Origin of the sequence: Alpinimonas psychrophila (assembly GCF_014137865.1) — a bacterium.
Lineage (GTDB): Bacteria > Actinomycetota > Actinomycetes > Actinomycetales > Microbacteriaceae > Alpinimonas > Alpinimonas psychrophila.
Map to the genome: position 1 here is coordinate 1 of NZ_JACGWU010000004.1, position 56891 is coordinate 56891.

Here is a 56891-nt window from a genome sequence, read left to right on the forward strand (position 1 = left end):
GTCACATCGGCGCGGGTCAAAATGTGAAGGCGTTCCAACTGATCACCGGCATCCCGAACGTAACGACGCACGGCCGAATCCGTCCATGCACCCTCGGTGTAGCCAAAGAAGCGAAGGTGCAACTCCACCAACCGCGCCGCATTGACGGTGGTTTCTTTATCGAAACGCAGTGCCTTCATGCGCTTCGCCACGAGCTTGGAGCCCACCAGGTCGTGGTGGTAAAAACTGACCACTCCTCCCGGTTCCAATTTGCGGGTTGCAGGCTTGCCAATGTCGTGCATCAGCGCGGCGATGCGCAAGGTGAGGTCTGGTTCCGCATCCGGATGCCGTGATTTTTCCAGCTCAATGGCCTGATCCAACACGGTCAACGTGTGCTCGAAGACATCTTTGTGGTGGTGGTGTTCATCGACTTCGAGTCTCAGTGCGGGAATTTCGGGAATGACCAGGTCGGCAACCCCCGTGCGACATAACAGTTGGATGCCCGCCCGCGGCGAGTCCGTCTTCAGCAACTTGCACAGCTCATCATTCACGCGCTCGGCAGAAATTTTGGCAATGGAGGCCGCCCGCTCGGCCATCGCCCACTCTGTTTCCTCGGTCAGCTCAAAGCCCAGCTGCGAGACGAAGCGCGCGGCTCTCATCATGCGCAGGGGATCTTCATCGAAGGAAATGGCGGGGGTCGACGGCGCTCGCAACCGGCGGGCAATGAGATCGTCAATTCCCCCGAAAGGATCCACGAGCACGAGTTGAGGAAGACGCACTGCCATGGCGTTGACCGTGAAGTCGCGGCGCGCCAAATCATCTTCGAGGCTCAAGCCAAAGGCCACCTCGGGTTTGCGAGTTTCTCCATCGTATTGGTCGACCCGATAGGTCGTAATTTCAACAGCTTCTCCCGCGATGCGGGCGCCGATGGTACCGAATTGCCGACCGATGTCCCAGTGGGTATCAGAAAGGGGAATGACGACGCCCAAAATTTCATCAGGCGTCGCGTTCGTCGTGAAGTCCAAATCGTTCACGATCCGGCCGAGAAAAGCATCCCGAACGGGGCCACCAACCAGGGCGAGTTCGAAGCCCGCCTGAGCAAAGGCAACCGAAAGCATTGAGACACTTGGCGTCTCGCTGAGACGGCGAAGCGAGTCGAGGGCAGTGGCGGCGCTGTGCATTCCTGAGATTCTACGCGGAGCCTCAAGCCCGGCAGGGCTCAAACGCCTAGAATTGCACTCATGTTGGCCGCCCCTGTGAGACGTGCCCGGCGCATGTTCGTGAGGCTCACCGTGGTCGCCGTTCTGGGCGCGGGCTTCTCACTTGCTCCCTCCGCGGCCTTAGTCCCCTCCGCTATTGCGGTGGAGAACGCCTCTGGCGAGGTAAGTGTCAGTATTTTTCCCACCTCGGGCGCGCCCGTGAGTGACAGTCAAGAAGTGGCCGTCACGGTGTCATTGGTCAACGATTCCCAGAAAGCGACGGCGGCCGGTCAGGTCGTTGTCACGACGGGTTCGGATCTTCTCGGTGACGCCGTCGCCCTGAACGACTGGCTCGCGAAGTCAGACGGCAAGAAAAAACCAGGGCAGTGGCTCGGCGTTTTGAACGCCCCAGCCCTGGCCGTGGGTGCCCACGCCGTGATCACGGCACGTCTGCCCCTCACCAATGCTTACTATGGAAGTTCTTGGGGTCCACGCGGTCTTGCCGCGGACCTGGAAGTGGGCGGAACAAGCGCCGGTACTGGGCGAGGAGTCCTCATTTGGGCCACCCCGGGAGCACCTCCTGCGGCCCACCTCGTCACGCTTCTTCCCGTCATTTCGCCACCCTCCGCCTCGGGGCTTCTTTCGTCCGAAGAACTCTCCGTGCTCACATCAGCCGAAGGTCTCCTCACAAGCCAGTTGGCCTTGGCTACCGGCCGGAACGTGACCCTTGCTGTCGATCCACGCATCATCGCCTCCATCGATGCTCTCGGCGAGAAGGCCCCCGCTGCTGCCCAGTCGTGGCTGGCTCGTCTCGCGGCCTTGCCGAACGAAAGTTTCGCCTTGGCCTACGCCGATGCCGACATTGCTCTGCAGGCACAGGCCGGCGCCACCGCCCTCGCAACGCCCGGCTTCGCCGACCAGCCCCAGCTTGTCGTCCCCGCTACGCCGAGCCCAACGGCAAGCCCCGTCCCCGACGCATCAGCGAACCCAAACGCAAGTCCCTCCGTACCCACGGCAGTGTGGTCCCCTATGCTCACCGGAATTGCCTGGCCAGCAGAAAATTCCATTGTCGCCACGGACCTGTCCGTTATTGCCCCCGTTCGTACGCAGTTCCTGGTGCTGTCCTCGTCCAACGTTGCGGCAGGCGCAAATTCCCCGGCGTTGACGTCCGTCGGGAGCCAGCGCACGCTCATCACAAATTTCGAATTGAGCCGTGCCCTGCAGGCCACTGGCTCGGCTGTAGACGACGTGCATTGGATGGCGAATGTCAGCCTCGCCTCGGCCTATCTCGCTACGACAGCTCTCAATCCCAACACCCAAGGTGATGCCATTGCAGCACTTTCCCGGGAGTCGTTGGGTGACGTCTCCGATGCAAGAATCGGGGAGGCTCTCGATCGGTTGAACGATCTCAGTTGGGTTGACGGCGGAACGCTGGGGAAGGTAATTTCATCGGCATCGGCTCCGAGCACCACGGTGGTTGACCAGCCCGAGAGCGAAGCTCGCGTCACAATAGCCCAGCGATTGTTGGAGAACCGCGACGCCCTCGCCCGTTTCTCCAGCGTTGTCGAAACCCCCGCTCTTGTCACAGACGCGTCAACGCGCCAGGAACTTGCACTGTTCTCCGTGGCCTGGACGTCTTCCAAAAGTTGGCCCCTCGCTGTCGACGCTCACCTTGCGCAAACCTCGAAAACGTTGAGTTCGATTCGCGTCGTGCCCAGCAGTGAAATTCAGATGGTCGGCGGCCAAGTCAACATTCCGATCACCATCGAAAATACGCTGACTGTTCCGGTGACCATCGTCGTTCACGCGACACCCTCCAATGGTCGAATCAGTGTGGACTCCGACGCGACCATCACGGTTCAGGGAGAAGCCCAGGCGAAAGCCTTAGTCCCCGTCAAAGCCCGCCTCAGCAATGGCAGTGTGGTGTTATCCGTTTCTTTGATTTCCCCGACCGGTGTGCCGATCGGAAGCTCCGTTACGCTCCCGGTCAACGTTCGCGCGGATTGGGAAAGTTGGGGCCTCGGCGGGTTAGGGGTTCTCTTCGCGGCATTACTCATCGCCGGTGTCGTGCGCACGGTCCGCAAGCGCCACGATGCTTCTGCCGCCGACGCTTTAGCCGCCGATGTGCGTGCCGGTACGCATGCGGATGTTCGTGGTTAGGGCGGCGGGTTCGCCCTCGATCGGGCGGTCGAGTTTTCTTTTGGGTTCGGGCACCGTAGTCTCGCGCGCGCTCGGGTTCGTGAAGACCATCATTTTGGCACAAACCCTGGGTGTCGTGGGGAGTGCCGGCGCTGACTCCTTCGCGGTGGCCAATCAACTTCCCAGTAGCATCTACGTGATTATTGCCGGGGGTGTACTGACCGCGACGTTAGTGCCGGCCATCGTGAAGTCTGCCCTTCATCGCGACGGCGGCATTGCATACATCAACAAGTTGATGACCATGGCCCTCGTGGTTCTGCTCGGCGTAACGCTGTTGGCAACCCTCGCGGCACCCTGGCTTGTGGCCCTTTTTGCGGGCTCCTGGTCCACCGAACAACTTGCTCTCGCCTCCGCCTTCGCGTACTGGTGTTTGCCGCAGATCTTCTTCTATGGCCTTTATACCGTTCTGGGCGAAGTTTTGAATGCCCGCGGATCCTTTGGTCCCTTCACGTGGGCGCCGGTTCTGAACAATGTCGTCGCACTTCTAGGCGTCATCGCCTTCATGGTCGTTTTTGGCGTTGACACCGGTGGGGAACGTTCGGTTACCGACTGGACGTCGTCCATGGTCAACCTTCTCGCCGGTACCGCCACCTTGGGCGTTGCGGCCCAGGCCCTCATCCTCATCGTTTTTTGGCGTCGACTCGGCCTCGGATTCCGCCCGGACTTCATCTGGAAGGGTGTCGGACTCCGAGAAACCGGGCGCGTTGCCGGCTGGACATTCGGCATCGTCTTGGTCACCCAATTGGGCGGCATTATCGAAACCAATGTTGTCTCTCAGGCCTCTGGTGTTGGGGCTTCCGTGTTCACGCTGGCAACGGCGTGGTTGATTTTCATGCTCCCGCACTCGATCATTGCGGTGTCCATGGGAACCGTCTATTTCACGCGGATGAGTGAGCACGCCGCGAGCAAAAAGATGGCGGAAGTCGAGGCCGATACCTCCGAAGCACTTCGCAATATTGGACTTCTCGTGGTTTGGGCCGCAGCCGGGTTGGCCTGCGTCGCTTACCCGGTTTCGACACTCTTTGCCGGGCAAGACTTTTTCGCTATCGCAAGTTTGGCAAGCCTCATCCAGATCTTGGTGATTGGTTTGCCGGCCTTCAGCGCTCTCTACGTTATTTTCCGGGTGTTTCTCGCGCTGGGCCGAGCTCGAGTGCTCTTTAACCTGACCCTCCTGCAGGTGGGTCTCTTCTGTGCTCTCGCTTTAGCTTCGTCTCTGTTACCCCTCGAGATGATTGCTCAAGGAGTGGCCGCCAGTCTCATCACCTCCGTCCTCGTGCAAGCTATCGTTTCCTACGCGCTTCTTCGCCGTCGCCTCAGCGGTCTCGATTCCCGTCGCCTGCGTGTGACCGGCCTTCGTTCCTACGTTGCTGGCGGTGTTGCAACCGTTGCCGGGGTGATTGCGGGCGCCGTTCTCGGGGCCTATTCTGAGGACGGCTTTGCTCTTGCCTCGGTCTTCGGAGCACTCATCGCGATGGTGTGCATCGGCCTCGTCGTCACGGTGGTCTACGCCCTGCTCCTCGGACTCTTTCGCACCTCCGAACTCGCTGCCGTCGTTCGCATGGTGCGCGTGAGAATTGGCCGCTAGTTCACTCCCCGCTAGATCCCCAAGGAATACACCGACCGTAGAATGTGTTTATCAACTTTGAGCCGTCACGCACGTCGTTTGTCGGCAACGCTAAGGAGCAGTTATGCGTCAAGTCATCATTATCGGGTCAGGTCCCGCGGGTTACACCGCTGCCATCTATGCTGCTCGCGCCAACTTTAAGCCCCTCCTCATCGCCAGCTCGGTTGAGGCCGGCGGAGAGCTCATGAACACCACCGATGTCGAAAATTTCCCCGGTTTCCCCGAGGGCATCATGGGGCCCGACCTCATGATCAAGATGCAGGAGCAGGCCGAGAAGTTTGGTGCCGAAATCTTACTGGATGACGTGACGAGCCTTGATCTTTCTGGCGAGGTAAAGAAGATTACGATCGGTAACGGTGACACCTTCGAAGCTCTCGCGGTGATTTTTGCCACCGGATCCGCGTACCGCAAGCTGGGCCTGCCCAATGAGGATCGCCTGTCAGGGCACGGTGTTTCGTGGTGTGCCACGTGCGACGGCTTCTTCTTCCGCCAGAAGACGGTGGCCATCGTCGGCGGCGGCGACTCAGCAATGGAGGAAGCCAACTTCCTCACCCGTTTCGCCGACAAGGTCTACGTCGTCCACCGCAAGGACAGTCTTCGGGCCTCAAAGATCATGCAAGATCGTGCCTTTGCGAATCCCAAGATTGAGTTTGTTTGGAATTCAGCCGTGGACGCCCTCCTGGGAGATGACGCCCTCACTGGCATCACCATCGAAGACACCGTCACGGGTGTTAAGCGCGATTTGCCCCTGGACGGGCTCTTTATCGCCATTGGAAATGATCCCCGGACCCACTTGATTCATGGCCAACTTGACCTCACCCCTGAGGGAACGATTGCCGTCAAGGGTCGCTCTTCCAAAACCAACCTCAGCGGTGTCTTTGCAGCCGGAGATGTCATCGATCCCACCTACCGCCAGGCAGTTACGGCTGCCGGTAGCGGAACGGTTGCTGCCCTTGACGCCGAACATTTTCTGTCAGCCCTTCCTGTCGCGGTACTCGCACAGGCCGAAATCCAGTAATTACAAAGAAACGAAGGAGATCCCCATGTCCACTGCACCAGCAGTGACCGATGCGACATTCGCAGCCCAGGTCCTCGCAAGTTCCAAGCCCGTTCTCGTTGACTTCTGGGCCGAATGGTGTGGCCCCTGCCGCGCCGTTGGACCCATTCTTGACCAGATCTTGCTCGAGAACGGCGACAAGATCGACATCGTCAAGCTCAACGTGGATGAAAACCCGCAGACGGCGGCTTTGTATCAGATCACCTCCATCCCCGCGATGAAGGTCTTCCAAAACGGTGAGGTCGTCAAGACCATCATCGGCGCCAAGCCCAAGCCCGCCATCGAGGCAGACTTGGCCGCGTTCATCGGCTAGTTCACGAAATCCGCACCCCACAAAAACCGCTTGGCCCTGTTGCCCGGCGGTTTTTGTGCGTGGATCCCCGTCATTTTGCGCGATAATTCAACACCGGGATTCATCCCCTGAGATGGCGGCAAGTAGCATGGCTCTGTGAGCGAAAATACTGAAGCCGGTCAGGCGATCAAGCTCGATCCTTGGTTTGGTCACTACGCCGACCGGGCGTCCGGCCTCAGCGCATCAGAAGTGCGCGCACTCTTTGCTGTCGCTTCACGGCCCGAAGTCGTTTCTCTCGCCGGGGGGATGCCTTTTGTGCGCGCCCTCCCCGAAGACCTCATTAATGGTGCTTTGTCGCGCGTCATGAGCGAACAGGGACCCACCGCTCTCCAATACGGTTCCGGCCAGGGCGTTCCGGCCCTGCGGGAGCAAATTCTCGAGATCATGGCGCTGGAGGGTATTTCTGCCAGTGTCGACGACATTGTGGTCACCACCGGAAGCCAGCAGGCTCTCGACCTCGTAACAAAGCTATTCATCAACCCCGGTGATGTCGTCTTGGCGGAGGCCCCCAGCTACGTGGGCGCCATTGGGGTCTTCCGTTCCTACCAGGCCCACATTGAACACGTCGACATGGATAACGACGGCCTCATTCCGGATGCGTTGCGGGCCGCCATCACACGCATGGGCGCCGAGGGTCGCACTATCAAATTCCTGTACACAATCCCTAACTTTCACAATCCCGCGGGAGTTACCCTCAGCGCAGAGCGACGTCCCGAAATCCTTCAGATTTGCCAGGACGCGGGAATTCTCGTGCTGGAAGACAATCCGTATGGGCTGCTCTCCTTTGATGAGGATGTGCCGCCGGCCATCCGCTCCCTGGATGAAGATGGTGTCATTTACTTAGGATCGTTCTCCAAGACCCTCGCGCCCGGTTTTCGGGTGGGCTGGGCCCTCGCGCCGCACGCAATCAAAGAGAAACTCGTTCTGGCGGCTGAATCGGCTATCTTGTGCCCCAGCTCCTTTAGCCAGCTTGTCATTAGTGAGTATTTGGCGTCGGCCGACTGGATGGGCCAAATTATCAGTTTTCGCGATGTCTATCGCGAGCGCCGAGACACGATGCTCACCTCCCTGGCCGAGCATCTACCCGAACTGTCGTGGACGGTGCCCAACGGTGGGTTCTACGTGTGGGTGACTCTGCCCGACGCCCTCGATTCGAAGGCCATGTTGCCCCGTGCCGTCACTGAACTCGTGGCCTACACGCCAGGGACGGCCTTCTACGCCGACGGCGGAGGTCGCCAGAACTTGCGGCTCTCGTTCTGTTATCCGACGCCCGAAAACATTCGCATCGGTATTCGCCGCCTTGCGACTGTCATCAACGGAGAACTCGACCTGTTGTCCACCTTTGCGGGCACGGGGTCACTCACGGCCTCCGCCGGTGAAGACAATGTAATTTCCCCTCCGCCCGACATGAGTTAGCCCACGAAAGGCTTTTTTCTATGAGCAATTCAGCGCCACTCACAATTACTGTGCTTGCCGGAGGAATCTCGCACGAGCGCGAAGTATCGCTTCGTTCGGGCCGCCGTGTCTCGGATGCCCTTCAGGGTTGCGGTCACAACGTGTCCCTCGCCGATCCCGATGCCTCCTTATTTTCCAACCTGATGGACTCGGCTCCTGATGTTGTCTGGCCAGCGCTCCACGGGTTCAGCGGTGAAGACGGTGCTCTCTTGGGGCTCCTCGAAGTCTCGGGCTACGCCTATGTCGGGCCCACGGCCGCTGCCGCGCGCTTGGCCTGGTCAAAACCCATTGCGAAGACCCTGGTGGCTCGTGCCGGTGTTGACACCCCCGAATCCATTACGTTGGCCCGTGAGGCCTTTAGGGAACTTGGGGCAGCCACCGTTCTCCAGCTCATCTCCGGAGCGCTAGGCCAGAGCCTCGTGGTCAAGCCGGCTTCCGGGGGGTCGGCGCAGGGTGTGACGATTGTCACCCGCGCCGACCAACTTCCTCGTGCCATGGTCGATGCCTACACGTACTCCGATGTCGCGCTCATCGAGAAGCATGTTGCCGGCGTTGAAGTATCGGTCACCGTCATCGACACCGGTGATGGCCCCCGGGCACTGCCGGCCGTGGAGATTGTTCCGCTCGACGGGGTTTACAGCTTTGAAGCCCGTTACAACGCGGGGGAGACGAACTTCTTCGTTCCCGCGCGCCTCTCCGATGCCGTATCCGCGCGCATCGCGGATGTCGCGGTGTCCGTGCACGAGACCCTGGGGCTGGACTACCTCTCGCGCATCGATCTCATCGTGGACGCGCTCGGCACGCCCTGGTTCCTCGAGGCCAATGCCCTTCCCGGCCTCACCGAGACGTCTTCGGCGCCGATCGCCATGGAGGCGGCCGGGTTTGAGTTGGGTGCGTTATACGAGACCCTTGCTCGGCGTGCCGTAGCCAATCGCGTTCGAAACTAGCCTCCGAAACTAACCTCCAAAGGGCTTTTCGCCGAGCTCCGTGAGAATTCGGTTGAGATCAGCAATAGTGGCAAATTCTATGCTGATCAGGCCTTTTTTAGCGCCGAGTGATACTTTTACGCGGGTGTCGAGGCGGTCACCGAGGTGTTCGGCAATCTCGTTGAGTTGACCTAGGCGGCCCCCCGCGGTGGCCTTGGCTTTAGCCTTCTTGGGTGTCTGCTGAGCCAGAGCCTCGGCTGCCCGAACGGAAAGCTCCTCGTTCACGATCCGGTCGGCGAGGCGCTGCATGGCCTCCGGGTCAACGGTAGCCAAAATCGCTCGAGCATGGCCCGCGCTTAGGACTCCGGCAGCAACGCGCAGCTGCACGGCCGGGGGAAGCTTGAGCAGACGCAATGTGTTGCTGATCTGTGGCCGCGAGCGGCCAATCCTCGTGGCGAGTTGCTCTTGCGTAATTCCAAAGTCTGCCAAAAGTTGCTGGTACGCCGAAGCCTCCTCGAGGGGATTCAGCTGGGAACGGTGGAGGTTCTCCAGCAGGGCATCGCGCAACATGTCTTCATCGGCGGTGTCCCGAATAATGACCGGGATGCTCTCCAGACCCACTTCCTTCGACGCACGCAATCGGCGCTCGCCCATGATGAGCTCATAGGTGTCTTGTCCCGGAATCTCCCGAACCACGATGGGTTGCAGAATTCCAATTTCGCGGATGCTGTGAACCAACTCCGCCAGGTCGTCCGCGTCAAAATCCTTCCGCGGCTGTTGCGGATTGGGGATGATTTTGTGCGGGGACACAAAAGCGAGGCGCGCGCCGGGAACCGGGACGAGCTCAGGTTCGCTCTGCGAAGAAGTTGCCGATGAGCTCGCTTTTATGGGGCCATTCGCATTGCCGGCGCCGGTCGGAACGGAGCCGAGCTGATCTGGGAAGAAGACGTCGACGGGACGCGACTTGCCTTCCTCCCCTACTGGCTGCGATGGAATCAACGCGCCAATACCGCGGCCAAGACCGGTTCTCTTTGGTGACGCCATTATTGGGCTCCTTGCTGCGCGTCGACGGCACCGCGTTGAGCAATCTCAACGGCGGCTTCGATATAGGAAATGGCCCCGACGGACGTGGGGTCGTAGCTCACAACGGTCTGACCGTAGCTTGGTGCCTCGGAAACGCGGACAGCGCGGGGTATCACGGAGGAAAGCACAAGCTCGGGAAAATGCGTGCGAACATCGTCGGCTACTTCATTAGCCAAGCGCGTCCGTGCGTCAAACATCGTCAATAAGATCGTCGAGACGCGGAGGTTGGGGTTGGTATTGGCCGAAACACGTTCGATCGTCTTCAGTAGCTGGCTCAGCCCCTCGAGGGCGTAATACTCGCATTGAATGGGGATCAAAACTTCACGAGCCGCCACAAAGGCGTTGAGGGTCAAGAGCCCGAGCGAGGGAGGGCAATCGATAAAGACGTAGTGGAACGGGGCCGAGGAATCCGTGAGTAACGTATGAATCGCTGCGCGCAGAACGAACTCTCGGCGCTCGGCATCCACCAGTTCGATCTCCGCACCGGCCAGATTGATGTTGCTTGGGGCACAGAAAATATCACCCTGTTCGGGACTGGCTTGAATAACGTCGCTGAGTTTGGCATCGCCGATCAGCACATCATAAATGCCCGGAACTCCCTCGTGATGATCGATGCCCAAGGCCGTGGATGCATTGCCTTGAGGATCAAGGTCAATCACCAGAACACGAGCCCCCAGCCGCGCCAACGCGGCAGCAAGGTTGACGGTCGTTGTCGTCTTGCCAACGCCCCCCTTTTGGTTAGAGACCGTCAGGATGCGTGTAAAGGCAGGTAACGGGGGTGCTACATCCGCTAAAATCTTGCGGCGGCTCGTCAAATTCGCCAACTCCCGCGCCAACGGAGAATCGTTTGCGTTCGAGACTCCCGCAAGGGAATTTTCCGAATGTTTCACGTGAAACCTTTGCTTAAGTCTGGAGGCGGATGGGCAACTGCTGGCTAGTTAACTGTAGCCCTCACGACGCGCGTCACTTCGGCCAATAAGCCCTCGCCCAACGTAAGAACTTCCAGGTTTTGGAGGCGGTAGGTCCTAATTTGCTTTGCTGCCGATTCAATTTCCACCTCGGCGCTCTTTCCCTTCATGACCACGATTTCTCCCCCGGAGCGCACCAAGGGAACAGTCAGCGGAATCAGTTTTTTCAGCGCGCTCACGGCGCGTGCTGTCACCTGGTCGAAGCCTTCGCCGATGCGAACATCTTCGGCGCGTTCCCGCAGGACCGTCGTGTTTCTCAAACCCAACTCAGCGATTTGGTTGTTGAGCCACGCGACGCGACGCTCCATGGGTTCAATCAACACGAGTTCCACGTCGGGCCTGGCAATAGCGAGCACGAGACCCGGTAGGCCGGCCCCGCTTCCAACATCCCCCACGACACCGTCGGTCATGAGCAGGGGCGCCATGACGGCGCAATTCAAGATGTGACGGGTCCACAAACGTGGAAGTTCCAGCGGCCCAATGAGGCCGAGTTCTTCGCCGAACTGAGCCAGGTTCGCCGTAAATTTGCGGGCCACGGCCACGTTTTCGCCGAAGATGAGCTCGGCAACAGCCGGCTCCGTTTCATAAACCGTGGTCAATGTTTCACGTGAAACTATTTGCCGGCAGTGATGACGGTGTGACGATCCTTGCCTTCACCGCTGGAGTTCGAGACGAAACCGCGCTCGGACACAAGATCGTGCACAAGTTTGCGTTCGTAGGAGCTCATGGATGGGAGCGCTGCCGAAGCCGAACCGCCGGTGATCCGAGAAATAGCGGCGTCTACGAGCGCGGAAAGTTCTTTTTCGCGAGCTTGGCGTGAGCCTCCGACATCGAGAATTAGCCGAGAGAATTCTCCAGTTTTGTTCTGCACGGCGAGACGAGTGAGTTCCTGCAGGGCCGCGACGGCATCCGGGGCGGATAGACCGCGAAGGTTTCCCTCATCCGTTGCCGTAACCGAAACGTAGGCCCGGCCGTTGCGAGCATCAATATCGAGATCGCCATCAAGGTCGCAGATGTCAAGGAGTTCCTCGATGTAGTCTGCCGCCACATCACCCTCGTGCTCGAGTTCGTTTACCGCGGGGGTCTCCCCCTCGGCTGCCTGGGCTGTTTCGGCCACATCAACAGCGGGAAGGGCGGGGGTTGCGGTTTCTGTTACATCGGTCACTGTGGGCTCTTCTTTCCGGGCTTCTTCTTAGATCTATTCTTTCCCAGAGGCTGCTGACGCTGCGTGGGCTTGGGTTCGGGTTCGGGTTCGTTAGCGTCCGGTGTGCCGTCCGCAAGTTGCGCGATGCCCTTGCGAGCGAGGCGCTCCTCACGTGCTTTGGCTGCTTGGCTTCCCGGAGTTGGCATATTACGAATAACAATGAACTGCTGCCCCATGGTCCAGAAGTTGGAAACCAACCAGTAGAACATCACGCCCAGGGGGAAGGTGAAACCGGAGAAAGCAAACACAAGGGGGAGAAGGTACAGGAGGATGCGTTGCTGGCGGAACGTGGGGCTGGCCTTGGTCTCCTCAGACATGTTCTTGGAAACGATCTGAAGTTGCGTAATGAACTGCGACCCCGTCATCAGAATGACCATCACGACAGCGATGATCATGACAGAGACCTGCTGAGGTACCGCATTGGCGGCGCTCGAGAAGCTGCTGTGCAGGGGAGCGATCCCAAATAATGAGGCCCCACCGAACTGGGCAGCCAATTCCGAACTGAGGGGTCCAACGCCCGCCTTGCTGTTCTGGGCCTCGTTCAGTACCGAGAACAAGCCGAAGAAAATTGGCATTTGGAGCAAGAGAGGAAGACAGCTGCTTAGCGGGTTACTTCCCGTGCGTTTGTAAAGCTCCATTGTCTCGCGGGACATGGCTTCACGGGAGAACTGATCCCGTTTTCCTTTGTACTTATCTTGGATCTTCTTGAGTTGCGGCGCGATCTCGAGCATCTTGCGCTGGCTCTTGATTTGCTTGACGAAAACAGGAATGAGAGCGGCGCGGACAACAATAACGAGACCAACGATCGCCAAGACCCACGTCGCTCCCGCCGTTGGGTCCATGCCAATAGAGGTCCACACCCAGTGGAAGAAGACAAGAATGAGCTCAATCGCCCATTTAATGGGCCACAGAATTGTGCCGATAATATCCATAGTTTTGAGCCTTACGCCCTTCCGTCACTGTTCATCACGACAAAACCGAACGTCGTGACGCGAAATCTTTGATGTCGTACAGGTGGAACATCGTCCACCCCACCGCGTGCCCACGGGTGACATCTTCCTAGCCTACGCAACGTCAGCGCCGAACCGAGGACGAGACCCCGCTGCTGAATGGCCTGCAAACCAAAGTGTGAGCATGACGGGTAATAGCGGCAGACATCCCCATAGAGCGGTGAGATGAGCATTCGATATGCCCGAAGGAGGAGAACCGCAATATTGCGCGGGAGGAGGTAGAGAAAAACGGCACTCTTAGTGATGGTCGGGCTCACGGTGCCGTCACCCCCAACAATGTTCGAACTTCGGTACGGAGCTGATCCCAACTTGCATCAGCGGAACCGGGAAGAGCGCGGATAACAACGTCGCCCACGGGTTCGGTCATCAATTCGCGGGCGATTTCTCGTAGCCGCCTCCGCACCCGATTTCTTGTTGGCGCATTTCCCACTGCCTTTGACGAGACAATGCCAAAGCGTGTTCCTCGATCGGACGGCACGGAAACAGGGGAGTTGTCCTCTTGGGAAACGAGGAGGCTGTGGCACACCACGAACTTTCCTGCTTTACGTCGCCCGCGACGAGCCACCCGGGTGAAGTCACGCGGGTGAGTGAGGCGGTGTGCCCGATCGAGCACGTGCGGAACTAAGCGGAGAGTTCGATGCGACCCTTGCGACGGCGAGCACCCAAAATGGCGCGGCCGGCACGGGTACGCATGCGCAGACGAAAGCCGTGCACCTTGGCGCGACGACGGTTATTGGGTTGGAACGTTCGCTTGCTCATAAGTCAATCTCCAGGAAAACTGATGTCGCGTGCCCCACTAAAGGTCACAAAACAAAGGGATGCACACATGGCATCAACCGATTAAATCTAAGGGGTCACAGGGCCTGCGTCAAACCGAGTGACGTGAACCACGCGATTATGGTGAGAAATCTGCTGATTTGGAATGAGCGACACGCCCGAATGAAAAAAATTGAGTTGCTGATATTCACAGCTTTCGCTAACGTCTATAAAAGTTATCCCCAGCCCGTGCACGCCTGCAACAAGGAATTTTCACGCGGCCCCCACACCTTTCGGTGGATAACTTTTATTCAGATTTAGGGTAGGCATATTTCATGGAAGACGACGACCTTCGGTTAACCTGGTCCAAAATTTTGACGGCTCTTACTCAGGATCCAGGAGTGACCGCCCCCCTCTACGGTTTCGCAAGTCTCATTGAGCCCAAGGGCATCATGGCCGGAACAATCTATCTTGAGGTTCCCAACGATTTCACGCGGAGCATGATTGAGCAGCGCTTGCGCACGCCGCTCCTGATCGCTATCGGTCTCTTAGGAATCGACGCCAAAATTACGACCTTCGCCATCGTGGTGAACCCTGATCTCGGTGCTCCGTCAGCACCCGATGAACTTGCTCTGGAGGCGGAGCCGGAAAATCGTAATCCGCCCACGGCACCAACGATCATGGCTGCATCCCCAGAAACAGAATCCCGCCTTAATCCCAAATATAACTTCGACAGCTTCGTGATTGGGTCTTCCAATCGCTTTGCTCACGCTGCCGCTGTTGCCGTGGCAGAAGCTCCCGCTAAGGCGTACAACCCGCTCTTCATCTATGGTGATTCAGGATTGGGAAAGACGCACCTCCTGCACGCCATCGGCCACTATGCCCAAAGTCTGTATCCCACCATTCGCGTGCGCTACGTGAGTTCTGAGGAATTCACGAACGATTTCATCAACTCCATTGCCAATAACCGCGGTGCTGCATTTCAATCGCGCTACCGCAATATTGACATTTTGTTAATTGATGACATTCAGTTTTTGCAGGGTAAAGCAGAAACCCAAGAAGCGTTCTTTCACACCTTCAACACGCTTCACGATCACAACAAACAAGTTGTCATTACGAGCGATTTGCCTCCAAAGCACTTGACGGGCTTCGAGGACCGCATGCGGACCCGCTTTGAATGGGGGCTCATTACCGATGTCCATACCCCCGACCTTGAAACCCGTATCGCCATTCTTCGCAAGAAAGCCGAACGAGAAAAACTGACAGCCTCGGACGATATTTTGGAATTCATTGCCTCCAAGGTGACGAGCAATATCCGTGAACTTGAGGGAACCCTGATTCGGGTCACGGCCTTTGCAACTCTCAATCGCGAGCCGATAAATCTTTCCCTGGTCCAAACAGTCTTGAAGGACCTCATCACTCTCGACGAGGACAACATCATCGCTCCGGTCGACATCATCAATAACACCGCGGACTATTTTCGCTTGGGAATTGATGAGCTCACGGGTACCTCGCGGGCACAAGCGATTGCCACGGCTCGGCAAATTGCGATGTATCTCTGTAGAGAAATGACAAATCTTTCGTTGCCAAAAATTGGGCAGCTTTTCGGTGGGCGCGATCACACAACCGTCATGCACGCGTGTAAGAAAATTGCCGAGCTCATGAAGGAACGTCGTTCCATTTACAACCAAGTAACAGAACTTACGACGCGAATAAAGCAAGGAACCGCCTACGCTCACAATGGCATCCACTAGGACTAAAGCCCTTAGTTGTGCACCTGTGGATAATCATGTGGATAAAAAGCAAACACGCCGGTCCGGGTTGTGAAGAACTTCGCAAATGTTGTGCGTAACACGCTGGACAGGCATCGACAGTTCAATGAACATAACGAAGTTTGAACCCCCTCACCCACAACTTACAAATCTGTAGTTCCCTGTAGCCAACAGGAAAGTTACAAAGTTATCCACAGTATCCACAGTGGTTAATAAGAATAAAGAGTTAATTATTAAAGAGATGACATGAGGATGACATTTACTCCGGAGGCTCCCGCGCCCCAGTGGATGCCGACCAACACCGATAGCATGAAGCTCACCCCTCAGCGGGAGAAAAACAGGAGGTTAAGACAGTGAAGTTCCAGGTCAACAGAGATGTTCTCAGTGAAGCTGTCTCTTTCGCAGTAAAGCTCCTTCCCGCCCGAACCACTTTGCCGATCCTGAGTGGTGTCCTTATTGAGGCCACGAGTGAAGGTCTTGTGCTTTCCTCGTTTGACTATGAGGTTTCTACTCAAACAAAAATCAGCGCGACTATTGAAAGTGAAGGTCGAGCACTCGTTTCGGGCCGACTCTTGTCAGAAATCGCCAATAGGCTCCCCAATGCGCCCGTCACATTTGAGACGATTGATTCACGGATTCACGTTCGCTGTGGACAGGCCAATTTCACGCTCCTCTCCATGCCGGTCGATGAATATCCCACAATTCCGCAGGTTGAGGGTGAAACCGGTGTTATACCCGCCGAAGACTTTGCTGCCGCTGTTGCTCAAGTGGCCGTAGCCGCCTCACGCGACGATGTCACCCCCGTCATTACCGGGGTTCAACTTGAAATCTCGGGCACGAATCTTTCCATGATTGCCACCGATCGCTATCGTGTTGCCATTCGTGATATTCCTTGGGAATCACGCAACGGCGACGGCGATATTGCTGCTCTCGTCCCCGCTAGAACAATTCAAGAAATTGGCAAGACATTTGGTCACGGCGGCAATATTTCAATTTCGATCACGAGTAAAGATGACCGCGAGCTAATTGCGTTCACCGCCGACAACAAAACGGTGACGTCACTTCTCATCAAGGGGAATTTCCCCCCGGTCAAGCGGCTCTTTCCAGAAACCGTCGAGAACTACGCGGTCGTTAGTACGAGTGATCTCATTGAAGCTACGAGACGCGTTAAATTGGTGGTCGAGCGTGAGGCTGCTCTCCGTTTCACCTTTGAAAACAACTCGCTCACACTGGAGGCTATCGGCGGCGAACAGGCACAAGCATCCGAGACGATTGATGCTGCCATTACTGGTCCTGCCCAGGTCGTCGTTTCTTTGAAGCCAGATTTTCTACTGGATGGTTTGGGCGCGGTCCATTCTGAATTCACGCGGATCGCTTTTACATCGGTAGATAATCCTGGCAAGCCAGGACCCGTTCTGATTACGAGTCAGACATCGAAAGAAAGCAACTCTGAGAATCCTTATCGTTACCTTCTGCAGCCGAACCTGCTGTTGCGTTAGTGCATTAGTTCCCTCACGCTGAGAGTTTTTACATGCGAGTGAGTTCGATTAGTCTTCGAGATTTTCGCAACTATGCCGAAGCAGATATTACTATCGAACAAGGATGCGTTGTTCTGGTGGGGTCCAACGGTCAAGGAAAAACGAACCTGATCGAAGCCATTAACTTTTTGGCCACTTTGGGGTCTCACCGCTCCAGCACGGAAAGCGCGATGATTCGAACTGGGGAAGACGCCGCGATAATTCGCGTGCACCTGGCGCACGATGACCGGCAAATTCTCTTGGAAGCGCAGTTGAACCGTGAGGGCCCTAATAAAGCGCAGTTCAACCGTTCGACGGCCCGGTTGCGTGATTTTCCCCGCTACATTGCGACCGTTCTATTTGCCCCCGAAGACCTTCTCCTGATTCGGGGAGACCCGGCTAGCCGAAGACGTTTTCTGGATGAACTCATCGTCACGCGGACCCCACGGTTATCCTCAATTCTGAGTGACTACGAGCGCGCTCTCAAACAACGAAACACTCTCCTCAAAACTGCCAGGTTCTCCGAAGCCTCTGTGGGAAAATTGTCAACCCTAGATATTTGGGACGATCGGTTGGCGACACTCGGTTCAGAAATTATGGTCGAGCGGCAACGGCTCGTTCGCGATTTGGCCGGGCCTGTTGCCGCTGCGTACGAGTCCATTGCTGGCGCGGACCATCATCCGGAATTGTTAATGAAAGAAAGCGTTCTACTCCCACTCGGTGACTCAACTATTGACCAGACAACGCAGGCGTTTCTTGCGGTTCTCAATTCGAACCGCGCTACAGAGGTCGAGCGCGGAATGACACTCTATGGCCCCCACCGTGATGATGTTGAGTTCTCCCTCAACTCGTTGCCTACAAAAGGCTATGCCAGCCATGGTGAAACCTGGTCGTTTGCACTGTCCCTTCGCCTCGGTGCGGCTCGGCTCCTCCGCGCCGAATCTGTGCTCGGGGACCCCATTCTGATTTTGGATGACGTCTTCGCAGAGCTCGACGCGTCGCGTCGCGAGCGCCTTGCGAGCGCGGTCAGTGATTTTGAGCAAATATTCATCACAGCGGCTGTTGTGGAGGACGTGCCGGCGGCCCTCCTCCAGCACGTCTTCAGAGTTGAGCGCGGAACGATTGCTCGGGCATTGAAATGACCGACGAAGAAACGCCAGAGATGTTTCACGTGAAACAATCCGCGGAAGCAAACGAATCTTCGTCAATGTATGAGCGCCTCAAATCGAAGGCGACGGGGGTCCCATTTAAATCACGCCGGAAAGGTGGCCCCCGGCAATACCGCAACATGGACGCGCCTGGAGAAGCACCATTTACTCCGGGCCGAGATCCTCGCGGGTTGGGATCTGTACTCGAGAATCTCACCGCAGATCTTGGGTGGAGTTCGACACTGGCCAAGTCTCAACTGATTATTTCGTGGGCGGATGTTGTCGGCCCCGACATTGCGGCGCGCACAAATCCAGTGGCTATTGAGGACAATACGCTCACGGTTGCGTGTGAATCGACAGCGTGGGCAACACAGCTCAGGCTCATGAGTTCGGAGATTCTGACAAAAATCCTGCAAAAATTCCCCGAGGCTGACGTCACAGGGATTCGCTTTCAGGGGCCTAACGCACCCTCCTGGAAAAGGGGTCCCAGATCAATTCCAGGGCGCGGCCCTCGCGATACTTACGGGTAGGAACGCAAAACAGGTCACCGGGCCATAAAAAACGTCTCACGCGGCCGTTTATCCCCCACCTGGGGCCTTCCACTTGGTAGACTGAAGGGTCATCAAGTGACGGATATGGAGCCACCGATACATATGTCAGCTGAGTCTGAGAAGGCCACTTCCGAAAGCGAATATGGCGCAAGCAATATTCAAGTTCTTGAAGGCCTAGAAGCCGTTCGCAAGCGCCCCGGAATGTATATCGGGTCCACCGGCCCCCGCGGTCTCCACCACCTTGTTTCTGAGATTGTTGATAACTCCGTAGACGAGGCTTTGGCCGGTCACTGTGACAACATTCAAATTTTCATGCGTGCCGACGGCGGTATCCGTGTAATCGACAACGGGCGCGGTATTCCTGTAGACGAGCATCCCGTCGAAAAAAAGTCCACGGTAGAAGTCGTCTTAACAATCCTGCACGCCGGTGGAAAATTTGGCGGCGGCGGCTACGCGGTGTCGGGTGGTCTCCACGGTGTCGGTAGTTCTGTCGTAAACGCGTTGTCGCGTGACCTCGATGTCGAGGTTCATCGTCAAGGGTTCGTCTGGACTCAGCACTACCAAAATGGCGTGCCGGATGCCCCCCTGGCGCAGGGTGCTCCCTCCAATCTTTCGGGAACGACGATCACGTTTTGGCCGAGCCCGGACATCTTCGAAACGGTGGAGTTCGACTACGAGACCCTTCGCGCGCGTTTCCAGCAGATGGCCTTCCTTAATAAAGGGTTGCGCCTCACCTTGACCGACGAGCGTGAAACCGATGAAGAAGGCAACCACACAGTTGTCTCGTACATGTATGAACACGGTCTTGTTGACTATGTTCAGTATTTGAACGACATCAAGAAGAACGACGTCGTTCACCCCGAGATTATTTCGTTTGAGTCCGAAGATCCAGATAAGACAATGGCCCTCGAAGTGGCGATGCAGTGGACGACCGCTTATTCCGAGAGCGTGCACACGTATGCGAACACGATCAACACGCATGAGGGCGGAACCCACGAAGAGGGCTTTCGTGCCGCGCTCACCACACTCATCAACAAGTACGCTCGCGAGAAGGGCATCCTGAAGGAAAAGGATGAAAACCTCTCGGGTGACGATGTTCGTGAGGGCTTGACGGCCGTTATCTCCATCAAACTTGCCGAACCTCAGTTCGAGGGCCAGACCAAGACGAAACTGGGTAACACCGAAGCCAAAGCATTTGTTCAGCGTATTGCGACCGATCACCTCAATGATTGGTTCGGGCGCAACCCTGTTCAGGCAAAAGAAGTCATCCGCCGCGCGCTCCTGTCGGCATCCGCTCGCATGGCAGCTCGAAAGGCCCGTGAGACTGCTCGCCGCAAGGGTCTGCTTGAGGGTGGCGGAATGCCTGGCAAGCTCAAGGACTGTCAGAGCAAAGACCCCCGACTCTCCGAGATTTTCATCGTCGAGGGTGACTCCGCCGGTGGTTCTGCTGTGCAGGGTCGCGACCCCGAGACCCAAGCCATCTTGCCCCTCCGTGGCAAAATTCTCAACGTCGAAAAGGCACGTCTTGACCGCGCCCTCGGCAACAACGAGGTTCAGGCCATGATCACCGCTTTCGGTGGTGGTATTGGTGAAGAGTTCAACGGCGACAAGGTTCGGTACCACAAAATTGTTTTGATGGCGGATGCCGATGTCGATGGCCAGCACATCACGACCTTGTTGCTGACCCTGCTTTTCCGTTTTATGCGACCCCTCGTGGATCTGGGTTACGTCTACTTGGCGCAGCCACCGTTGTACCGCTTGAAATGGTCGAACGCCGCTCATCAATATGTCTACAGCGACGAAGAACGCGACGTCATGTTGGTTGAAGGCCAGGCCAACGGCAAGAAGATTCCTCGTGACAATGGAATCCAGCGTTACAAGGGCCTCGGTGAGATGGACTACCGCGAACTGTGGGACACCACGATGAACCCCGAAACTCGGACCCTGTTGCAAGTGACCCTGGCAGATGCCGCTGCCGCCGATGAAACTTTTTCTACCCTGATGGGGGAAGACGTCGAATCACGACGTAACTTCATCCAACAGAACGCGAAGGACGTGCGTTTCCTTGACATCTAGCATCGATAAGACGACAACAACCGACGAGAACGGAGGCAACCGCGTTCAGCAGGTTGACCTCAAGCTGGAGATGCAGCGCTCCTATCTCGACTATGCGATGAGCGTTATCGTCGGGCGTGCGCTTCCCGACGTGCGTGATGGGCTGAAGCCCGTTCATCGCCGCGTGATCTACGCAATGTATGACGGCGGCTACCGCCCGGACAAAGCATTCTCGAAGTGCGCCCGCGTGGTCGGCGACGTCATGGGACAGTTCCACCCCCATGGTGACAGCGCGATTTACGATGCGCTTGTTCGATTGGTTCAGCCTTGGAGCCTGCGTTACCCGTTGGCTCTCGGCCAGGGCAACTTCGGCTCTCCTGGTAACGACTCCGCCGCGGCTCCCCGGTACACCGAGACCAAGATGGCCCCTCTGGCCCTTGAGATGGTGCGCGACATTGACGAAGACACCGTCGACTTCCAAGACAACTATGACGGTCGCACGCAAGAGCCCGCTATTTTGCCCGCGCGTTTTCCCAATCTCTTGGTTAATGGATCCGTTGGTATCGCCGTTGGTATGGCCACGAATATACCTCCGCACAATCTTCGTGAGGTTGCCGCTGGCGCTCTGTGGGCGCTCGCCAACCCGGACGCCACCCGCGAGGAGCTTCTCGAAGCTCTCATCGCACGCATCAAGGGGCCCGACTTCCCTACCGGCGCCCAGATTCTTGGGATCAAAGGAATTCAAGACGCGTACCGCACGGGCCGTGGTTCCATCACGATGCGCGCCGTGGTTTCGGTAGAAGAGATTCAGAACCGCAACTGCTTGGTTATCACCGAGCTTCCGTACCAGGTCAACCCCGACAACTTAGCCATCAAGATTGCCGATCTCGTCAAGGATCAGAAGATCACGGGCATCGCCGATATCCGCGATGAAACCAGTGGTCGAACCGGTCAGCGTCTCGTCATCGTGCTCAAGCGCGATGCGGTTGCCAAGGTTGTTCTCAACAACCTCTACAAGCACACGCAGTTGCAAGAAAACTTTGGCGCGAACATGCTCGCCATCGTCGACGGCATCCCTCGTACCCTGGCCCTCGATGGATTCATCACCCACTGGATCAATCACCAGATCGATGTCATTGTTCGCCGCACGCAGTTCCGGCTGCGCAAGGCAGAGGAGCGTGCCCACATCTTGCGGGCCTACCTCGCGGCTCTGTCGGCTCTGGATGAGGTCATTGCGTTGATTCGCGCGAGCAACTCGGTTGAGGACGCTCGTGATGGATTGATTGGCCTCCTCAAGATTGATGAGCTTCAGGCGCGCGCAATTCTCGAATTGCAGCTGCGTCGTTTGGCGGCTCTTGAGACTCAAAAGATTATGGACGAGGCCGCCGAGATTGAAGGCCAGATTGCGGTGTTCAACGCCATTCTGGCTGACCCCGCTCGCCAGCGCACCATTGTGACCGAAGAGCTCACCGACATTGTGGATCGGTACGGCGACGACCGTCGTTCAGAGATTATGTTTGGATTCGACGGCGACATGAGCGTGGAAGATCTCATCCCTGAAGAAGAGATGGTCATCACGGTTACCCGTGGGGGTTACGTAAAACGTACTCGAAGCGATAACTACCGCAGTCAGCATCGTGGCGGCAAGGGTGTCAAGGGCGCTCAGCTGCGGGCCGATGACGTCGTGGAGCACTTCTTCGTTACCACCACGCATCACTGGCTTCTCTTCTTCACCAATACCGGTCGCGTTTATCGTGCCAAGGCGTATGAAGTGCAAGAAGCCGGACGGGACGCCAAGGGGCAACACGTTGCCAATCTCTTGGCGCTCGCTCCCGATGAACAAATCACCCAGATTCTTGATATTCGCGATTACGAGGCCGCCCAGTACTTGGCCTTAGCCACCCGCGATGGTCTCATCAAGAAGACGGCGCTCACGGAATACGACACCAACCGTTCCGGTGGCATCATTGCCATCAAGCTACGGGAGGGCGACGAGCTCGTGTCCTCATTGCTCGTGAACGATGATTCTGACCTCCTCCTGGTGTCACGCAAGGGAATGAGTATCCGCTTTACAGCCACAGATGAGGCCTTGCGGCCCATGGGCCGTTCAACATCCGGTGTTATCGGTATGCACTTCCGGGGCGAAGATACGCTGTTGGATGCATCGGTGGTCACCAATGATGGCTACGTGTTCGTAGTGACGGAGGGCGGCTACGCTAAGCGCACCTCGGTCGATCAGTACCGCACGCAAAACCGCGGTGGTCTGGGCATCAAGGTTGCCAAGCTCAGCGACGACCGCGGAGATCTCGTGGGCGCTCTCATCGTGGATGATGATGATGAAGTTCTTGTCGTTCTCGAGTCGGGCAAGGTCGTGAGGTCGTCGATCGCTGAGGTTCCCGCCAAGGGTCGCGACACGATGGGCGTTGTCTTTGCGCGTTTCGCCGAGGAAGACCGGATTCTGGCCATTGCTAAGAACTCTGAACGCAACCTCGTTGATCTCGACGAGGATGACCCCGGGACGGGAGATGCTCTCGAGGGTCAAGACGAAGCGGCCATCGATTCTGTCAGCCCGGTCGCGGCCGATCTGGACAACGACGTAGTCGAGGATAATGAAGCCGTAAGCACAGGGGAAGAAGATGCTGATGAGTAACACCTTGAAGAGGCTTTCGAGCAAGATCCCCAAGCCGAGTAAAGGGCCTGAGCTGAAGCAGGTTCGTCTGAAGCTGGTCTACATCGACTTTCTTTCGGCCTTGAAGCTCTCTTTCTTGCTCGGCTTGGCCCAGGCCATCGTCGTCATTGTGGCGTCCTTCTTGCTGTACATGGTTTTTGTCCAGACAGGAATTTTCGACCGAGCAAACACCGTGGCCGGTCAAGTTCTGGGAGGTCAACAATTCAATATTAAAGACGTGATTTCGGTCGGGTCAGTTCTTGGATTCTCGACCTTGGTTGCCGGCATCAATCTCGTGATCATCACTGTTCTCGGGGCTGTCTGCGCCATTATTTACAATATGTCGGCCAAAATCGTGGGCGGTTTGTCTGTAGGTTTCACAAACCAATAGCGACTCGATTTAGACAAACGCCGGAACTCCGGTAGTCTCATCCTTGGTCAAAAAAGGGGCTATAGCTCAGGTGGTTAGAGCGCTTCACTGATAATGAAGAGGTCCCAGGTTCAAGTCCTGGTAGCCCCACAAGTTTCTCGTCTGAGATACTTAACTGCACTACGGGGCCTTAGCTCAATTGGTAGAGCGCCTGCTTTGCAAGCAGGAGGTCAGGAGTTCGATTCTCCTAGGCTCCACGGTTAGTTCCATTGCACTCAACACCCGCCAGAAATGGCGGGTGTTTTGTTTTTGCCAGACCCTCGGATGACCGACGTTGTCGTAAACCTGTAACCCACATGTAATGCGTTACCGGGCGATTAGCTCGTCCATAGTGCGAGTATTGCTATATGACCGATTCCCTACCTTATGTATTCGTTCACGGGCTCTTCGGTTCGTTCTGTGAAGATGAAACATTCGCCCAACTACAAGGGCCAGCAACCGCCCCAGACCTCTACGGTTATGGCAGCGAACACGATGCTAGTGTCACTTTCGAAAGGCAGGTGGAGGTCCTACACGAACATGTCCGCCATGCAGCAACAGATGGTCCAGTTCATCTCGTGGCTCATTCGATTGGAGCGGTTTACGCATTTGCCGTAGCGGATCATTCGCCTGACCTCGTCGCGTCGGTGACTTCGGTAGAGGGCAACTTCACTCTCAAAGACGCATTCTGGTCTCGCTCAATCGCTGAGTTGGACGAAGCATCTGCGAAACTCGCAATCAATGCCCGAATCGAGGACCCCATCGGATTTCTCAAAGGCGATGGAATAGCAACAACCGAGAGAAACATCGCTAGCGCTGAAAGTGCGCTTTCCTTTCAGCCATGGCGAACCGTATGGGAGTCGGCAAAGGCAATCATCCGAGTGACTGGTGCCGCTGAGTTCGAAACTATGCTTCACAGAGTCTTCGACTCGACCGCGGTAAACCTAATCGCTGGTGAACGTTCTGGGAAGGGCTGGGATGTACCCATTTGGGCACGTGAACAGGCAAGTACTTACACCGAAGTAAAAAATGTGGGTCACATGATGATGTTGGAATCACCGGTTGAGTTTGGAAAAGTAATCGCAGGCATCACCGCGAACTAGTTTGAACAGACTAGGCTCCACGGTTAGTTCCATTGCACTCAACACCCGCCAGAAATGGCGGGTGTTTTGTTTTTGCCAGACCCTCGGATGATCGAAGTTGTCGTAAGCCTTGTTGTACGTCTGCCCACACCGAGAGGGAACAACCCCACTGGTAGCGTGGAGCGATGAGGATTGCGGCGATTTCAGATGTTCACGGTAATCCGTTCGCGCTTCGAGCAGTTATGGCCGATATAGCCGACCAATCGATCGACCTGTCAATCAATCTCGGAGATTTACTCTCGGGTGCTGTCTCGCCAGCGGAGACCGCAGACATACTTATGGACTGGAACATCCCCACGATTCGCGGTAATCATGAGCGTCAATTGCTCGAGGATTGCTACGAGGACATGAGCCGTTCAGATCAGGCGGCGCACGGTGAACTCACGGACGCACATCGAGACTGGCTCCAATCGTTGCCATTCAGCCTTGAGATAACGGCGGGGGTCCTTGCGGTTCATGCAACTCCGCACGACGACCTGACATATCTACTCGAAACAGTCACAGAGAAGGGTGTCCGTCCGGCATCAGAAGAGGAGATCCTTGCTCGTCTGGACACTGTGACCAACTTTGACGTGATCCTGTGCGGGCATACCCACCTCAAACGATCGGTGACATTGGCTACTGGTCTGAAGATTGTCAATCCAGGAAGCGTTGGCTGGCCCGCCTATGACGATGACAAACCGTTTCCACATGTCATGGAAGCAGGTGCCCCCGAAGCCTCATACGCAATCCTCGACAACTCAACAGGATCATGGGCCGTTGAGTTCCGGGCTATCGAGTATGACTATGAAGCAGCAGCAAACATTGCGAAGCTGCGGGATCGGCCTGAAGTCGCTTACGCACTGATGACTGGAACAATGCCGTAGGCACAACCGACCTTGATGCTCGGTCGTTCTTTACTTAGGACCCAGATCCGGAACACGTCATGCTTCGGCTCGAGGTAGGTCGGTGCGATCACTGGAATTCGGCAGATCCGGCGCTTCTTAGTGGGTGTGACGATGGTGTGCGTCTGGAAAGTGCTCGTGGGAATGCGTAATCGGTGCATGGGTGTGCTCATGGCGATGTTTGCCACTGGCCGGCACCGTCATGCTCTCCGAGTGCTCGTGCTGGTGGTGTTCGTCGTGCGAGTGCCAGTGATCGTGTGTAATCGATTCGTGTGTGTGCGTGTGTTCGTGTCGTTCAGTGAGATGGAGCCACACACCCAGAGCCATCAGCGCGGCGGCGATTCCCAGTGGCCACGTGACCGGTTCCCCCATCACAACGGCGATGAAGGCACCGAAGAAAGGCGCAATAGAGAAATAGGCACCTGCCCGGGCAGTGCCTACGTGGCGCATCCCCACTATGAAAAGTGCAAGCGATACTCCGTAGGAGAAAAGGCCCACGACCATTGCACCCGTGATTGCCAAACCACTGGGAATGGTCGCACCCAGTGCGAACGCCAGTCCAAGGTTCACAGGACCAGCTACGACACCCTTCACGGCGGCCAGCCAGGTCGCATCCTCGAGTGCGACTTTGCGTGTGAGGTTGTTGTCCAAACCCCAACACAGACACGCGCCAAGGATTGCCAGTGCCGGCCACGGCGTCCCAAAGTCCGCCCCGTTGGGGACGCTTAGCACCACCGCACCAGCGACAATGGCAAGCATTCCGAGAGCGACACGACGGTCGAAGTTTTCGCGAAACACGAACCAGGCAAGGACGGCCGTGAACACTGCCTCAGCATTGAGGAGGAGCGACGCTCCAGAGGCCGGCATGTTCGCAAGCCCTGCCATCAGGAGTACGGGTGCGATGAGACCACCGAAGAACACCGCACCGACGAGGGGGAAGGCTTCCCGGCGCTGGATGCGCACTCGCGGGGCGCGGCGAATCATTCGCCACACCATGAGCCCGACTCCCGAACCAGTGTAGAGCAGTCCTGCGAGAAGCCAGGGGCTCACGTTTCCCAGGAGCAACTTGGCAAAGGGAGTCCCCGCTCCGAAAAGTACAGCGGAGGCTATAGCGGCTTGTACACCGATGTTCCTGAAAGCGTTCATTCCCCTACTATCGCAGTGGCGGGACCGAAGAAGGCTCCGACGGCCCCCGTTACACACGGCAAGAGATTACGCTGGAAGTATGGCTTCCACCAATCGGCGAGACAAAAATGGTCGCCTCAAGCGAAAGCCGGTGGAGATGACTCCCGACATCAAGCAGGCCCTTGAATCAGCCGGACTTCGGGCAGATTTTGATCACCGACCACCCCATCAACGCAATGAGTACGTGGCGTGGGTGACGCGCGCCGACCATCCTGACATTCGGGCTAAGCGCCTAAACCAGATGCTGGACGAGCTGGGCAAGGGCGGTCTCTACATGCGAGCGGACGATCCGGCTTCTCGCAAGTGACAGTGGCGCTGACCGCGCGAGATAATAAACGCATGTACTCAGCCGCGTTTATCTTTCAGCCCGGCACGTATGACGCCGAGTTTTACCGGCTTGACGGCCTCATCGAGGACGTGGCCCGATCGCTTCCGGGGTTCCTCGGCTCAGAAACCTGGGTTTCGCAAGACGGTCGCGTGAAGAACGCGACGTACTATTGGAGTGATATGGAGAGCCTGCGAGTTTTCTCACAGCATCCGGATCATCTGGAAGCTAAGCGCAATTACGCGAAATGGTACGACGGGTATCACGTCATCATCAGCAAGGTTGAGCGGGTGTACGGCGACGGGAACCTCGAGCATGCGACTGCGAGTTTTTCCCAATCGAACTAGGGATTACTCAAACTCGTCATCGCTGGTAATTTCGTGCGCGTCGTCTTCGGCCTGATTGAGAAGGCTGTTGCGAAGGATTTGGTCGGCTTCTACGGCGAGGTTCAGTGTGGCCGTCAAGAGTTCGTGGACGGACTCGGCCTTGAGGAGATCAATCTGGTCAAGTTGGCCGACGGGAAGGATGCCAGCGATCTGCCACGCAGACGCAACGGGGTCATCGGAGAGCGCAATGGTGGCGTCCCACGGAAGATTGCCGAATTCGCTGGCGAACGAGAGGAGGCGCCGAACCTGGACTTCCACCTCTGCCCGGAGGGGCTCGTGTTGGTCGTCCCATTCCAGGTCGGGAAGAAACTCGACGTTGGCTTGAGGGTAGGGAAATTCTGCCATCCACTCTGTGACCCGAAAACGTTGCCCGCCGGCCGCGACAAGGCCAAGGAAGTCCTCGGACGAGCCAATTTGGGAAACGCGAGCAGTAGTACCGAGCGAAAAGCGCTTTTCTCCGCCACCAACCTCTTGGCCGCGCTCAATCAGCACGACACCAAACTCGGGGTCTTCTGCTTCCATCATGTCGCCAAGCAACTTGAGATAGCGCTCTTCAAAAATTCTCAGTGTGAGAGGCATGTGTGGAAAAAGCACGGTTCCCAGGGGGAACATGGGCATCATGACCACGGGGGCAACAGACTATTCGTCTTCAGAGATCCAGAGCTCGTCGTCGGCACGAAAGGTCTGCCAGGCAACGTAACCGATACCGATGACAGCCGCGGCGAGGAGGCCAAGGCCGATGTACTTGCCAACGCCGGCAGACTTCACTGCAGGAACGACAAGGGGGCGACCCTTGGCGGCGAGGGCAGTGACCCGTGATGCAACCTGGCCCAGTCTTTGGTCGCGTGCTGCATCGATGACCGAAAGGGTAGAGCCAATAACGGCCGCGACGGACGGAAGAACGTCGTCAACAAGCTTGTCACGCGTATTCTTGGCGGTCGTCCGAGCGCCGCGGGCAACGCGGGGGATGACTTCTTCTGAGGTGACGCGCCCAAGTTCGCGGCTTGCTTCCCGAACAACGGTTGCCGCGTGAGACAGTACGCGCTGCTGCTCGTGTAGAAGTTCTTCGGCGTGAGCTCTCAAAATTTCAGCTTCACTCATGATTTTTCGTGACGAACCCATGTGACCCCTCCAATTGCGGCATTGACGATGCTCCCATCTTCGCACTGTTCTGGCTGAAAGTGACCTGAGTAATTGTTGGTTCTGTAAAGGAAAGGGTGTGAAAGACTTAGGACATGCCTATTCACACCGCAGTTGCAACCATGAACACCACCCTTGGCCCCATCAAGGTGAACCTTTACGGTCACCAAGCCCCCAAGACGGTCAAAAACTTCGTTGGTCTTGCCACGGGAGAGATCGAGTGGACCAACCCCAAGACCGGCAAGAAGAGCAACGACCCCCTGTACAACGGCGTTATTTTTCACCGCATCATCCCCGAGTTCATGATCCAAGGCGGCGACCCCTTGGGAACCGGAACGGGTGGCCCCGGCTACCAGTTCGACGACGAAATCAACTCCGAGCTCACCTTCGTGGATCCCTACATCTTGGCCATGGCTAATGCGGGTACGCAGGGAGGCAAGGGCACGAACGGCTCTCAGTTCTTCATCACCATTGCTCCCACGACATGGTTGCAGGGAAAGCACACCATTTTCGGTGCCGTTGTTGACCCGGAAAGTCGCAAAATTGTCGACCAGTTGGGTGTTGTCGCTACGGATGGCCGCGACCGTCCCCTGACCGACGTCATTATTGAGTCGATCACCGTAGAAGCCGTCTAACCCCGAGGTCCCCTCTTTTCGTGACACTTCCCTCATCGCCTCCCGGCCTAGAACCCTCTCCTCATGGCTGCTACCGCCACACCACTCGTCCCACCTACATTGTGTGTCAGCGGTGCTCACGCCCGATTTGTGTTGAGTGTCAAACCCAGGCGGCCGTCGGTGTAATTTGTCCTGAGTGCCGTGGTGCGCAACGTGCCGCCGCACCAAAACGGTCGGTAGGCTCGTATTTTCGAGTCGGTGGCACGAGCACCCCGGTTGTCACACTTTCCCTCATTGCGCTGACGGGCTTTGTTTTTGTGCTGCAGATGATTCCGTGGCTGAACGTGACCGATGCCTTCGCGTTCGCCCCGGCTTACTCGGGCATGGAAATTTCGGGCTACGCGCCGGTACCGTACGAACCGTGGCGCATGATCACCTCGGTGTTTACACATTCGACAGGCTTCTTTCTTCACATCCTGTTGAACATGTACACGTTGTGGATCTTTGGCCAGATCCTTGAGTCGATGCTCGGCCGCGTACGTTTTCTCTCGCTCTACCTCGTGTGTGGAGTGGCCGGTTCCGTCGGGGTCATGTATCTCGCACCTCCGACCACTTTTGTGGTGGGGGCATCCGGTGCAATCTTTGGACTGCTCGGAGCGTTCCTCGTTATTCAACGAAGACTGGGCGGCAATACAACGTCACTCCTCATCCTCGTGGGAATCAACCTTGTGATCGGCTTCTTGCCGGGGTTGAACGTGGCCTGGGAAGCTCACCTCGGGGGGCTCATCGCCGGCGTGGTCATGGGTCTGGTCTATGTTCAGACGAGGCGTTTTGCGCAACGACGCGTGCGGGTCGCGTGGACCTTGGTCGTGGTTGTCATCGTGGTAGCACTGAGCCTTGCCCACGCACCAATGTTTGCCTAAGGCGTACTTTTCTGGCACGCGCCACAAAAGTTATCCACAGGTTATCAACATGGGGAGAATTACAGTCGTGTAATTCCCCGTGGTGAAAGCTGCTGGTTAGCGCCAGCGCGTCGTCATCAAGAAGCCGATGAAGGCAATCCCGAAGCCGACCAGAATGTTCCAAGCCCCGAAGGCGGGAACAGGAAGAGCGCCCTGGCTGATGTAGAAGACAATGATCCACACCAAGCCCAAAAGCATGAACCCAAACATGACGGGTTTAAACCACACGGGGTTGGGGGTATCGCTCGCGCTTCCCTCGGGCGAACGGGGAGCCTTTGAGCGTGTCTTTGATCCAGCCATAATGCTACAGAGTCTAGTGGATGCCCTGATGCGCGCGCTCAGCGCAGGCTCAAGAGGGGCGGGCGGGGGCTCTAAACTTGGTCACGTGAGTAGTGAAACGGAAGCGCCGACAACGGAGGACTCAACGGAACCGTCCGTCGTCTTGCCGCGCCGCCGCCGCGACATCTTTTCCGACAAATCCTCGAGCGTTCTGGGAATCGTTGGCGAGTCGCTCATTACCATCGGCGCGATTGTGTTGCTGTTCTTGGTCTGGCAGTTGTATATCAACAATGCCGTTTTGGCGAACGAACAGGCGAGCATAACGAAGGACCAAGCCCTCGCCTGGGCAACGGTTAGCCCAAGCCCCGTTGCCTCGGGCACAACGGCACAAACAGATTTTGGACCTCCTCCCATTGTCGCCCCGGTCAAGGAGGGTGGGCAATTCGCCATTTTGTACATTCCCAGGTTGGGCCCAGACTCGCAGCGCGCTGTTCGCAACGGCGTTGACCCGGTTTCCGTTTTGAATCATGGATATTACGGGCGCTATCCCGACACTCAGTGGCCGGGTGAGCCAGGCAACTTTGCCGTGGCCATTCACCGCACCGGATGGGGCAGCAGCTTTGCGGATGCTCCGAAACTTCAAGTCGGTGACAAGATTTATCTCGAAACCGCTCATGGGTACTACACGTATACGTTCCGCAATTATGAGTTTGTGCTTCCCACGGCCGTGAATGTGGTGTTGCCTGTCCCGGGCAGTGAAGCCCCGGTGGGAGACCAGATGCTCATCACCATCACGACGTGTAACCCTTTGTTAGGCGATGCAGAACGCTTGATCACTTATGGAGTTTTTGACTCCTGGCGACCGCGCTCGTCCGGTGCTCCCCCGGCCATTGCCGCCATTGTCAACAAGGAGGCCAACTGATGTACGTTGCACTGTGGAGAATTATTCCGGGGCCGCTGTGGCTTCGTGTTGCGATCTCCGTTGCCGCGGCGAGCGTTGTCGTTGCAGCCTTGATGATGTTTGTCTTTCCATGGGTAGATACCTTCATGACGCCTAAAGATGTCACGGTGAGACAATGACGAAAATCCTTGTCATTGATAATTACGACAGCTTTGTCTACACGCTGAACGGGTACTTGCAGGAACTGGGTGCCCAAACTGACGTGGTGCGTAACGACCAAATTGCACTGGATGTTCTCGATGCAACTCTTGCCGCGTATGACGGTGTGTTGGTGTCGCCCGGTCCGGGCAAACCCTCTGAAGCGGGGATCTCCATTGCCACCGTTTTGTCGGCAGCCAAGCAGGGCATTCCGCTGCTGGGAGTATGCCTCGGCCACCAGGCCATTGCCGAAGCCTTCGGCGCGACGGTGACCAACGCCGAGGAACTCATGCATGGCAAAACATCGCTCATCACGCACGACAACGGAGCCTTCTACGCCGGAGTTCCGCAACCCTTTACCGCAACCAGGTACCATTCGCTCGCCGTGGTCGCCGACACCGTGCCGCATGACCTGAGCGTGACCAGTCGAACTGACGGCGGTGTCATCATGGGGCTACAGCACATTAGTGCGCCCATTGTTGGTGTGCAGTTCCACCCCGAGTCGGTGCTCACCGAGGGGGGTTACGTGATGCTGGGAAACTGGCTGGAAACGACCGGGCTGAGCGGGGCGGCGGAGCTCGCCAAAACAAAGAACCCGCTAATAACGCGCACCAAATAGCGGTATTTTTACTTGTTCTTCAGCCGCTGCAATAGGTCAAGGTGATTGCTGTTCCCTGCGGCACCTGACCGGCCGGCACAGATTGCCGATTGACGACGAGCTCGGCACGCTTGGGGCAACTGGGGTCAGCGGTCACCGTTGGCGAGAGCAGGAGGGTGGGGCCGCGAAGGATGTCCGTGGCGGCCTTCAAAGCCAAACCGCCCAAGCTGGGCAATTCAATATGGCCGTTAGAGACCAAAAGCGTGACCAAACTGCCTTCCTCCACCTGGGTGCCTTGCGCGGGCGTTGTGCCGATGACGAGGTTCTCGGCAACGGTCGGCGAGTTTTGCGGGGTGAGGGAACCTTGCTTAAGTTTGGCCGCAACAATTGTCTTTGTTGCATCAGCGGCAGCCATGCCGACGGTGGCGGGGACTACCACCTTGGCCAATCCTTCTGAAACGTACACAACAACCGTGATGCCGGAGTCGACGATGGCCCCGCGACCAGGTTCGCTCCGCACGACAACGCCTTTCGCAACCGTTGAGCTTGTTTCACTCGCCTCAGTGGCGACCAAATTAACTTTGTCGAGGGCGGCGCTGGCTTCGAAAAAGTTCATGTCTCGAATATCAGGAACGGTTCGACTTGCACTGGGGAAGAAGTCCGTGGGAGCAATGTTGACAACCCACACACTCATGCCAACGATGGCAATGATGGCGAGAACCGTAGTCAGAAGCCCGACGATAACGCGGCTGCGTTGGGGGCGGCGCCGCTTTGATATTTCGAATTTGGGAGCCGTGTCAAGGCCGGACCCAAAAAGAGTGTTGAAATCGCTGGGGAGGACCGGCTTGGCTGCTACGGGGCGACCGGCTGCGGCGGCCGGCCCGAGAAGCTGGTCGACGTCATCCAGCACGACTTCGGGTGTGGGAATGTGGCCAGCCACGGCGAGGGCAAGCTCCCGGGCAAAGGCGGCTGCCGAGGGGTAGCGATTGTTCTTATCCTTAGCGAGAGCCTTAAGAACGACGTGATCCATAGCGGGAGAGACCCGGGCGTTGAGGGTGCTCGGTGCTTCGGGCAACTCGTGGATGTGGCGGTGGGCCACAATGACCGCTGTCTCCCCTGAAAACGGTGCCGCACCGGTGAGCATTTCGAACAAAACAACACCGAGAGCATATATATCGGTGCGCGCATCAACGCTTTCCCCGCGGGCTTGTTCAGGGGAGAAGTAGGCCGCCGTTCCGAGAATCGTCGTGGTTTGCGTGAGGTCGCTGAAGGCATCCGTGATGGCGCGTGCTATTCCAAAGTCCAGAACTTTTGTCTGGCCGCTCCGGGTGAGCATGATGTTGCTGGGTTTCACATCGCGGTGAACGACCCCCATCTCGTGGGCGTAACCGATGGCCGCCAGAAGCTCGACGGCAACCCGGGTTGCCTCCGACACCTTGAGGGGCCCGCGCGCAATAATCGTGGAGAGCTCGACGCCCTCAACATATTCCATGACGATGAATGGGCGCTTTTGCGTGTGACCATCTTCTAAGGTTTCTAGGTCGTCGCCGGCGTCGAAGACGCGAACGATGTTCGGGTGCGACATTTTGGAGGCAGAGCGGGCTTCTTGCTTGAAGCGCGTGCAGAGTTTGGTGTCCTTGACGAACTCGGGTCTTAAAAGTTTGACGGCAACACGTCGACCGAGGGTGAGGTCCGTGGCGACAAAGACCTCTCCCATACCCCCGCTACCAAGGAGTTTGCCCAGCTCATAACGGTTCGCGACCGTGCGGTTTTCGTTTGTCATTTTTTCTCCCCCGAGAACATCGTTGCTCGCTTCACCATGGCTTCTGATCTCGGCAAGTGAGGCTTAGATGCCCAGCGTGTTCACAGTGAGGGTTGCGGCGGGGGAAATACCGGACTCCAAGGGGCCACAGCCAACCTGGTAGGTGACGGGATGATCCATGTTGACGGGTCCCGGCGCCGTGAGGTTGAACGTGGTGGCGCTTCCGGCGACCGTGCCAACCGAGGCGCCGTCGAGGAAGATTGAGTAACCCGACACGGTGGATCCCGAGGGGCATCCGGCATACGCAGGCCAGGTTACGACGACCGTGTCACCGGGCTTCGCTGCGGTGGTCGTCTTTCCATCGAGGAGGGGCGCCGCTCCGGGGGCAGCGACGACGGGAACGGGGCCGTAGACCTTGACGGCAATGGTAGTGCCCTTGGTAATGGTGGGCCCCGAGGGAGTCACACCATAGACGAAGCCGACTTTGGTGGGATCGAGGGCTGCTGTTCCGTCGACACGATTGACGTTCATCCCCAAAGCGGAAAGCTCGGCCGACACAGTGTCGAAGGGCTTTCCGATGTAGTCACCCTCGACAATGGCTGCCGTCGTGGGGGTCGGCGATGAACTTGGTGTCCGGGCCGGCGTGGTGGCCGGAGTGTTGGCCGGAGTGGAATTTGAGGAGGTGGTGGCCGGCCCCGGGGTGGGCGAACCTCCCGAGACGAGGGCGAACACGGCACCGGCGAGAACGAGGACCAGCACGCCGATGAGGGCAATGAGAGGCCAGGTCCAGGGGTTGCGCTTCTTGGCTTCAAGTTCAACAGCGGCCGTCGCGGCCGGAATGTTTAAGACAGTGGTGGCTCCGGTTTCGAGCGTTCGGGGCATGACCATGGTCGCATCCGAGACGGGAACACCACCCAAGACGGCCGGCACGGCCAAAGCGGCACCCTGCAAGTCGCCGCGGCGAAGGGCCTGAGCCGCCCGGGCAAGGTTTGCGGCCGACGCGGGACGGTCGGTGGGCTTCTTGGCGATGCACGAGAAGACGAGGTTGCGCACCGGCTCGGCAATGGTGTCCGAAAGCGGAGGGGCGGTGTCGTTAATTTGTGCCATTGCGATGGCCACCTGAGACTCACCCGTGAAGGGGCGACGACCAGCGAGGCATTCGTAAGCCACGATACCGAGCGAGTAAATGTCAGTGGAAGGCGAGGCGGGGTGGCCGCTGGCCTGCTCAGGCGAAAGGTATTGAACCGTACCCATGACCTGGCCGGTTGCCGTGAGGGGCACCTGGTCGGCAATGCGAGCAATTCCGAAGTCAGTGATTTTGACGCGACCCTCAGGGGTTATCAGCATGTTGCCGGGCTTGATGTCGCGGTGTACCAGCCCTGCAGCGTGGGCGGCCTGCAAGGCGGCAGAGGTTTGCGCCACGATGTCGAGAACTTTGTCAATCGAGAGCGTGTGCTCACGCTCAATGACGGCCGAAAGGGGTTCGCCTGGAACAAGTTCCATGACGAGGTAGGCACTGCCATCTTCCTCGCCGTAGTCGTAAACGTTGGCGATACCCTCGTGGTTTACCAGCGCGGCGTGACGGGCTTCGGCGCGAAAACGCTCGAGGAAACCGGGGTCACCGAGGTACTCGTCCTTTAAAATTTTGATCGCGACGGAGCGACCGATGACGAGGTCAGTTGCCTGCCACACTTCACCCATGCCACCGATGGCAATGCGTGACTGTAATTCGTAACGACCACCAAAAGTGATCCCTGCTGTGGGCCTCATTTACCTAGCTCCGCCTCTAACACTTGTTTCGCGATGGATCCAGCAATCGGGCCGCTCAGGCCTTCTTGTCCGAGTCCTCCACCATTCTCGACGAGAACGGTGATGGCATATCGCGGATCTTCCGCTGGGGCAAAGCCGGTAAACCAGAAGGTGTAAGGTTCGCCCACACCATTTTCTGCTGTTCCCGTCTTGCCCGCAACTTGGACACCGCTAATTCTCGCATTACCGGCCAAGCCATTGTTGACTCCATCAACCATCATTTCAGTTAATGAGGCTGCTGTCTCAGCAGAGATGGCTTGACTGTATTGCGTCGCCGTGAAGTCAAAAAGCGACGTCAAGGTGGGATCGAGGACGCTCTGGATGAGCGTGGGGGACATAACTTTGCCCCCGTTGGCAATGGCGGCAGAGACCATGGCGATTTGGAGGGGAGTGGCGCGCACGTCAAATTGTCCGAATGAGGCGAGCATGGTCTGCGGGTCATCCATCACCGTAGGGAAGGTACTTGCCGCCGTGATCATGGGGATCTCGAACGAGGAGTTGAAGCCAAACTTCTTTGCCTGGGCGAGAAGCGCCTGACGGCCGAGAGCCAATCCCAGTTCGGCAAAAGGAATGTTGCAGCTCTCGCGCAGAGCCTGTTTGATCGTGACAGTGGCGCCCGCACCGGGGCAGCGCCCACGGTTCCAATTACTCACCACAGAATCCGAACCCGGAAGTTGCAAGCTGGAAGGATTGTCTAACTGAGAATCAGCTGTGTACTGGCCGGATTCGAGAGCCGCGGCCGCAACGACGAGCTTGAAGACGGAACCGGGAGGGTTGAGGTTTCCTGCGATCGAGCGATCAATCAGAGGATCAGACGGGTCGGCAAGCAGGGCGTTATAGGCGGAGATGACAGAATCCGTGTTGTGTGAGGCGAGCACGTTGGGGTCGAAGCTTGGCTTTGAGACCATCGCCAAGATGCGGCCAGTCGACGGCTCGGTGACGACGACTGATCCCGCGTAGTCGCCCAAGGCATCCCACGCGGCCTGCTGCAGAAGGGGGTCAAGCGTGAGGTTGACGCTGGCACCCTGGGGGTCTTTGCCCGTGAGAATGCTGTTGATCCGGTTCAAGAATTGCGAGCCAGAGGTTCCACTCAATTCCCGGTTCATCGCGCCCTCGATGCCGGTGAGACCCTGACTTAGGGTGAAGTAACCCGTGACATTGGAATAGATGAGAGGCGCGGGGTAGGTACGCTGAAAACGATAGTTGTCGTCTACCGGAACGGAGAAGGCGATGGGTTGCCCTGCCACCAGAATTGCGCCGCGCTGGGAACGGTAGCTGTCGTAAAGGGTGCGCGTGTTTCTGTCGTCGGCCGAGAGGTTGGCGTCTTGCCCCACCTGAATGACGCTCGCCGAAACAAAAAGTGTGATGAAGAAGGCGATGACTAAAAAGCTCACCCGCTTGAGTTCGCGATTCATTGCCCCACCACCAACCGGGGTTCATTACGGATGCTGTCCGAGAGTCGAAGGAGTAATGCTGCAATCATCCAGTTGGCCACAAGGGAGCTACCACCGGCGGCCAGGAATGGCGTAGTCAGGCCCGTCAGGGGGATGACCCGAGTGACACCGCCCACGACGATGAACACCTGAAGGGCAATGACGAAAGCGAGGCCTACTGCGAGGAGTTTGCTGAAGTCATCATGGCCAGCGAAGCCGATGCGCAGGCCACGTCCCACGAGCAGAAGGTAAAGGCAGAGAATGGCGAAAACGCCGATGAGCCCGAGCTCTTCACCGAGGCTCGCGATGATGTAATCGCTCTGAGAGACCGGGGTGATGTACGGCATCCCCTGGCCGAGGCCCGTGCCGATCAGCCCACCGTGGGCCAGGCCGAACAACCCCTGCACCAGTTGGTAGCTGCCGCCGTTTTCGTCATAGATGGCGGGGCTAAAGGCATTCGTCCAGTTCAAGAAACGGTCGTGCACATAGGGCAAGAACTGATTGGCCAGCACGGCACCAATGGCGACAAGCCCGAGCCCCAGCATTACCCAACTGAGGCGACCGGTCGCGACATACAGCATGACCAAAAAGAGGCCGAAGAAAAGGAGACCGGTTCCGAGGTCGCGTTCGAAAACGATGACCCCCATCGATAACGCCCAAATGACGAGGATGGGGCCGAGGTCACGCCCGCGGGGAAACCGCATCCCTAAGAATGTGCGTCCCACCATCGAGAGGGTGTCACGCGCCTGAACGAGGTAGCCAGCAAAGAAAATCGCGAGGGCAACCTTCGCAATTTCACCGGGCTGGAACGTGAGGGTTCCAATCTGGATCCAGACGCGGGCGCCGTTGAGTTCGATACCAAGCCCCGGGACCATCGGCAACAGCAACAGAACAACGCCGATGAGGCCCGCGACGTAGGTATACCGCTGTAAAACTCGGTGCTGACGAATGAGCATGATGACCGCGAACGCGCCACCCAAGGCCAGAGCACTCCAGGCGATTTGCTTAAAGGCGAGGGAATCCCATCCGGTGTTACCGAGTGCTATATCGATGCGATAAATTTCGGCAATGCCGAGACCGTTGAGCAGGGTCGCTATCGGCAAGATGAGGGCATCTGCCTGAGGAGCGACAAAGCGCATGGCGATGTGGATTGCCAACACCAGAACCGCAAGCAAGCCGCACAAGGAGAGCGGCCCGAGATCAATTGAGCCCAGTGCGCCCAGTTGAACGAGCATGAGCGCCGCGAGGTTGATGGCGCTCGCCGCCAGAAGTAGCGCGAGTTCTACGTTGCGCATGCGCTGAGAAGGGCGAATGCGTTTGAGTCGAGGAATGCTCGCCGTCAGCTGAGTGCTCATCTATTTCACCGCCGCGGGGGCAAGGCGGGTAACGATGGCTTGCGCTTGCGCGAAAGAGTCGGTCGAAATCGTGGCGGTCACCTGATCACGCTGAAAAGCAGTGAGAGAGTCAAGGGTAATTCCCGTGTCGAGGTAAAGATGCGAAAGCTTGAAGGGCCCGGCATCTTGGGGGACCCCCTGGTAAATAGCTACGGTGCCCGCATCGACCCCCACAAAGTAGCGACTTTGGGTGTACCGGTAGCCCAGAATGCCGGTAATGATCAGGGCCGCGATAACCGCGACGATGGTGCCCACGAGAAGCACGCGGCGACGGATGCGGCGGGACCGTGCCACCTCACTCTCCGCGTGCGGTAACCGCTTTTGCAGAGGCACGTCGCTCGTCGAAACAGGCAGACTCCGCGAGGCCTGTCGCGCGGCGCGAAACGCATCGGCCCGCGGAGAGGGCTCCGCTATCGAGAGGGCTTCGGCGGCGGAGCCCACCAACGTGCAGACCTGCTCCGGTTCTCCGTTCGTGACATCGGCGACAACAACTGTGACGTTGTCGGGAGCACCACCGTCAAGGCTCGCCTGCAGGAGGGCGGTGGCAATGTCGTGCGCCGGAGCCTCGACAATCATCATTGTGTGAATTTCGTCGCGAGAAAGTACGCCGGTGAGCCCGTCGGAGCACAGCATCCACCGGTCGCCGGGCTGCGTGCCTACGATCATGGTGTCGATTTCGGGATTCGCATCCACGTCACCGAGGACCCGCATCAAGACGGAGCGGCGAGGGTGAACCTTCGCTTCCGCATCCGTAATGCGGCCACTATCAATCAAGCGCTGCACGAAGGTGTGGTCGATTGTGACTTGCGAAAGCTCACCGTCGCGCAGCAGGTAAATGCGGGAGTCCCCAATGTGCGCAATCGCTACCTTGTCACCGACGCGAATTATGGCGCTGACGGTGGTGCCGAGTCCCGCGAGTTCGGGATGATCGTAGACGATATCCCCCAACAGGTCGTTGGTGGCGAGCAGAGTTTTGAGAAGCGCACCGCGTGCCTCTTCGGGGGTGTCGTAGGGGCGATCGAGTTCAAGCAGCTGACGAATTGCCATGTGAGAAGCGACGTCACCTCCAGCGTGACCCCCCATTCCGTCGGCCACGACAAGGAGCTGAGTTCCGGCGTAGCCCGAGTCCTGGTTGGAGGCGCGGACCTTGCCTACATCGGAGACAGCCGAATTGTCAGTGCTCATGATCCCGCCTACCGGCGAACCTCAAAGCTCGTTGATCCAATCGTGATGGGCGTATTCCAAGGTACGGGCGTCGGCCCGGTCACCCGAACGCCACCAAGGAGCGTGCCATTTGTGGAGTCGAGGTCGCGCAGGATCCACGTTCCGCCGCGGATTTCCAGCCGGGCGTGATGGGTGGAGGTGTAGTCGTCCTTGATGACGAGGCTGGAGTCGGCGGATCGCCCGATCGTGATGGTGTCACCGGTCAGTGGAAGAGATTGCCCAGTCTTGTCGCCCGAGGTAATGACGAGACGTAGGGGAGCATCCGTCGCCGACCCCGGGGCCGCCAAGGACGCGATGATCTCTGTTTCCGCCGCGGGGAGGCGCGGTATTGCTGACGTCAGGAAGGCGCTGGCGGCGCTCGGGGCGCTCGCTGCGGTGGCCCCTGGCCCACCGGAATTCTGAGCCGGAAGGCGCCGAACGCGCTGGCCAAAGAGATCGCTGCGCACGGCGTACACGACGAAGAAGACGAAGACCCACAGCGCGATGAGAAAACCGAGGCGCAGGATCAGGAGGGTGAGCTCACTCACGCGGGCCCCAGAATCCGCCCGACTCCGGGGAGGCTGCTTCCGGAATCATTCGGAACGTGATGCGCGTATGGCCCATCTCGATGACGGAGTCTGTTTCTAGGGCAGCCGAGACAAGGCGTTGGCCGTTCACGGTTGATCCATTGGTGGAGCCAAGGTCGTTGGCTTGAGCGCGAGTGCCATCCCAGAGGACCTCGACGTGTCGACGCGAGATGCCAGAGTCATCGACGGTGATATCGGCTTCCGTGCCGCGGCCAATGATGGTGCGGGACTTTGTCAGAGGGTAACGCTTGCCGGAAATTTCGAGAACAGCCACCCACGTGACGGCACCTCCCACGTTTTGGGAGTCAACCTCCACAACGCCCAGCGAAAGAGAATTGTCGGCCTGCAGGGTGATGCGTATCCCACCCGCAAACTGGAACTTCTGGGACTGAGCATGTTTGGTGACGATGCGCGTGAGCTCATCAATCAAGGTGGGGCCCATTGCTGCCATGCGGTCGAAGTCGGCACTGGCGATTCGCACGTTGAAGATGTTGGGAACCAAAATGCGGTCGCGCGATACCACAGCTGCCTTCGTGTCGAGCTCGCGTTTCAGCGCCGCCGTAATTTCAACGGGCTGGAGACCAGAGCGAAAAGTCTTCGCAAACGCACCATTTACGGCGCGCTCGAGACCTCTCTCAAGATTGTCCAGAATGCCCAATACGTCTCCTTTGGGGGTGAAACACGGCCCGCTCCATAATACTTGCCCGGCTGGGGCCACGCTGGATGCCGTTATCGGCGCACTCTAGCGAGCCGTTTCGAAACGAACGGTCGCATCCAAGCCCTGTGTCTGGCCTGAGCCCGAACGCGGAGCGAGCCCTGCTACGCCCCTACTGGCGCGTGCGAGTTGCGCCACGATAGCCAGCCCCAGGCCACTTCCGCCAATATCGGAGGAGGCGCGCCAGAATCGATCGAACGCGCGAGCGCAGTCTTCGCGACTGAGGCCGGGGCCTTCATCCAGAACATGCACGGTGGTGTGGGCGCCGGCGGTAACCACACGCACCGTTATCGTTGAGTTCGTGGGACTCACAGTCAGCGCGTTATCGACGAAATTATCAATGATTTGTTCGATTGCCGAGGGTGATGCGCTCACAAAAGCATCCACGGGACCTTCATACCGGAGGCGCACCGAAGACTCGGTCGCTAAGGCATGCCATTGTTTCACACGGTTACGGGCAATCTCGGCAAGGTTGAAGTCCTTCAGGGGAGCGGATGCGGCCTCGGTTCGGCTCAGCAGGAGCAAGCCCTCGATGAGATTACCGAGGCGGTCGACTTCGACTTGCGCGGCGGCGAGGCGCTCGCCGGCGGCAATCGGATCGGTTTCGAGAAGCTCGCTCGCGCGGTCCAACCGCAATCGGAGGGCCGTTAGCGGGGTGCGCAATTGATGGGAGGCGTCGGCAGCAAACATCCGTTGTTGAGTGACGAGCTCTTCGAGACGTTCGGCCATGGTGTTAAAGGAACGGGAGAGGGAAGTGAGTTCGGCCGCACCCCGTTTTTCATCGGCGCGGGCGCTCAGGTTGCCGTCGGCCAGGAGCTCGGTCGTTCGGCGTAAACGGGTCAGGCGTCGCGCAACGCCGCCCGACACCAACAGACCCACAATCCCGGCGAGGACGACGGAGCTGAGAGCTACGATGCCGAGCCGCCAGAGTTGACTGTTGACCACATCCGTCACCGCTTGGTCCGGATACGTGAGACGGACCGCGCCTAAGACTTTTTCGCCGCTCAAAACGGGAACGGTCACATAGAGAAGTTCTTGACTCAAGGTCACCGAGTAGCGATGCCCACTACTGATCTTGCCGGACAGGGCATCCGTAATTTCGGGCCGGCTCAGGTAGGAGTCTCCCACGACAGACTGGTCATCATCGCTGGCGATCACGGCGATGCCGGCGGAATCGACGATTACGACGCGGGCGCCTCCGGCGTCACGGTAGCGGCGGGCAAGGTCGTTCAGAGTTGCATCGGCCGTAGCCGTGGCGCTTTCGAGCGCCTCTTCACTGTGTCCGGCAAGAACGAAGGCGTCGCGCTCGAGACCCGTCACGATGTGGTCGTGCTCGGCCTGGTGCAAATAGAAAGCAAGGGGGATGTCTTGGGTGAGGAGAACAAGGAATGTGACCGCCATCAGGGCGCCCATAAACCGCCACTTCACGCGGGCTCTCCGAAGCGAAAACCGACACCGCGCACCGATTCAATCCAGTGGGAGTTTCCAAGTTTTTTTCGAATGGCGGCTATGTGCGCATCCAGGGTCTTAGTCGTGCCGTACCAGTTGGTATCCCACACATCGTGCAGGATGTCGCCGCGGCGAAAGACCGCTCCCGGGTCTTCGGAAAGGTAGACGAGTAGTTCGAATTCTTTGGGGGTGAGGTGAACATCCGTGCCATCGAGAGAGACGCGTTGCGCACGGACATCCAGAGTGAGGGGCCCAAAGGTGCGTTGAGTTGCCGGAGCAGGCTCGGCAACGTTGGCACCGGTTCGGCGGGCAACGGCACGAATGCGTGCCACGAGTTCCCGCATGCCAAAAGGTTTGACAACATAATCGTCGGCCCCCATTTCCAACGCGATCACGCGATCAATTTCTTCACCACGTGCGCTGACGACAATGATGGGAGTTTGGGATGTCAGTCGGATGGCCCGACAGACGTCGGTACCCTCCATGTCGGGTAAACCGAGGTCCAGCAGGATGAGGTCTGGCCCCCATGATTGGACCATATCGAGGGCAGCTGTGCCGGTGGCGACCCGGTGCGCCTCAAAGCTGGCGTTTTCCAGCCCATCCACAATGCCGTCGGCAACGGAATCATCATCTTCAACCACGAGCACGCGCATTTCTCAATTCTGCCGGTGGCAGCCCTCAAAACCTACGCGCGGCGCCTGCACGTCGCAATCTTTACTAAGTCTTGGATAACTCTTGGACGTCTAGGGGGCGCTTCTTTACCGACGTTTTCGTAGCGTTGGAGACATGAAAACACAACTCATCACAGCCCTCGTCGTCGCTGGTGTTCTAGGAACCGCAGCGACCGCCATGGCTGTAAACGCAGATACCGTTGTTAGCCCCGCTCCCGTGACCGTCGTGTCTACGGACGCTCCGACCCCCGACCCTTTGGTTACCCCTGTGGCTACCCCAGACCCGATGGTCACTCCCGATCCTTCGGTAACCCCTACCCCGGACCCCACTATGACGCCCGAAGCGAAAGAGCTGTCCGAGTCGGCAAACGATGACGGCCCAGGTCACGTGGAGATTTCGGATGAATTTGAGACGTCTGATGCTGTCGACGCCTCAGGTGAAGTGGAGACTCATCATGTTGACGGCAACCAGGAAGATTCTGGTACCGACCGCTAAGGACCCACACAGCTCTCACGGAAAGCTCGGAAGAGGAAGCCCTCTGAAAACCTTGGACAAACCTTGGATTTTCAGGGGGGTTTTTCTGTTCCACGTTTCGTAGTCTTAGCAGATGAAGTCTTCGGTGGTCACTGCTCTCATCATTGTTGGGGTCTTGGGAACATCCACGGCAGCCATGGCCATGAATACCGACACACTGTCAGGGATTGATGCGGGAACGATTGGCAAGGCCATTGAAGTTCTTGTGCCGGTTGTCTCGGATACTGTTCCCCTCACGCCAAATTCCGGCGCCCCAAGGTCGACGATGAGCCCAAATTCGTCCGCCTCGCCGGTTGCGCCCGGCAACGTTACCTCGGCCCCCACGTCCGCACCGGTGGCAACGGGAGGCGGAGATCCCCATTCCTCACAGGATTCGAACAGCACGTCCAAATCCGATCCTGCTCCCAGCAATTCCCCCGAGCCGTCCGAGAGCAAGAGCGAGCACGACGACTAATTTTGTCGCTCACGGAGTGAGGTGTCTTGCCGGGGCAGCTGAATAATTGGCCAAGTCTTGGATATTCAAGGGGAACTTCTTTACTCCCCGTTTTGTACATTTGAAATATGAAATCACAATTCCTCACGGTGCTGACCGTTGTTGGTGTTCTTGGAACGGCAACAGCTGCCTTGGCCGTCAATACAGACACCTTGGCCAAGGTCGATTCCGCGGCGGCGCTAACCTCGGCTCTGGCTACCGCTGAACCGGCGCTGTCTGTCGTCCCAGTGGCAAGCCCCACCCCAACGGCATCTCCCGCGGCACCGTCTCCCGCTGCACCTGTCGGGGTTCCTGCATTAGCACCGTCTACGCCGCTGGCTGTCGCTGTTGAGCAGCCGGCCGCGCGCGCTCCGGTCTCGGCAACGTCCGGAGGCTCGGGGGGGACATCCGCCACTGCTGGATCTGAGGACAGTCACGACAACGAAGGCTCCTCCGAGAGCCACGATAGCGACGACGGTGAAGGCGATGACTAAGCGCATTCACCCGGCCGCTCGGGCACGGACCCTCACTGGTGCGACCACTTTCTTGGCCCTTGTGGGCATTGTTTCGGGTTTTCAATTTGCGGCAAACGCCCAAACGGCGAACGTTGCCGGCGGTTCTACGACACCGGCGGCTCCCTCGACTGCGCAAGCTATCGATCCCGCAACAGGAAAGCCAATTAATCCTAATGCGACGACGGTCCCCGTTGCCGAGGCTGTGCCAGCCCCTGCTGCCGCAGCTCCGGTTGCTGCCCCTGCGGGGGGCGCCGTCGGTGCTCCTCCTGTTGCCGGCACTGCTTTAAGCGCGTCGGCTCCTGTGGCGGCGCCGGCCCAGGCCGCCCCTGCCCCCGCCCCGGCTGTTGCACAGGCCGCCCCTGCCCCGGTGAGCGCCACGACGGGTGGGTCTGGCGTCAAGCCTTAAGGCTCAACGCACCCTTCACCGTGACCCCCAACGATATTTCGCGAGACGCCCTTCGCGCTGTGTTTTCCCTGACAGGAACACAGCCGGGGGCCGTTTCCGCGCGTCAGGCCATCATGGGCGGCCACGGCACCATCACGTTGGTCGGTGCCTCCGAACAATTGTTGACGCGGGCCTGGGAGCTCGCGTCTCAGTGCGAAAAGTTATGGACCAGGTTCTCACCCGACAGTGATATTTCGCGGTTGAATCTCGCCGAAGGAAAGCCTGTTGTGGTTGATCCACTCACCTTCCGCCTGATTTCTGCGATGAGGGTTGGCCACGAAATCTCCCTAGGCGCGTTCGATCCCACCCTGTTGGTGGACGAACTCACGGCCGGTTATGGAGCCTCGGTTCTCGACCCCACTCGTATCACGAGACTTCCGGCCTCAGCGGTGAGTCCCGGAAACATTGCGGGCATTCGTTTGTCGGATACCAGTGTCACGCTGCCTCTGGGCACCGTGCTCGATGCCGGCGGCATCGGTAAGGGCCTCGCCGCCGACATTGTGTGCGAATTCGCGCTCGCCGAGGGCGCCTGGGGAGCGATGGCGGAATTCGGCGGGGATATTGTGGTTGCCGGTAACGCTCCGGATGGCGTGGCCTGGCGACTTGGCATTGAGAACCCTTTTGATACGCAGACGCACGCGGCGATCATCCGGTTATCTCAAGGGGCCATTGTTACCTCCAGCCAACGCAAGCGGCGGTTTGGGCAAGAGGGTGATGAGACTCATCACTTGATTGACCCCGCGACGCATCTCAGTGCGCAGACGACCGTGCAAACGGTGACGGTAATTGCGGCTACGGGCGCGCGCGCCGAGGCGTTGACCAAACCCGGCTTCTTGCAAGACACGACTCACTACCTGAAATGGTTGCCGAGTGTCGGCGCGGCGGGCATGGTTATAGATGACACGGGAGCCGAACGGGTTTCCGAGAACTGGATGCGCTACCAATGAACGATCCACAAATCTGGTGGTACATCAGCCGAGCGAGCGCTCTTATAGCGTGGGCACTGATGACGTTGTCCGTGGTGTGGGGCATTTTGCTGTCCACGCGCATCATGCGCCGCATCGACAATCCCGGCTGGCTGCGGGATCTGCATTCTTACCTCGGCGGAATGACCTTGATCATGGTAGCCCTCCATATGGTCACGCTCATGCTCGATGGGTTCCTGCGGTACTCGCTCACGGAGGTACTCGTTCCATTTGCCAAGGATTACCGGCCCGTACCGGTTGCTTTGGGCATTCTGGCCTTCTATATATTGCTCGCGGTTCAAGGTTCATCTCTTCTGATTGCTCGCTTGCCGCGAAAGTTTTGGAAGGTTGTGCACTATGCCAGTTATGCGACGCTGATACTGGTATCTCTGCACGCGGGCTGGGCAAGTAGCAAGGATGCCGGCTCGCTCTGGTACAAAATCCTGGCGATCGCACTCATTGGATCGGCGACGATTGCCGTGGTCATTCGCGTGGTGACGCGAGGCCGCACGGGTCGGGCTCCCACCGCGGCCGCGTGGACGCACAAGAGCGGCATTATTCCAAGCGTTGCCCCGGTCGCCGCGGGCGGGCCTCTTATGCCGGCGACGCGAACCATGGTTGTCGCCTCAACCTCCCAAGCCGCCGATGGCGTCCTAGCCATCCGGCTCGTGCCCCTCGGCAGCGACGGCAGCGGAGGTGGCGCCTTGCCTGTCTGGTATCCCGGCGCCCACATCACGCTTTCGCTCCCCAACGGATTTCAGCGTCAGTATTCGTTGTGCGGCGACCCCGCAGAGCGCGACCACTTCGACATTGCGGTGCTGAAGACTCGTCACTCCGAGGGCGGCAGTGAGTTTATTCACGCCAATCTCGCCCCTGGCATGACGTTGCAAGTCTCGGGCCCCCTGAACCACTTCGAGCTGGAGCCCGCATCCGACTATCTTTTCATCGCGGGCGGTATTGGCATCACGCCGATCAAGGCCATGATCGAGTCCTTGCCCGAACGCCGACACTGGCGCCTGCTGTATGCCGGGCGCTCACGCACAACGATGGCTTTTCTCGAGGAACTTCTTCAGCGTTACCCGGACCGCATCACGGTGCATGCTGCCGATGAACAGGATGCCGCCCTCGACATCGCTTCCCTCGTGGTTGACACGCAGGCTCAGGTTTATTGCTGTGGGCCGGAGTCGCTGATGAGTTCCACGGCTGCCTTAGTCCCTGCGGCCCAGATGCACTCCGAGCGCTTTGTCGCTGTGGAGCGAACTTCTAATGTTTCTGCCCAGGTGATCGATGTCACCTGCCGAAAGAGTAAGAAGGAGTTCGTGGTCGGTGCGGACCAGAGCATTCTCGAGGCCATGGAACTCAACGGCATTCCCGTTCTGGGGTCGTGTCGCAAGGGTGTGTGTGGCACGTGTGAGGTTCGCGTCGTTGAGGGTGAACCGGTGCACCTTGATTCTGTGATGCCGGATGCCGAAAAGGATTCCCTGCGCGTGATGTACCCGTGCGTCTCGCGGGCGGTGGGCAAGGAGCTCGTGCTCGACGTTTAGTCCACCCGTCAGCAAGTCACCGTCTCAAATGGCGTCGGCCTCCTTTGGCATGATAGATTTGCTCAGTTACGCGCGAGTGGCGAAATGGCAGACGCGCCGGCTTCAGGTGCCGGTGCCCGCAAGGGCGTGGGGGTTCAAGTCCCCCCTCGCGCACGTATCGAAATCCCCGGTCTTTTGGTCGGGGATTTTTCTTGCCTCTTGAGTGGGGCTCAGCCCCCTACTTTCGCCCAGAAAGCGAGCGGAAGAGGAAAGCCACGATGGCGATGACGAGGAGTACGAGGCCTACCCAGAGGAGAAAGTTCAGGGATTGAACTAAACCTCCCGTGACGAGGAGGATGATGGCGATGATGGCGACGACAACGGCAATAGGGGACACGGGGTCTCTTTCCTTGAGTTTCGCTAGCGGCTATTCTTAAGCTAAAACTATAGCTGTTTCAGAAACTCATGCAAGACTTCTGTGCGGAATTTTTTGTTTAAGCCCCATTCGGAGGAAGCGCTAGACACCCTCGACGATGATGTCCGAAAGCGGCAGGCGCTCGGCCTGAAAGCTGTTGACGGCATGCTCGGAGGGGTAGCCCAGAGCGATTCCGTAGACGAGTTTGTAGCGACGCGGCAAGCGAAACTCGCGCCTGACAACCTTGGACCACAGTGCGACCGAGCCTTGCGCGCAGGCTCCGAGGCCGCGCGCGTGTGCGCTCAACATCAGGTTTTCGGCGAAGAGGCTGGCATCGGAGACCGAGTACACGCCCAGCCCCTTGTGGGCGAAGAGGAATATCTCGACGGGAGCACCGAAGAACTCGTAATTATGGGCGGTCTGGGCATCACGTCCGGCAGTGTCCTGGCGCGCAACGCCGAGCACCTTGTACAACTCGGCACCGATTTTGCGCCCCCGAGGTGCGAGCTCTGTGGGATACGGGCGAACCATGTTGTAATCACTCACGGGGATAGCCCACGGCCGGCCGAGCAGTCCCAAGACGCCACGAACTCCACCAGACCGGGCGCGAGCCACTGCGGCCCAGCGTCGCAACATTTCTGCACTCAACCGATCACGGCGCTCGCCAGTTGCCACCCCGACCATGAACGACCGCAGGTTCGACCAGCTGGGGGCGGTCATGGCATCCGTCAGAATGTCATCAATGATCTGTGGATCAATAGGGGTGGGCAAGAAGTCACGGGTAGAGCGCCGGGAAGCGGCGAACGCGGAGAATTGCTCGGGAGTAATCACGAATTAAAGCCTAAGGGGACCGTGGCGTTTACCGGCCGATCACACGACCATGGCGGCAACGAGGTCGGCCACCGCGACAGAGGCGCCTCAACCTCAAAACAAATTCACAGAAATGAGTGAGTAGCGTTGACATGCCAACGATGGATAGACGTGAGCCCACGTCGCACAAGAATGACTAACCCACGGGAGAGCGAAAAATAATGCGCGCAACAATGATTTATGGAGCCGGCGACGTTCGGGTCGAAGACGTTTCTTACCCTGTGCTAATGCACGCCACGGATGCCATCGTGCGCATCGTACGTGCCTGCGTGTGCGGCAGCGATCTGCACGGGTACGGCAATCGGCCGGCAGACGCGCCGGGCAAAGCAATGGGACACGAGTCCATTGGAATCGTAGAAGAAATCGGTTCCGACGTGCACAAAATCAACGTCGGGGACTTCGTCATTGTTCCCTTCGCCTACTCGGACGGCACCTGCGAATTTTGCGTCGAGGGTCTGCAGACCTCGTGCCGTCACGGCGGTTACTGGGGCAACGGTGATGTGGGCGGCGGGCAGGCCGAAGCCGTGCGCTCGCCTTTTGCCGATGGCACCCTCGTCCCGGTTCCGGGAACGGTAGATCCTGCCCTCTATCCGTCACTATTAGCCCTCACCGATGTCTACGGCACGGGTTTTCACGCCGCCTTCAAGGCTCGTGTCAACTCGGCCACGACCGTCACTGTGATTGGCGATGGCGCCGTCGGCCTCATGGCGGTTCTCTCCGCCAAGCGCCTAGGTGCCCAACGCATTATCTTGATGGGGCGTCACACAGTTCGTACCGATCTCGGTGTTCTCTTTGGTGCCACGGATGTCGTCGCCGAACGCGGTGCCGAAGGAATCGCTCGCGTGCTCGAACTCACCAAGGATGATGGCACCCACACCGTGCTGGAGGCCGTCGGTTACCGCGAGGCCTATGACATGGCAGTTGGTGTCGTTCGTGCCGGTGGTGTAATCAGTCGAGTGGGAGTGCCGCAATATGAGGAAGCCCCTATCGGCAGCCGTTCACTCTTTAGCCGCAACATCACGTTGACCGGTGGCCCCGCTCCGGTTCGCGCTTACATAGAGCAGCTCTTGCCTGACGTACTCTCGGGCAAGGTGAACCCCGGCCTGGTCTTCGATAAGACGGTCAGTCTCGAGAATGTGGCCGAAGGCTATGCGGCGATGGCCGAGCGCACCGCGCTGAAGGTGATTGTTGCACCCTAAGCGGATTCTGCAAAGGGGTCTGCAATGCCAATGTAGACCGTCTCTAGATACTCTTCGATTCCCTCAGAGCCTCCTTCGCGGCCGAGCCCGGAAGCCTTGACTCCACCAAACGGGGCGGCCGGGTTGGAGACGATTCCCGTGTTTAGGCCGAACATTCCGACCTCAAGGCGCTCACTCAATCGCAATGCTCGGTTGAGGTCGCTGGTGTACGCATAGGCAACGAGACCATATTCGGTGTCGTTGGCGATCGCGACGGCTTCGGCTTCATCCTTAAACGAGACGATGGGCGCGACGGGGCCAAAGATTTCATCGTGAAGTACCGAGGCTTCGCGGGGAACATCAATAAGAACAGTGGGCGGGTAGAAGTACCCTTCCCCCTCGGGCATTTCTCCTCCGGTCAGAACGCGCGCGCCTAGCGAGGTGGCATTTTTGACCATGGCATGAATGTTATTTCGGCTCTTGGCGTCGATCATGGGGCCAATCTGGGCGCCGTCAGTCGTGCCGCGAGCGACGGTCAGTTGCGACATTTTTGCGGTCAGTTTTGTCGCGAACTCGTCAACAATACTTTCATGAACGATCAGACGGTTCGCCGCTGTGCAAGCTTCGCCCATGTTTCTGAGCTTGGCAATCATCGCTCCGTCGACGGCTTTGTCAACGTCGGCGTCTTCAAAGACGAGGAACGGAGCGTTGCCGCCTAGTTCCATTGATACCCGCAGGACATTGTGAGCTGAGTCTGCGATGAGGCGTCGCCCCACCCCCGTCGACCCCGTAAAGGAAAGCTTGCGCAGGCGTTCGTCCGCGATGACAGGGCCGGTAACGTCACCGGCTCGGGTCGTTTGCACGACATTAAGCACTCCTGCAGGAATTCCGACCTCCAGCATGACCTGCGCAAAAAGCAGGGACGTGAGCGGAGTGAGCGCTGCAGGCTTGAGGACCATGGTGCATCCAGCGGCAACAGCGGGCGAAATCTTACGCGTAGCCATGGCGAGGGGGAAGTTCCAGGGGGTGATGAAAAGACTGGGACCCACGGGTCGCTTGTGAACCAGGATGCGCATTTTTCCATCGGGAGCAATACCGTAACGCCCGGAGACGCGGCTCGCTTCCTCGCTGAACCAACGCAGGAATTCGGCACCGTAAGCAACTTCACCCCGAGCCTCGGCAACGGGTTTTCCCATCTCGAGGGACATCAAAATGGCAAAATCGTCTGCGAGTTGCGTCACGCGTTCGAAGGCAGCGCGGAGAATTTCTGCACGATATCGCGGGGCCGTTTTTGCCCAGCCGTCTTGCGCTGCTGCGGCCGCATCCAGCGCCAGCATGCCGTCTTGGGCTGCGGCATCCGCAACGCTGGCCAGCACGAGTGACGTGGCAGGGTCAATAACATCAAACGTGCGTCCGTCGCTGGAGTCGCGCCATTCGCCATCAATGAGGATTCCCTTGGGAACGCTGGCAAGAACGCGGGCTTCGTCGGCCGAAGTGGTACTCATAGAACAATCTCCAGAATTGAAAGGACCTGAGCGTGGGTTGGCTGCTCAGGATTATTTGCTGTCACGGAATCATCGATTGCATCCTGCGCCAAAGACGACAGGTGCTCACGGCCAATGCCAAAGTCACTCAGTTTGCCAGAGAGCCCGACAGTTTGGACGAGTTCGGCGATGCGGGCAATTGCCCGATCCCCATTAATTGCGTCCGAAGACGATGTTTCACCCACTCCCAAGGCAAACGCAAGACGCGCGACGCGGTGAGGACGCCACCGAAGGTTGAAACGCATGACCTGCTCAAAAACAAGGCACAAGGCAACTCCATGCGGAATGTTAAACTGGCCGCCGAGGGCATGACCGATTCCATGCACGAGGCCAAGCCCTGTATGAGAGAAACCAACTCCCGCAATGTGGGATGCGAGCAACATCTGAGATCGTGCTTCGAGATTTTCGCCGTTTGTGACCGCCGTGAGAATGTACGTATTCACCATGTCAACTACTTGCAAGGCAATTCCATCGGAATACGGATTCGATCGTGCAGATAGATAGGACTCTGTGGCATGGACAAGGGCGTCCATGCCCGTTGCCGCAGTCGCCTTGGGAGGAAGCCCCACGGTCAACTCGGGATCGAGAATGGCGGCCTTAGCGAGGGCGCTGGCATGCCCCACATAGAACCGTCGATGCGTCTTCTCGTCGGTAATAACACCGAACGCGTTCACCTCGGAGCCCGTTCCCGCCGTCGTGGGGATAGCAATAATAGGAATGCCATCATTTTCAAAGGCAGTGGAGTAATCCAAGGCAGTTCCGCGAGCCGGGTTCACCGCGCCGAGGGAAACACCCTTCGCGGTGTCCATGGCCGAGCCTCCGCCGAACGCTATCAAAATGTCACAACCGGCTTGTGCAGCGACATCGGAACCTTCGTCAACACAGGCCGTCGTGGGATTGGGCGTCACGCCACCAAAGACGGTCACGGTGAGGCCGGAACCGAGAAGACTAGAGCGAACCTTCTCGAGCAGTGGCGAACTCGCGAGAAAAGGGTCGGTCACAATAAGAGCAGAAGTCGCGCCGGCCGCAACGGCGAGCTGCCCAACCTTCGCCACCGAGCCGAGACCGAAGTGTGCCGTTGGTTTTGGATCAAGCACTAGTTCGTAGGAGGTGAGATCACGGGTCTCACGGTCACCCCGAGACTCATGGGCGCTCAAACCGATACCTCGATGCGAAGTGCCTGACGAATCAAGTCTTCATAGAGACGCACGGGGGTCATTTCCCCCGCCAAATCTCCATACTGGGCTTTCGCGCGACGGAAAATTTGTTCCACCAAGCTACTCATTTCGACGGGAACATTGAGCGATCGAGCAAGCTCGGTGTGTAGCCCTAAGTCTTTGCAGGCCAAGGCAATGGCAAAGCCCTCGTCGTAGTCGCCGTTTTGCAGAACACTCAACACATCGTTCTCGACAAAGTTGGAGTTTGCGGGGCTGGCAATCAATGACTGGCGCAGGACCTCAAGATTGACACCTGCTTTCACGCCGACGGCAAGAACCTCCGTGGTAGCGACCAAGTGTGAGAACCAGAGTTGGTTGATGGCGAGTTTTACGGCATAACCGGTGCCGGGAGCGCCAACTTGCAGCACCTTCTGGGCATCACCCATGGCGTGAAAGACGTCGCGCATCATGGCAAACTCGTCGTCGTTGCAGCCTGCAAAGATTTGGAGCATGCCCGTTGAGGCACCTACCGACATGCCACTGACGGGGGCATCAAAGATGTGCAGCCCGCGCTCCCATGAGTTTGCCCGAGCAATTTCGAGAACCTCAGGAACAGATGTCGACATATCGACCCAGTACCCACCGTCTCGCATACCCGAAAGGATTCCGTTGGCGCCCAGTCCGACGAGGTCGACATGTTTGGGTGTTGGAAGCATCGTGATGACGACATCAGAGAGCCGTGCGACTTCGGCAGGGGTGTCCGCCCAGGTGGCGCCGTTCTCAATGAATGACTCAGCGGCTTCACGTCGAACGTCGTTGAGCACCATGTTAAAACCTGCCAACTGCAGGTTCTTGGTCATGCCAGAGCCCATGTTCCCCAGGCCAATAAAGCCAATGGTGGAGTTTGTCGTGGTGAACATGTTTTCTTTCTCTCTATGAATGAGTGGGCTATGGAGGATGTTGCAGGGGTGATTGCGAAACGTTAACGGAGCCTAGGAGAGGACGTCGGGCCCAAGGTGTAGCCACGTTGTTTTCAACGCAGAATAGGCGTCGAGAGCATGAAGCGATCGGTCGCGGCCGAAGCCAGAATTCTTGAAACCACCGAACGGAACAATGACATCGGAGACATCAAAAGTGTTTATCCAGACTGTTCCGGCACGAATGGACCGCGCGAGCTGATGACCGAGAGTAATGTCTTGGGTCCATACGCTGGCGGCGAGACCGTATTCCGAGTCATTGGCCAGAGCGAGGGCCTCGGCGTCGGAGCTAAAAGTGGAGACTGCCAAGACGGGGCCAAAGATTTCTTCCTGGCCAATTCGCCCCGCGTTGTCGACGTGGTCAAGAATGGTGGGCGCAATGAAGAACCCACTCTCAAGGCCCTCAGCCGGTGTGATTCTTTTTCCGCCCATGGCAAAAGAAGCGTTCTCTTGGCGTGCAACGTCAAAATAGCCCAGCACACGTTCGAGCTGGCGTTCGCTCACGATGGCACTTACTTGCGTGGCCGGGTCGAGAGGGTCGCCGAGGACGAGGGACGATCCCACACGAATGATGGCAGCGAGTAGCTCATCGTGGATTGACTCGTGCACCAGCAGCCGCGATCCAGCGTGACAGGTCTGGCCTGCGTTGTAGAAGATTCCCCACGCAATTGCCGTGGCACACGCCTCCAGGTCTTGGACATCGGCGCGAACAATGTGCGGTGATTTTCCCCCGAGTTCTAAAGCCACCTGCTTGCCGTTTGATTCACCGGCATAGGTTTGAAACAGCCGACCAACGGCTGGAGAGCCTGTGAACGTGATTTTGTCGACGAGAGGGTGACGCCCCAGGGCCTGACCGGCTTCGTTGCCTAACCCGGTGACGACGTTGAATACACCCGCAGGGATGCCCGCCTCATGAGCTAATTCAGCCAGCCGCAGGGCGGAGAGGTTCGTGTTTTCAGCCGGTTTCAACACGACGGAGTTACCCGCTGCCAGCGCCGGAGCAACTTTCCACGACGTAATAATCAAAGGGTAGTTCCAGGGAACAACGGCACCGATAACGCCCAAGGGTTCACGGCTAATAGTGGCCATGGCCGACCGTGGTGTGGGCGCGACCTCGTCGTAGACCTTGTCGAGAGCCTCGGCATACCACCGAAATGTTCGTGCGGCCGTGGGAACGTCAACGTTCAGGGCGTCGCCAATGGGATGCCCTGACTCCAGCGATTCCAGAAGCGCCAACTCTTCGCGGTGCTCCAGAATCAGATCGGAAAACGCACTCAACACCTGCTGGCGGTGTCGTGGATCGGAACGCGACCAGACCCCCGAGTCAAAGGCAGAAGCAGCCGAGCGAACAGCACGGTCTACGTCTTCAACTTGCCCGCGAGCAACGGTCGTAATAACCGTGCCATCCCGGGGGGCAATGGTGTCAAAACGATCACCGCTCTCAGCGGGCACGAAGGCACCAGAAATAAAGAGGTCATTTTTGGGGCTGAGGGCATTCGCCCGCGTGATCCAGTCTTGCCGCGTATCCATGGTTATGTGTGTGTCCTAAATCGTGAAGTGTTTGACGGCCGCGAAATCAATCTCGGCTCCGAGCCCAGGGGCATTCGGAACAACGATGTCACCATCGGCATTCACGGGGGTGGGGGCCAGGAAGAAGTCGCGTCTTTCTATGGTCCACCCTGGAGGATCGAACGGGAACTCGAAGTAGGGTCCGCCACCGACGCCGGCCGAAACGTGCAGGTTGGCGAGAACGCCGAGACCGTTTGTCCAGGAGTGCGGTGTGAACTGGCGGTGCTTGAGCGCTGCCGCATCGGCAATCTGGCGTGCCCGATACATGCCGACTGCCAACACAACATCCGGCTGATAGATATCAAAGGTGTCTTGGTCGACAAGGTGCGCCAGCTCAGCGAGGCTTCTGACCATTTCACCGCCAGAGACTTGGATTCCTACGTGGCTGCGCACTTGCTTGATGCCAACGATGTCAGTTTGAGGGAGCGGCTCTTCTACCCAAAGAACGCCTAGTTCGTGCAACTGTTCGGAAACTTTTCGCACCGTGGCCAAGCTCAGGGCACCGACGATATCCCCCGACATGCGCCACATCTGGTTCATATCCACCATGATGTCGAAATCATCGCCAACTTCGGCGCGCATGGCGCGAACGGTGGCGATGCCTTCATCAAGGTTGTTGCGGGCAATGCGAAGTTTGGCCGCTTTAAAGCCGAGCTGCCTCGCGGCAACTGTGGCGGCAACGCGCTCAGCCGTTGGTCGAAGCTCGCCGAAAGAGGCGTATGCCGGAAGGCGATCTACGGATCCGCCAAACAGTGTTGCCACGGGGAGGTTGGCAACCTTCCCAATGATGTCCCAGAGCGCGGCCTCAAGAGGCCAATAACGACCCCCATGAAAATTAATGGTCTCAATACGCTTGACTTGGTTCAAAATTTCAAGCGGATTAGTTCCAATAAAGAGGTGACGAAAGGCTTCGAAGCCATCCATCGAATCGCCCGAACCGTAACCGATGACACCGTCATCGGTGTGAACGGTTACGAGGGTCGCCTCAAAATTGCGCCGGGGCTCGGGATCCCACGCTGCATTGAACGCGGGCGTCAGCGGCAGATTCATGCGGGTGAGGTCTATCGAGGTGATTTTCACGGGTTATTCCTTGGCTGCAAAAAATGGATTGAAGGGGCGCGATCGGTTATTGAGGACGTCCTCCAGGCGGGGCAAAT

59 protein-coding genes and 3 tRNA genes (1 of these 62 running past the window's edge) are annotated in these 56891 nt (G+C 58.1%); 32 read left to right on the forward strand and 30 right to left on the reverse strand.

Going from position 1 to position 56891, the window contains the following annotated elements; genetic code table 11:
* Window positions 1-1160: CCA tRNA nucleotidyltransferase (locus FB555_RS06930; RefSeq protein WP_182484758.1), on the reverse strand; the 1160-nt coding region annotated here is incomplete at its 3' end.
* 60 nt (window positions 1161-1220) lie between these two features.
* Here FB555_RS06930 and FB555_RS06935 point away from each other — a divergent pair.
* The 6 genes from FB555_RS06935 (at window position 1221) to FB555_RS06960 (ending at window position 8812) form a co-directional block, all read left to right on the forward strand.
* Window positions 1221-3338: a DUF6049 family protein gene (locus FB555_RS06935; protein ID WP_182484759.1), complete on the forward strand. Its 2118-nt coding sequence runs from the start codon at window positions 1221-1223 to the stop codon at window positions 3336-3338.
* Window positions 3325-4962, forward strand: a complete 1638-nt coding sequence (gene murJ, locus FB555_RS06940; protein ID WP_182484760.1) for a murein biosynthesis integral membrane protein MurJ — start codon at window positions 3325-3327, stop codon at window positions 4960-4962. Before FB555_RS06935 ends, murJ begins: the two co-directional genes overlap by 14 nt.
* Before the next feature lie 103 nt (window positions 4963-5065).
* Window positions 5066-6019: a thioredoxin-disulfide reductase gene (gene trxB / locus FB555_RS06945; protein ID WP_182484761.1), complete on the forward strand. Its 954-nt coding sequence runs from the start codon at window positions 5066-5068 to the stop codon at window positions 6017-6019.
* 25 nt (window positions 6020-6044) lie between these two features.
* A complete protein-coding gene (trxA, locus tag FB555_RS06950; RefSeq protein ID WP_182484762.1) occupies window positions 6045-6371 on the forward strand; it encodes a thioredoxin in 327 nt (108 codons plus the stop codon).
* A gap of 135 nt (window positions 6372-6506) precedes the next feature.
* A complete protein-coding gene (locus FB555_RS06955; protein WP_182484763.1) occupies window positions 6507-7826 on the forward strand; it encodes an aminotransferase class I/II-fold pyridoxal phosphate-dependent enzyme in 1320 nt (439 codons plus the stop codon).
* Window positions 7827-7846: 20 nt separating this feature from the next.
* Window positions 7847-8812, forward strand: coding sequence for a D-alanine--D-alanine ligase family protein (locus FB555_RS06960; RefSeq protein WP_182484764.1), 966 nt, complete (start codon window positions 7847-7849; stop codon window positions 8810-8812).
* 9 nt (window positions 8813-8821) lie between these two features.
* On the opposite strand, the gene FB555_RS06965 is transcribed toward FB555_RS06960, so the two are convergent.
* The 8 genes from FB555_RS06965 to rpmH are packed head-to-tail and all read right to left on the reverse strand — an operon-like array spanning window position 8822 to window position 13815.
* Window positions 8822-9835 carry a ParB/RepB/Spo0J family partition protein gene (locus FB555_RS06965; protein ID WP_182484765.1) on the reverse strand — a complete coding sequence of 338 codons (1014 nt, stop codon included), beginning with the start codon at window positions 9833-9835 and terminating at the stop codon, window positions 8822-8824.
* Window positions 9835-10764 (reverse strand): AAA family ATPase, encoded by a 930-nt coding sequence (locus FB555_RS06970; protein ID WP_182484766.1) that lies wholly within the window; start codon window positions 10762-10764, stop codon window positions 9835-9837. Before FB555_RS06970 ends, FB555_RS06965 begins: the two co-directional genes overlap by 1 nt.
* 44 nt (window positions 10765-10808) lie before the next feature.
* Window positions 10809-11441: a 16S rRNA (guanine(527)-N(7))-methyltransferase RsmG gene (gene rsmG / locus FB555_RS06975; RefSeq protein WP_182484767.1), complete on the reverse strand. Its 633-nt coding sequence runs from the start codon at window positions 11439-11441 to the stop codon at window positions 10809-10811.
* 14 nt (window positions 11442-11455) lie between these two features.
* A complete protein-coding gene (locus FB555_RS06980) occupies window positions 11456-12007 on the reverse strand; it encodes a Jag family protein (RefSeq protein WP_182484768.1) in 552 nt (183 codons plus the stop codon).
* Complete coding sequence (gene yidC / locus FB555_RS06985) at window positions 12004-12978, reverse strand: membrane protein insertase YidC (RefSeq protein WP_182484769.1); 975 nt, start codon at window positions 12976-12978, stop codon at window positions 12004-12006. Before yidC ends, FB555_RS06980 begins: the two co-directional genes overlap by 4 nt.
* A gap of 11 nt (window positions 12979-12989) precedes the next feature.
* The gene (gene yidD, locus FB555_RS06990; protein ID WP_343046424.1) at window positions 12990-13313 is read right to left on the reverse strand and encodes a membrane protein insertion efficiency factor YidD; all 324 of its coding nucleotides are present in this window, start codon (window positions 13311-13313) and stop codon (window positions 12990-12992) included.
* Window positions 13310-13669: a ribonuclease P protein component gene (gene rnpA, locus FB555_RS10885; RefSeq protein WP_182484770.1), complete on the reverse strand. Its 360-nt coding sequence runs from the start codon at window positions 13667-13669 to the stop codon at window positions 13310-13312. The genes yidD and rnpA overlap by 4 nt, the downstream gene beginning before the upstream one ends.
* A gap of 8 nt (window positions 13670-13677) precedes the next feature.
* Complete coding sequence (gene rpmH, locus FB555_RS07000; protein ID WP_134507576.1) at window positions 13678-13815, reverse strand: 50S ribosomal protein L34; 138 nt, start codon at window positions 13813-13815, stop codon at window positions 13678-13680.
* 332 nt (window positions 13816-14147) lie between these two features.
* Here rpmH and dnaA point away from each other — a divergent pair, with 332 nt between their 5' ends.
* The 11 genes from dnaA to FB555_RS07055 all read left to right on the forward strand — a co-directional run bounded on the left by dnaA (window position 14148) and on the right by FB555_RS07055 (window position 25940).
* Window positions 14148-15566 (forward strand): chromosomal replication initiator protein DnaA, encoded by a 1419-nt coding sequence (gene dnaA / locus FB555_RS07005; protein ID WP_182484771.1) that lies wholly within the window; start codon window positions 14148-14150, stop codon window positions 15564-15566.
* A 371-nt stretch (window positions 15567-15937) separates the two neighbouring features.
* Window positions 15938-17083 carry a DNA polymerase III subunit beta gene (gene dnaN, locus FB555_RS07010; RefSeq protein WP_182484772.1) on the forward strand — a complete coding sequence of 382 codons (1146 nt, stop codon included), beginning with the start codon at window positions 15938-15940 and terminating at the stop codon, window positions 17081-17083.
* 32 nt (window positions 17084-17115) lie between these two features.
* Window positions 17116-18243 (forward strand): DNA replication/repair protein RecF, encoded by a 1128-nt coding sequence (gene recF, locus FB555_RS07015; RefSeq protein ID WP_182484773.1) that lies wholly within the window; start codon window positions 17116-17118, stop codon window positions 18241-18243.
* 146 nt (window positions 18244-18389) lie between these two features.
* Window positions 18390-18779 (forward strand): DciA family protein, encoded by a 390-nt coding sequence (locus FB555_RS07020; protein ID WP_246323646.1) that lies wholly within the window; start codon window positions 18390-18392, stop codon window positions 18777-18779.
* Window positions 18780-18902: 123 nt separating this feature from the next.
* Window positions 18903-20876: a DNA topoisomerase (ATP-hydrolyzing) subunit B gene (gyrB, locus tag FB555_RS07025; protein ID WP_182484775.1), complete on the forward strand. Its 1974-nt coding sequence runs from the start codon at window positions 18903-18905 to the stop codon at window positions 20874-20876.
* Window positions 20866-23505, forward strand: a complete 2640-nt coding sequence (gyrA, locus tag FB555_RS07030; RefSeq protein ID WP_182484776.1) for a DNA gyrase subunit A — start codon at window positions 20866-20868, stop codon at window positions 23503-23505. Before gyrB ends, gyrA begins: the two co-directional genes overlap by 11 nt.
* The gene (locus FB555_RS07035) at window positions 23498-23914 is read left to right on the forward strand and encodes a DUF3566 domain-containing protein (protein WP_182484777.1); all 417 of its coding nucleotides are present in this window, start codon (window positions 23498-23500) and stop codon (window positions 23912-23914) included. Before gyrA ends, FB555_RS07035 begins: the two co-directional genes overlap by 8 nt.
* Before the next feature lie 55 nt (window positions 23915-23969).
* Window positions 23970-24043 (forward strand) — tRNA-Ile (locus FB555_RS07040).
* Between the two features lie 34 nt (window positions 24044-24077).
* Window positions 24078-24150: transfer RNA gene (locus FB555_RS07045), tRNA-Ala, on the forward strand.
* 150 nt (window positions 24151-24300) lie between these two features.
* The gene (locus tag FB555_RS07050; protein WP_182484778.1) at window positions 24301-25035 is read left to right on the forward strand and encodes an alpha/beta fold hydrolase; all 735 of its coding nucleotides are present in this window, start codon (window positions 24301-24303) and stop codon (window positions 25033-25035) included.
* Window positions 25036-25199: 164 nt separating this feature from the next.
* Complete coding sequence (locus tag FB555_RS07055; protein WP_182484779.1) at window positions 25200-25940, forward strand: metallophosphoesterase family protein; 741 nt, start codon at window positions 25200-25202, stop codon at window positions 25938-25940.
* Window positions 25941-26057: 117 nt separating this feature from the next.
* Here the strand turns inward: FB555_RS07055 and FB555_RS07060 are convergent, their stop codons facing one another.
* Window positions 26058-27104: a DMT family transporter gene (locus tag FB555_RS07060; RefSeq protein ID WP_182484780.1), complete on the reverse strand. Its 1047-nt coding sequence runs from the start codon at window positions 27102-27104 to the stop codon at window positions 26058-26060.
* Between the two features lie 79 nt (window positions 27105-27183).
* Between FB555_RS07060 and FB555_RS07065 the strand changes: the two genes are divergently transcribed.
* Window positions 27184-27450 (forward strand): YdeI/OmpD-associated family protein, encoded by a 267-nt coding sequence (locus tag FB555_RS07065; RefSeq protein WP_246323647.1) that lies wholly within the window; start codon window positions 27184-27186, stop codon window positions 27448-27450.
* 32 nt (window positions 27451-27482) lie between these two features.
* Window positions 27483-27815, forward strand: coding sequence for an antibiotic biosynthesis monooxygenase family protein (locus FB555_RS07070; protein WP_182484781.1), 333 nt, complete (start codon window positions 27483-27485; stop codon window positions 27813-27815).
* Between the two features lie 3 nt (window positions 27816-27818).
* On the opposite strand, the gene FB555_RS07075 is transcribed toward FB555_RS07070, so the two are convergent.
* Both FB555_RS07075 and FB555_RS07080 read right to left on the reverse strand, forming a co-directional pair.
* Window positions 27819-28475: an LON peptidase substrate-binding domain-containing protein gene (locus FB555_RS07075; protein WP_220475894.1), complete on the reverse strand. Its 657-nt coding sequence runs from the start codon at window positions 28473-28475 to the stop codon at window positions 27819-27821.
* 18 nt (window positions 28476-28493) lie between these two features.
* Window positions 28494-28955: a DNA helicase gene (locus FB555_RS07080; protein ID WP_182484783.1), complete on the reverse strand. Its 462-nt coding sequence runs from the start codon at window positions 28953-28955 to the stop codon at window positions 28494-28496.
* A 134-nt stretch (window positions 28956-29089) separates the two neighbouring features.
* On the opposite strand from FB555_RS07080, the gene FB555_RS07085 reads away from it, so the two are divergent.
* Window positions 29090-29629 (forward strand): peptidylprolyl isomerase, encoded by a 540-nt coding sequence (locus tag FB555_RS07085; protein WP_182484784.1) that lies wholly within the window; start codon window positions 29090-29092, stop codon window positions 29627-29629.
* A 305-nt stretch (window positions 29630-29934) separates the two neighbouring features.
* Window positions 29935-30531, forward strand: a complete 597-nt coding sequence (locus FB555_RS07090) for a rhomboid family intramembrane serine protease (RefSeq protein ID WP_246323651.1) — start codon at window positions 29935-29937, stop codon at window positions 30529-30531.
* Between the two features lie 96 nt (window positions 30532-30627).
* Here FB555_RS07090 and FB555_RS07095 read toward each other — a convergent pair whose 3' ends face one another.
* Window positions 30628-30870, reverse strand: coding sequence for a cell division protein CrgA (locus FB555_RS07095; protein WP_182484786.1), 243 nt, complete (start codon window positions 30868-30870; stop codon window positions 30628-30630).
* Between the two features lie 85 nt (window positions 30871-30955).
* On the opposite strand from FB555_RS07095, the gene FB555_RS07100 reads away from it, so the two are divergent.
* The 3 genes from FB555_RS07100 to FB555_RS07110 are packed head-to-tail and all read left to right on the forward strand — an operon-like array spanning window position 30956 to window position 32567.
* The gene (locus tag FB555_RS07100) at window positions 30956-31771 is read left to right on the forward strand and encodes a class E sortase (RefSeq protein WP_343046425.1); all 816 of its coding nucleotides are present in this window, start codon (window positions 30956-30958) and stop codon (window positions 31769-31771) included.
* On the forward strand, window positions 31771-31929 hold the full coding sequence (locus FB555_RS07105; RefSeq protein ID WP_182484787.1) for a hypothetical protein: 159 nt from the start codon (window positions 31771-31773) through the stop codon (window positions 31927-31929). Before FB555_RS07100 ends, FB555_RS07105 begins: the two co-directional genes overlap by 1 nt.
* Window positions 31926-32567, forward strand: coding sequence for an anthranilate synthase component II (locus tag FB555_RS07110; protein ID WP_182484788.1), 642 nt, complete (start codon window positions 31926-31928; stop codon window positions 32565-32567). The genes FB555_RS07105 and FB555_RS07110 overlap by 4 nt, the downstream gene beginning before the upstream one ends.
* 19 nt (window positions 32568-32586) lie before the next feature.
* Here the strand turns inward: FB555_RS07110 and pknB are convergent, their stop codons facing one another.
* From pknB to FB555_RS07155, 9 genes are all read right to left on the reverse strand, one after another.
* On the reverse strand, window positions 32587-34329 hold the full coding sequence (gene pknB / locus FB555_RS07115) for a Stk1 family PASTA domain-containing Ser/Thr kinase (protein WP_182484789.1): 1743 nt from the start codon (window positions 34327-34329) through the stop codon (window positions 32587-32589).
* Between the two features lie 63 nt (window positions 34330-34392).
* Window positions 34393-36078, reverse strand: coding sequence for a protein kinase domain-containing protein (locus tag FB555_RS07120; RefSeq protein WP_182484790.1), 1686 nt, complete (start codon window positions 36076-36078; stop codon window positions 34393-34395).
* Window positions 36075-37532, reverse strand: a complete 1458-nt coding sequence (locus FB555_RS07125; protein ID WP_182484791.1) for a peptidoglycan D,D-transpeptidase FtsI family protein — start codon at window positions 37530-37532, stop codon at window positions 36075-36077. The genes FB555_RS07120 and FB555_RS07125 overlap by 4 nt, the downstream gene beginning before the upstream one ends.
* Window positions 37529-38905, reverse strand: a complete 1377-nt coding sequence (locus FB555_RS07130) for an FtsW/RodA/SpoVE family cell cycle protein (protein WP_182484792.1) — start codon at window positions 38903-38905, stop codon at window positions 37529-37531. Before FB555_RS07130 ends, FB555_RS07125 begins: the two co-directional genes overlap by 4 nt.
* On the reverse strand, window positions 38906-40129 hold the full coding sequence (locus FB555_RS07135; protein WP_182484793.1) for a PP2C family protein-serine/threonine phosphatase: 1224 nt from the start codon (window positions 40127-40129) through the stop codon (window positions 38906-38908). It abuts the gene before it with no gap.
* A gap of 8 nt (window positions 40130-40137) precedes the next feature.
* Entirely contained in the window at window positions 40138-40695 is a 558-nt protein-coding gene (locus FB555_RS07140) for an FHA domain-containing protein FhaB/FipA (protein WP_182484794.1), read from the reverse strand.
* Window positions 40688-41392 carry an FHA domain-containing protein gene (locus FB555_RS07145; protein ID WP_182484795.1) on the reverse strand — a complete coding sequence of 235 codons (705 nt, stop codon included), beginning with the start codon at window positions 41390-41392 and terminating at the stop codon, window positions 40688-40690. The genes FB555_RS07140 and FB555_RS07145 overlap by 8 nt, the downstream gene beginning before the upstream one ends.
* An 84-nt stretch (window positions 41393-41476) precedes the next feature.
* Window positions 41477-42877 carry an ATP-binding protein gene (locus FB555_RS07150; protein WP_220475891.1) on the reverse strand — a complete coding sequence of 467 codons (1401 nt, stop codon included), beginning with the start codon at window positions 42875-42877 and terminating at the stop codon, window positions 41477-41479.
* Entirely contained in the window at window positions 42874-43551 is a 678-nt protein-coding gene (locus FB555_RS07155) for a response regulator transcription factor (protein WP_182484796.1), read from the reverse strand. The genes FB555_RS07150 and FB555_RS07155 overlap by 4 nt, the downstream gene beginning before the upstream one ends.
* Before the next feature lie 133 nt (window positions 43552-43684).
* Here FB555_RS07155 and FB555_RS07160 point away from each other — a divergent pair, with 133 nt between their 5' ends.
* The 7 genes from FB555_RS07160 (at window position 43685) to FB555_RS07190 (ending at window position 48198) form a co-directional block, all read left to right on the forward strand.
* Window positions 43685-44065, forward strand: coding sequence for a hypothetical protein (locus FB555_RS07160; protein ID WP_182484797.1), 381 nt, complete (start codon window positions 43685-43687; stop codon window positions 44063-44065).
* Window positions 44066-44177: 112 nt separating this feature from the next.
* Window positions 44178-44558 (forward strand): hypothetical protein, encoded by a 381-nt coding sequence (locus FB555_RS07165; RefSeq protein WP_182484798.1) that lies wholly within the window; start codon window positions 44178-44180, stop codon window positions 44556-44558.
* Between the two features lie 107 nt (window positions 44559-44665).
* On the forward strand, window positions 44666-45070 hold the full coding sequence (locus FB555_RS07170) for a hypothetical protein (protein WP_182484799.1): 405 nt from the start codon (window positions 44666-44668) through the stop codon (window positions 45068-45070).
* On the forward strand, window positions 45063-45497 hold the full coding sequence (locus tag FB555_RS07175) for a hypothetical protein (protein WP_182484800.1): 435 nt from the start codon (window positions 45063-45065) through the stop codon (window positions 45495-45497). The genes FB555_RS07170 and FB555_RS07175 overlap by 8 nt, the downstream gene beginning before the upstream one ends.
* 20 nt (window positions 45498-45517) lie before the next feature.
* Entirely contained in the window at window positions 45518-46483 is a 966-nt protein-coding gene (locus tag FB555_RS07180; protein ID WP_182484801.1) for an FAD:protein FMN transferase, read from the forward strand.
* Window positions 46480-48045, forward strand: a complete 1566-nt coding sequence (locus FB555_RS07185) for a 2Fe-2S iron-sulfur cluster-binding protein (protein ID WP_182484802.1) — start codon at window positions 46480-46482, stop codon at window positions 48043-48045. The genes FB555_RS07180 and FB555_RS07185 overlap by 4 nt, the downstream gene beginning before the upstream one ends.
* A gap of 70 nt (window positions 48046-48115) precedes the next feature.
* Window positions 48116-48198, forward strand: a tRNA-Leu gene (locus FB555_RS07190).
* A gap of 64 nt (window positions 48199-48262) precedes the next feature.
* On the opposite strand, the gene FB555_RS07195 is transcribed toward FB555_RS07190, so the two are convergent.
* Together FB555_RS07195 and FB555_RS07200 are read right to left on the reverse strand one after the other, a co-directional pair.
* Window positions 48263-48421: a hypothetical protein gene (locus FB555_RS07195; RefSeq protein WP_182484803.1), complete on the reverse strand. Its 159-nt coding sequence runs from the start codon at window positions 48419-48421 to the stop codon at window positions 48263-48265.
* A gap of 120 nt (window positions 48422-48541) precedes the next feature.
* Window positions 48542-49270: a nitroreductase family protein gene (locus tag FB555_RS07200; protein WP_182484804.1), complete on the reverse strand. Its 729-nt coding sequence runs from the start codon at window positions 49268-49270 to the stop codon at window positions 48542-48544.
* 200 nt (window positions 49271-49470) lie between these two features.
* Here FB555_RS07200 and FB555_RS07205 point away from each other — a divergent pair, with 200 nt between their 5' ends.
* Entirely contained in the window at window positions 49471-50508 is a 1038-nt protein-coding gene (locus FB555_RS07205; RefSeq protein ID WP_182484805.1) for a zinc-binding dehydrogenase, read from the forward strand.
* On the opposite strand, the gene FB555_RS07210 is transcribed toward FB555_RS07205, so the two are convergent.
* The 6 genes from FB555_RS07210 to fae all read right to left on the reverse strand — a co-directional run.
* Complete coding sequence (locus FB555_RS07210; RefSeq protein WP_182484806.1) at window positions 50505-51992, reverse strand: NAD-dependent succinate-semialdehyde dehydrogenase; 1488 nt, start codon at window positions 51990-51992, stop codon at window positions 50505-50507. The two genes, FB555_RS07205 and FB555_RS07210, sit on opposite strands and share 4 nt — an antisense overlap.
* Window positions 51989-53188 (reverse strand): iron-containing alcohol dehydrogenase, encoded by a 1200-nt coding sequence (locus FB555_RS07215; protein ID WP_182484807.1) that lies wholly within the window; start codon window positions 53186-53188, stop codon window positions 51989-51991. Before FB555_RS07215 ends, FB555_RS07210 begins: the two co-directional genes overlap by 4 nt.
* On the reverse strand, window positions 53185-54108 hold the full coding sequence (locus tag FB555_RS07220; protein ID WP_182484808.1) for an NAD(P)-dependent oxidoreductase: 924 nt from the start codon (window positions 54106-54108) through the stop codon (window positions 53185-53187). Before FB555_RS07220 ends, FB555_RS07215 begins: the two co-directional genes overlap by 4 nt.
* 72 nt (window positions 54109-54180) lie before the next feature.
* Window positions 54181-55695, reverse strand: a complete 1515-nt coding sequence (locus FB555_RS07225) for an aldehyde dehydrogenase (protein WP_182484809.1) — start codon at window positions 55693-55695, stop codon at window positions 54181-54183.
* Window positions 55696-55710: 15 nt separating this feature from the next.
* Complete coding sequence (locus FB555_RS07230) at window positions 55711-56814, reverse strand: enolase C-terminal domain-like protein (RefSeq protein WP_182484810.1); 1104 nt, start codon at window positions 56812-56814, stop codon at window positions 55711-55713.
* A gap of 3 nt (window positions 56815-56817) precedes the next feature.
* Window positions 56818-56891, reverse strand: partial view of a formaldehyde-activating enzyme gene (gene fae, locus FB555_RS07235; protein ID WP_182484811.1) — the 3' end only. Its footprint extends 430 nt past the window's final position; the window shows 74 of its 504 coding nt (coding positions 431-504); its start codon lies off the right edge, out of view — the gene reads right to left on this strand; its stop codon occupies window positions 56818-56820.

Excerpts from the sequence above, each read along its gene's own strand:
- FB555_RS07185 (WP_182484802.1), top strand. The coding sequence starts at position 46,480 with ATGAACGATCCACAAATCTGGTGGTACATCAGCCGAGCGAGCGCTCTT.
- FB555_RS07035 (WP_182484777.1), top strand. The coding sequence starts at position 23,498 with ATGAGTAACACCTTGAAGAGGCTTTCGAGCAAGATCCCCAAGCCGAGT.
- FB555_RS07160 (WP_182484797.1), top strand. The coding sequence starts at position 43,685 with ATGAAAACACAACTCATCACAGCCCTCGTCGTCGCTGGTGTTCTAGGA.
- FB555_RS07060 (WP_182484780.1), bottom strand. The coding sequence starts at position 27,104 with ATGAACGCTTTCAGGAACATCGGTGTACAAGCCGCTATAGCCTCCGCT.
- dnaA (WP_182484771.1), top strand. The coding sequence starts at position 14,148 with ATGGAAGACGACGACCTTCGGTTAACCTGGTCCAAAATTTTGACGGCT.
- FB555_RS07170 (WP_182484799.1), top strand. The coding sequence starts at position 44,666 with ATGAAATCACAATTCCTCACGGTGCTGACCGTTGTTGGTGTTCTTGGA.
- trxB (WP_182484761.1), top strand. The coding sequence starts at position 5,066 with ATGCGTCAAGTCATCATTATCGGGTCAGGTCCCGCGGGTTACACCGCT.
- FB555_RS06965 (WP_182484765.1), bottom strand. The coding sequence starts at position 9,835 with ATGGCGTCACCAAAGAGAACCGGTCTTGGCCGCGGTATTGGCGCGTTG.
- FB555_RS06935 (WP_182484759.1), top strand. The coding sequence starts at position 1,221 with ATGTTGGCCGCCCCTGTGAGACGTGCCCGGCGCATGTTCGTGAGGCTC.
- FB555_RS07110 (WP_182484788.1), top strand. The coding sequence starts at position 31,926 with ATGACGAAAATCCTTGTCATTGATAATTACGACAGCTTTGTCTACACG.
- rpmH (WP_134507576.1), bottom strand. The coding sequence starts at position 13,815 with ATGAGCAAGCGAACGTTCCAACCCAATAACCGTCGTCGCGCCAAGGTG.
- FB555_RS07085 (WP_182484784.1), top strand. The coding sequence starts at position 29,090 with ATGCCTATTCACACCGCAGTTGCAACCATGAACACCACCCTTGGCCCC.
- FB555_RS06960 (WP_182484764.1), top strand. The coding sequence starts at position 7,847 with ATGAGCAATTCAGCGCCACTCACAATTACTGTGCTTGCCGGAGGAATC.
- FB555_RS07135 (WP_182484793.1), bottom strand. The coding sequence starts at position 40,129 with ATGAGCACTGACAATTCGGCTGTCTCCGATGTAGGCAAGGTCCGCGCC.
- FB555_RS07105 (WP_182484787.1), top strand. The coding sequence starts at position 31,771 with ATGTACGTTGCACTGTGGAGAATTATTCCGGGGCCGCTGTGGCTTCGT.
- FB555_RS07165 (WP_182484798.1), top strand. The coding sequence starts at position 44,178 with ATGAAGTCTTCGGTGGTCACTGCTCTCATCATTGTTGGGGTCTTGGGA.
- FB555_RS07065 (WP_246323647.1), top strand. The coding sequence starts at position 27,184 with ATGGCTTCCACCAATCGGCGAGACAAAAATGGTCGCCTCAAGCGAAAG.
- FB555_RS07055 (WP_182484779.1), top strand. The coding sequence starts at position 25,200 with ATGAGGATTGCGGCGATTTCAGATGTTCACGGTAATCCGTTCGCGCTT.
- FB555_RS07120 (WP_182484790.1), bottom strand. The coding sequence starts at position 36,078 with ATGAGGCCCACAGCAGGGATCACTTTTGGTGGTCGTTACGAATTACAG.
- gyrB (WP_182484775.1), top strand. The coding sequence starts at position 18,903 with ATGTCAGCTGAGTCTGAGAAGGCCACTTCCGAAAGCGAATATGGCGCA.
- FB555_RS07175 (WP_182484800.1), top strand. The coding sequence starts at position 45,063 with ATGACTAAGCGCATTCACCCGGCCGCTCGGGCACGGACCCTCACTGGT.
- recF (WP_182484773.1), top strand. The coding sequence starts at position 17,116 with ATGCGAGTGAGTTCGATTAGTCTTCGAGATTTTCGCAACTATGCCGAA.
- FB555_RS07155 (WP_182484796.1), bottom strand. The coding sequence starts at position 43,551 with ATGCGCGTGCTCGTGGTTGAAGATGATGATTCCGTTGCCGACGGCATT.
- FB555_RS07070 (WP_182484781.1), top strand. The coding sequence starts at position 27,483 with ATGTACTCAGCCGCGTTTATCTTTCAGCCCGGCACGTATGACGCCGAG.
- FB555_RS07220 (WP_182484808.1), bottom strand. The coding sequence starts at position 54,108 with ATGTTCACCACGACAAACTCCACCATTGGCTTTATTGGCCTGGGGAAC.
- FB555_RS07210 (WP_182484806.1), bottom strand. The coding sequence starts at position 51,992 with ATGAGTACCACTTCGGCCGACGAAGCCCGCGTTCTTGCCAGCGTTCCC.
- pknB (WP_182484789.1), bottom strand. The coding sequence starts at position 34,329 with ATGACAAACGAAAACCGCACGGTCGCGAACCGTTATGAGCTGGGCAAA.
- FB555_RS07020 (WP_246323646.1), top strand. The coding sequence starts at position 18,390 with ATGGACGCGCCTGGAGAAGCACCATTTACTCCGGGCCGAGATCCTCGC.
- FB555_RS07130 (WP_182484792.1), bottom strand. The coding sequence starts at position 38,905 with ATGAGCACTCAGCTGACGGCGAGCATTCCTCGACTCAAACGCATTCGC.
- FB555_RS07225 (WP_182484809.1), bottom strand. The coding sequence starts at position 55,695 with ATGGATACGCGGCAAGACTGGATCACGCGGGCGAATGCCCTCAGCCCC.
- FB555_RS07125 (WP_182484791.1), bottom strand. The coding sequence starts at position 37,532 with ATGAATCGCGAACTCAAGCGGGTGAGCTTTTTAGTCATCGCCTTCTTC.
- FB555_RS07095 (WP_182484786.1), bottom strand. The coding sequence starts at position 30,870 with ATGGCTGGATCAAAGACACGCTCAAAGGCTCCCCGTTCGCCCGAGGGA.
- yidC (WP_182484769.1), bottom strand. The coding sequence starts at position 12,978 with ATGGATATTATCGGCACAATTCTGTGGCCCATTAAATGGGCGATTGAG.
- trxA (WP_182484762.1), top strand. The coding sequence starts at position 6,045 with ATGTCCACTGCACCAGCAGTGACCGATGCGACATTCGCAGCCCAGGTC.
- FB555_RS07090 (WP_246323651.1), top strand. The coding sequence starts at position 29,935 with ATGATTCCGTGGCTGAACGTGACCGATGCCTTCGCGTTCGCCCCGGCT.
- FB555_RS07205 (WP_182484805.1), top strand. The coding sequence starts at position 49,471 with ATGCGCGCAACAATGATTTATGGAGCCGGCGACGTTCGGGTCGAAGAC.
- FB555_RS07080 (WP_182484783.1), bottom strand. The coding sequence starts at position 28,955 with ATGAGTGAAGCTGAAATTTTGAGAGCTCACGCCGAAGAACTTCTACAC.
- FB555_RS07050 (WP_182484778.1), top strand. The coding sequence starts at position 24,301 with ATGACCGATTCCCTACCTTATGTATTCGTTCACGGGCTCTTCGGTTCG.
- murJ (WP_182484760.1), top strand. The coding sequence starts at position 3,325 with ATGTTCGTGGTTAGGGCGGCGGGTTCGCCCTCGATCGGGCGGTCGAGT.
- FB555_RS07075 (WP_220475894.1), bottom strand. The coding sequence starts at position 28,475 with ATGATGCCCATGTTCCCCCTGGGAACCGTGCTTTTTCCACACATGCCT.